The sequence below is a fragment of the Acetatifactor aquisgranensis genome, assembly GCF_943193215.1.
Classification (GTDB): Bacteria; Bacillota; Clostridia; order Lachnospirales; family Lachnospiraceae; genus Acetatifactor; species Acetatifactor aquisgranensis.
Map to the genome: position 1 here is coordinate 115,343 of NZ_CALPDH010000003.1, position 57,671 is coordinate 173,013.

Genomic DNA, 57,671 nt, shown 5'->3' on the forward strand with positions numbered 1-57,671 from the left:
CATTCCCGTCTTTGTGATCACGCTGACGCCCCATATGGATGAGTTCAGCCATGTCTACCGCAAGATACTGCGGGTGAACTTAAGCCAGAACAGCTACGAGGTGGTCAAGTCGGGGGCAGAGGAATGGGCCATAGAGTGCAAGGCGGCTACGTTCACCGGCTGGCTGGAGCAGTTTATGGAAAAGGGCAGCATCCATCCGGAGGACACGGACCGGTTCCTGAGCTTTACGCATCTGGAATATCTCAAGAGCGCGCTGTGCACCGGACGGAAGAATCTGACCTGCAGCTACAGGCGAAGTTCGCCCAACGGCTATCGCTGGAACATGCTGGAAGTGACGCCGGATTCCGGGTATACGGATGGGAACCAGACCGTCCTGATCTATATCAAGGACGTGCAGGATATGCTGAAAGAGAGCCTGGAACTGGACGAGACCAGCGTCCGCCTGCAGGAGGTCACCCGCACTCTGGGGGAGCAGAACCTGGGCATCTATACCATCGATCTGAAAGCCGGAAACGTCAATCTGGTCAGGGAGGGCGGATACAGCCAGGAGGGATGGATCTCCCAGACATTGATGTGGGATGTGGTCATGCATTCCCGCCTGGTCCGGCAGATGCATCCCGACAACCGGGAAAAGTTCCGGCAGAAATTCTCTCTGGAGGGCCTGCGCCAGGCCAGGGACACAGGGCTGCAGAAGACGGATATGCTCTGTCAGTGGCGTGAGGGGAACAAGTACCGGTACGTGGCTGTCATCGCGTATTTCGGCAGGAATCAGGGCACCAGGAACTATACGGTGCTGGCTCTCCAGGATGTGGATAAGCGCGTGCGCCAGGAGCAGGCCCTTTCCCAGAGGGATATGCAGATGGCGGCCATCCTGAAATCCCGGTTCCATGTCATGACCACGATTCATCTGGAGGACGATCAGTGCGAGCGGGTGTGGCTGAATGAGAGCGCGGAGCCTCAGAACCAGGGAACGGGCAGATATACCCTCTATTACCGGCGGGCGCTGGAAAATACCGTCCATCCGGAGGATATGGAGATTTTCCGGAAAGTGATGAATCCGGAGCATATGCGCGCCCTGGCGGAAAAGACCCGGGATTACGCGGAGGAAATCTGCCGTTACCGTCTGAAGGGGCCGGATGTGCAATGGCTGGAGCAGCATGTGACCTATATCCGCAAAGGCGGACAGATTCTGGTGAATATCCTGGGGCGCGACATCACGAAAGAGAAGCTGGAGGAGGAACAGCGTCAGAAGCTGGAACAGGAGCAGGCGGGAATCATCGACAGCTTAAGCAGCATGTTCTTCACTACCTACTATGGGGACCTGGAGCAGAATCAGCTCCGCAGCGTGAACCAGCTGGAGGAAGTGGGAAGGATCCTGGGGGACAAGGCGGACTATAACACGGCGCTGCGCATTTACGCGGAGCATTTCGTCCATCCTGAAGACAGGGCGGATTACCTCCATACTATGAGCAGCAGAAACCTGCGCCAGGTTCTGGGGAAAGAGCAGCCTTTCGTGACTTTCGCCTACCGCAAGATACCGGAGAGCGGTGACGGCGCGGCGGAAGACTACGGCTGGATACGGGCTACCGCGGTGATGGCGCAGACCGATGAGGAGGGAAAGGCCAGCGGAATCGTCTACGCGGCCCAGGACGTGACAGAGAGCAAGCGCAAGGAGATGGAGGAGCAGCGGGCCATTCAGGCGGCCTGCGAGGCGGCGAACCATGCCAACGCCTCCAAGAGCGAGTTCCTCTCCCGGATGAGCCATGATATCCGCACGCCTATGAACGGAATCATGGGAATGACGAAAATCGCCTCCGACAATGTGGAGGATCCTGAGCGGGTCCGGGACTGTCTGGGGAAAATTCAGGCATCCAGCAGCAGCCTGCTCTCTCTGGTCAATGAAGTCCTGGACATGAGCGAGATCGAGTCCGGCAATGTGGATCTGGTGGCGGACGAATTCAGGATTTCGGAGCTGATTCAGGAGGTGGCCGGGACGGTGAGCGGCCAGACGGCGGAAAAGGGGCTTGAATTTACGGTCTCTCCCATACAGGTGGAACACGGGGACGTCATCGGAGACAGAGGGCGCATCAGCCAGGTATTTCTGAACATTCTGAACAATTCCGCGAAGTTCACCCCGGCGGGCGGAAAGGTGCGCCTGACTGTGGTGGAGCGGGAGACGAAAAAATACGGATGCTGCTCCTATGATTTCATTTTTGAGGACAGCGGAATCGGGATGACAGAGGAATTCCTGCCCCATATCTACGAGCCTTTCAGCCGGGCGGAGGATTCCCGGATCAGCAAGCTTGAAGGCACCGGGCTGGGAATGACCATCGCCCAGAATATCGTGCACATGATGGGCGGAAGCATCAAGGTGGCCAGCACATTGGGAGAGGGGACCAAGGTCACGGTGACATTGCTGCTGAAGCTGCAGAAATTTACAGAGCAGAGCGCGGAGGCGGAGAAGACGGAAAGGACTGCCGGGGATACCATGTTCCAGGGCAGGAGGATTCTGCTGGTGGAGGATAATATCATCAACCAGGAGATCGCCATGGAGATCATCGGCGCCACCGGGGCGGCAGTGGAATGCGCCTCGGACGGCAAGGAGGCGCTGGAGCGGTTCGAGGCCATGCCGGAAGGGTATTTTGACATGATACTGATGGATATCCAGATGCCCGTGATGAACGGCTATGAAGCCACCCGCGCCATCAGGAAGCTCCCCCGGGGGGACGCGCTGTCCGTTCCCATTGTAGCGCTGTCCGCCAATGCCTTTGCGGAGGATATCGCCGCCAGCAGGGAGGCCGGGATGAACGCTCATATGTCCAAGCCCCTGGACATCGCCAGGCTCATGACCGAGATGCGCCGTTGGATGAGCGCATAAATTTACATCTTTTGTATGGAATCGCCTGCCAATATATGGTAAAATCAGGGTAAGTCAGTGTAAAGTGTCTGCTATGGCGCAGGATGCAGATGCAGGGGAGGAATCCCCAAGCCATGAAAACGCTGCGCAGAAAAGAGGAGAAGCAAATGAGTTATATGGACGAGTTTAATTTCTGGCTGGAAGACGATTATTTCGACCAGGGCACCAAGGATGAACTTCTGGCTATCCGCAATGATCAGGGGGAAATCGAGGAACGGTTCTACAAAGAGCTGGAATTCGGCACCGGCGGCCTGCGCGGCATCATCGGAGCCGGCACCAACCGCATGAATATCTACACGGTCCGCAAGGCTACACAGGGCCTGGCCAATTTCATCCTGAAGAAAGGAACCGGGGCGAAAGGCGTGGCCATCGCCTATGATTCCAGGCGCATGTCCCCTGAGTTCGCGGACGTGGCGGCGCTGTGCCTTGCGGCCAACGGCATCAAGGCCTATGTGTTCGACGCTCTGCGGCCCACGCCGGAACTTTCCTTTGCCCTGCGCACCTTAGGCTGCACGGCGGGCATCGTGGTGACGGCAAGCCACAATCCTCCGGAGTACAATGGCTACAAGGTATACTGGGAGGACGGCGCGCAGGTGACCGCCCCCTTTGATAAACAGATCATTGAGGAAGTGCAGGCCATCAAGGATTATCATACCGTAAAGACCATGGATAAAGAAGAGGCCAGGGCTAAGGGCCTGTACCAGGTCATCGGAAAAGAAATCGATGACGCGTATATGGCGGAGCTGAAGAAGCAGATTATCCACCCGGAGGTCATCCGGGAGGTGGCTGACGATATCAGGATTGTATACACGCCCCTGTGCGGCACGGGCAATGTCCCCGCCAGGCGCATTCTGTCTGAACTGGGCTTCAAGCATGTGTATGTGGTGCCTGAGCAGGAGAATCCGGATCCCGACTTCACCACCCTGGAGTATCCTAACCCCGAAGACCCTAAGGCTTTCACCTACGCCCTGCGCCTGGCGAAAGAAAAGGACGCGGACATCGTGCTGGCCACAGACCCGGATGCGGACCGCCTGGGCGTCTATGCCAAGGATTCCAAAACCGGGGAATATGTGTCTTTCACCGGCAATATGTCCGGCATGCTGATTGCGGAATACATCCTGCGGGAGAGGACGGCCACAGGCACCATGCCCGAGAATCCCGCTTTGGTGACCACCATCGTCACCACCAATATGACAAGGCCTATTACGAAGAACTACGGCGTGAAGCTCATAGAGGTGCTCACGGGCTTCAAGTTCATCGGCGAGCAGATCAAGCTCTTTGAGCAGACAGGCAGCAACCATTATGTGTTCGGCCTGGAGGAGAGCTACGGCTGCCTTGCCGGGACCCACGCAAGGGACAAGGATGCCATCGTAGCCGTGATGTGCCTCTGCGAGGTGGCGGCATACTGCAAGAAGCACGGCAAGACCCTGTGGGATATGATGCTGGATACCTATGGGAAGTACGGGTATTATAAAGAGTCCCAGTACACCATCACCTTAAAGGGCATCGACGGCTCCAGGCAGATTGCGGAGATTATGGAGAAGCTCCGCCAAAATCCGCCCAGGGCATTCGGCAGCCGTCAGGTGCTGAAGTTCAGGGATTACCAAACGGATAAGATTGTGGACATGGCTACCGGGGAAGAAAGCAGGACCGGCCTGCCCAAGTCTAATGTACTTTATTTCGAGCTTCCCGACGACGCGTGGTGCTGTGCCCGTCCCTCTGGCACGGAGCCAAAGATCAAATTCTACATGGGCATCAAGGGCACCAGTCTTGAGGATGCCCGGGCGCAGCTGAACCAGCTGACGGAGGACCTGAAAGCTGTGCTGTAGAAGTGCGGAAACAAAAGACGGGAAATAAAAGCGGGCGGGGATAGTTTCCCTGCCTGTTTTGGAAATGGGGATTTGGCAAATATCAATCAAGTGCATCATCTGCGGAAAATGGGAACCAAAAAAGGAGGGCTCATATGCGGAAAAGAATAGTCGCCATCCTGACAGCGCTTGTCTGCTTACTTGCGGCAGGTCTGTTTCTCCTGGGCCCCTTCAGGTTCGGCACAGGAACTTATATCGCGGCGGACAGTCCCATGATTCTGCTGGACGGCGGGGCGGGGGAGCCTGTGGTCATGTGGGGCAGGACAGGGAACTTCCAAACAGGCGATCGCGTCCTCATCCTCCACAACGGCACCATGATGCTGAGCTATCCCGCACAGATGAGTGTGTACTTCTGCATCCGCCTGAAAAAGGGGGACATAACGGACGTGCCGGAGGAGGCCATGGAGCTGTTGAGAGAAATGGGATGGCTGGAGGAAAAGGAGCTTGGGCAGAATCAATAGGGCTAATCTGAAAAAGACGATATATTATCTAAAAAGGAACGGGATTAAGAATACATGGTATGCCGTTTTGGAGCGCCTGGATGAGAGAAAGCAGCCGCCCTATATCTGGAACCCTCCCCCGGAATCCCGGCTGGCGGAGCAGCGGGCCGGGTGGCAGCGGGCCCGCCAGACCCGGGACGCCGCATCCCTCACATTCAGCATCCTTGTTCCCGTCTACCGCACGAAGCCGGAATATCTGCGGGAGCTGCTGGATTCCCTGAGGGCCCAGACTTATCCATGGTGGGAGGTGATTCTGGCGGACGCTACGGAGGATGACAGCGTGGAACAGATGCTGAGGGGCAGCAGCGGGCCCGGCGAGGTGGAGTTCGTCGGTTCCGGACAAGGGGGCCTGGCGGCACAGGACTTTTCCCCGACACTGCCCGGCGGGAGGATTCGCTATATCCATCTGGAGAAAAACGCGGGAATCGCCGAAAACACCAACCAGGCGCTCCCCTATGCCGCAGGCGACTATATAGGTCTGCTGGATCATGACGATATCCTGACGCCGGATGCCCTGCATGAGATGGCGGCGGCAATCGGACAGGAGAGGGAAAGGGGGCTGGAGCCTGCATTTCTCTATTCCGATGAGGACAAATGCAATGGCGACAGGACGGAATATTTTGAACCTAATTTCAAGGAAGACTTTAATCTGGACCTGCTTTTGAGCAACAATTACATCTGCCATTTCCTGGTGATGAAGCGGGAGTTGATGCAGGAGCTGGGGTTCCGGCCGGAATATGATGGCGCGCAGGATTTTGACCTGGTGCTGCGGGCGGCGGCTCGCCTAAAGGGCCGGGAACAGGACATCTCCCATATCCCCAAAGTGCTCTATCACTGGCGGTGCCATCCGGGCTCTACCGCGGAGAATCCGCAGAGCAAGCGCCACGCCTATGAGGCCGGGCGCAGGGCGGTGCAGGATTTCGCGGACGGACAAGGCTGGCGGGTCAGGGCGGTGGACACGGCCCATGTGGGATTCTATTCGCTGCGGTATGAGGGCGATATCTTTGAAAGCAGGACGGACATCGGAGCCGTCGGCGGCAGAGTGGTCGGCCGGGGCAGGGTGGCGGACAGGAGAGTGGCCAGCCGGGACGGGGCGGCGGCCGGACGGCCGGGATACAATCTGCCCCGGGGCAGAGGAAAGATTGTGGGCGGCCGGATGAGCCGGGATGGCCAGGTGCTCTACGAGGGTCTGCCGGTCCATTACAGCGGATACCTCCACCGGGCGGTCCTTTCGCAGGACGCGGAGGCGGTGGACCTGCGCAATATCAGGGTTCGGCCGGAATGCCGGGAACTGTTCCGGCAGATTACGGGAATCGATTACAGGACGATGCCGGGTACGGATAGGTTCGACGTCTCACAGCTGCCCGAGGGCAGTGACATATGCGCACTGAGCCTGAAACTCTGCGAGGCGCTGCGGAAAGAGGGGTACCGGATACTGTATCTGCCGGTTCAGGATTTTGATGCCATCCCGGCAGAGTGCGGCCGTACCAGAGAGAGAACGCCGTAACGGACGGAGGGCGCAGACGCAAAAAATCACAGCCAAGCCCTGCAATGCGCAGGAAAGGCTGTGATTTCTGCTCTAAGACAGCTGTGCCTGTCGTCATATAATCACGCTAAAGCGTCAAATCTCTTGTAGACAACGGGCTGCCGGGGCACGGTTTCTTCGGGTTGGCTATGGAGCAATTCCTCTGCCGGGAGTTCTGACACTTGTGTCGGTTCCTGGCCCAAAGAGGCTTCTTGTTCCAAAGCAGTCTCCGTTTCAGCAAACTCGTCCAGAGCCGCCTCCAGGGTCTCCTCGGTAACTTTATCCAGGATTTCGCTCAATATCCCCTTGCCCTCATCGATGCCGAGAGCTTCCTCCACAGCCTCTTTCTTGCGCTCCTCGGCTGTCTTGGGCTCGCTCTTTTCGATGGCTTTGGCGTTTTCCTCGCCCTGTTCCTTTGCCTCGTCCAGCAGATGGAACATCTGGGCGTTGTTATATTCCGCCCTGGCGGCCGCGATGCTGTCCTCATAGGTGTGCAGCATCTCCAATATTCTGGCTGCTTCCTCCGGGCTGGAGCATTCGATATTCTTCAGATTCTTTTTCTGATTCTCGAAAAAATCCACCTGCCTGTCGCGCCGGGCCTGCCGCTCCAGCTTCTGCGCCGTGCTTTTCAGCATACCGCCGCCGAAGAGGTTGTTCAGCCCTGCCGACATGGGGTTCGTATTCTGCAATCTGATGTTCATAGCTGACCTCCGTTTTCCGTTGTATGACAGAAATATCGGCATTTTGCGGGAATTCTTTATGAAAATGTCATGAACCGTATGGAAGCCATCGGGAGCCCGGCGCGGGTGGCGCTGAAAAAGATGCCTATTGCGTTTCTGCCCAAAACAGCTTATACTTACTCAGGACGTTTTCCTGAAAAGAGAGAGGAAAATAAAAAGAGAGCGTATAAGGAGAATGCCATGCAGAAAGCGACAGTCGTCATTCCCAATTATAATGGGATGAAATTCATAAAGGAGTGTCTGGAATCTCTCCTGGAGCAGGATATCCCCCTTTCGGAATATCACATACTTGTAGTGGATAACGGCTCCACAGACGGCAGCAGGCAGCTGATAGAGGACGCATTTCCCGATGTTTCCCTCATTGCGCTGTCCTCCAACACAGGCTTCTGCCATGCGGTGAATGCAGGCATTGAGGCCGCGGCGACCCCTTATGTGATTCTGCTCAACAACGACACGAAAGTCCATCCCCGCTTCGTCAGGGCGCTCTGCGATTCCATGGACGCAAGGCCGGAGGCTTTTGCCGTCAATGCCAATATGCGCATATGGGACAGGCCGGAACTGATGGACGACGCCGGTGACAGATACTGCGCGTTAGGCTGGGCCTATGCCCGGGGAAAGGGACGGCCTGCCGCCCGGTATGACAGTCCGGCAGAGATCTTTTCCGCCTGCGGGGGCGCGGCCATCTACAGGAAAAGCATCCTTGAAGAAATCGGCCTGTTCGATGAAGGGCATTTTGCTTACCTGGAGGATCTGGACATAGGATACCGGGCCCGGATTTACGGCTACCGCAGCTTCTACGAGCCGGCGGCGCAGGTCATCCACTACGGCAGCGCATCCAGCGGCTCCCGGTATAATGAATGGAAGACGGAGTTAGCTGCTGCCAACAGTATATATGTGATCGCGAAAAACATGCCCATTTTACAGTGGATCTGGAACCTGCCTTTTCTGCTGCCCGGTTTTTTGGTAAAATTTTTATTTTTTTGCGGGAAGAGAATGGGGATACTGTATTTAAAAGGGCTTTGGAATGGAGTGAAGAAATCGTTTTCCAGAGAGGGCAGAGAGAGAAAAGTCCCTTTCCGCTGGGAACACCTGGGAAATTATCTGGCGATTCAGGGGCAGCTCTATGCCAATACCCTGAGGATTCTTAAGAAATCTTAAGAAACAGCTTCATAAAATCATAAGTTGTTATTTTTATAATAATGGTGTATCGTAACCTTAAGGTGGCGCTTATGATAAAAGATAATCAGAAAGTATTTAACCGGTTGATGGTGGTAATTGATGTCGGCATTACCTCGGCATCCTTTATGCTGGCCTATGGTTTCAAATTCTATTTTTTAAATGACGGGCCGGGACTCGGCGTGCTTCCTGTGGAGGAATACATTAAGCTCCTGCCGCTTGTGCTACCTATTTATGCGCTCATCTATTATTTTTGCGGCGTGTATGCGCCTAAACGGACTGTGCGGCGCAGGTTTGAGATTTTCGGCATCGTTAAGGCGAATACCATCGGGATTGTGGCATTGATTATCGTTCTGTACATGATTATCCGTGAAATCAATTTCTCCCGTTCGGTGATAGGCCTTTTTTATATTTTTAATGTACTGATTACCTCCGGTTTCCGCCTTACCCTGCGCCGGGGGCTGCGGACGATCCGGAGGAAAGGCTATAATCTGAAGCATATCCTGCTGGTGGGATACTCCCGGGCGGCGGAGGAGTACATCGACAGGCTCTCGGACAATCCCCAGTGGGGGTATGTGGCCTGCGGGATCCTGGACAACCACATCCCGGCGGGGACAGTCTATAAGGGGGTCAAAGTGCTGGGCAGGCTTGGGAATCTGGAAGTGATTCTGCCGGAGAACAAGCTGGACGAAATCGCGATTTCCCTGTCCCTGAAGGATTACGACCATCTGGAGGGCATCGTGGCCATCTGCGAGAAATTCGGCGTGCACACGAAATTCATCCCGGATTATAACAGCCTGATTCCCAGCAAGCCCTATACAGAGGACCTGATGGGGCTGCCCGTCATCAATATCCGGTATGTGCCCCTGACGAACACGGGGAACATCATCATAAAACGGATTACGGACGTAGCGGGTTCGGTGTTCGGCATTGTGATTACCTCCCCGATTATGCTGCTGTCGGCGCTGCTCATCAAGCTTACCAGCCCGGGGCCTGTGATTTTCAGGCAGGAGAGGGTAGGGCTCCACAACAAGCCTTTTTATATGTACAAATTCCGCACCATGGAACAGCAGGCTCCCGGAGAGGAGAAAAAAGCCTGGACAGTGCGCAATGACCCCAGAGTCACGACCGTGGGGAAATTCCTGCGGCGCACCAGCCTGGATGAACTTCCGCAGCTGTTCAACATCCTGCATGGGGATATGAGCCTGGTGGGGCCCAGGCCGGAGAGGCCGCTTTTCGTAGAGAAATTTAAGGAAGAGATTCCCAGGTACATGGTGAAGCATCAGGTGCGGCCGGGACTGACCGGCTGGGCCCAGGTGAACGGCCTGCGGGGCGACACCTCTATCCGGAAACGGATTGAATACGATATCTACTATATTGAGAACTGGACCATATGGTTTGACATGAAAATAATCCTGATGACATTTTTCACAGGATTCATTAATAAAAATGCTTACTGATAAGGAGACGGTATTATGACGACTGGAGGAAAAAGGAATGCAAGGCAGCGGGCCGCAAGACAGAGGAGGAAGATGATTCTCTTTGCGTTTGAAATCATCATCATCCTGGTGATGGTGGCGGTGCTGTATCTGGTGATGAATAAGACCAGCGAGGGGCCGAAAGTGACAGTTATGGACACGGAGAAACTGGCCATCCCTTCCCAGGTGCAGGAGATGAAGGAAGAAGGAGGCGCCATGCACGGCTATATGAACATCGCACTGTTCGGCGTGGATGCCCAGACAGACAGCCAGCTGTTCAAAGACAGCCGAAGCGACAGTACGATAATCGCCAGCATCAATCTGGACACAGGGGACATCAAGCTGGTCAGCGTATACCGTGACACCTATCTCAATATCGGCACGGACGAGTACCAGAAGTGCAACGGGGCCTATTCCTACGGTGGCGCGGAACAGGCGGTGAAGATGCTGAACATGAATCTGGACATGGACATCACGAATTTCGTCACGGTGGGCTATAAGGGCCTGAGCGAGGTGATTGACGGTCTGGGCGGCGTGTATATAGATGTGGACAGCGAGGAGCTGAAGCATATCAACAATTACCAGGTGGACGTGTCCAATGTGCTCAAGTGCGAGTATACTCCGGTTACGGAGCCCGGCTATCAGCTGCTCAACGGCGTGCAGGCTACTGCCTACTGCCGTATCCGCCAGACAAAAGGCGACGACTTCCAGCGCGCGGCGCGCCAGCGGGAAGTGATTCAGGCCATTGAGGAGCAGGCCAAGAAGATGGATCTGGCCACGCTGACGGCAGTATTCAATGACTGCATCGATGATATTTATACCAGCCTTGATTCCAAGGATATCCTGGATTTGATTGGCAATATCATGAATTACAGAATCGTGGAAGAGGAGGGCTTCCCTCAGCCGGATCTGCGCGGAAACGCCAATATGGGCGCCAAGGGCGCCTGCGTCATCCCCACGGATCTGCAGTCCAACGTGATATGGCTGCACCAGTTCCTGTTTGAGGACACGGCCTATACGGTTTCGGACAGCGTAAAGGAATACAGCCAGAAAATCATATCGGATACATCTCCATATATGGAATAAGAAAAGCCTGATAGATATCTGAAAAGGAGAGTGCCATGCTCTCCTTTTTTATGCGCAGGCCATTTGGCGAGGATAAGGAGAGAAGCATTTGAAGATAGATGTCATCATTCCCATATATAAGCCGGACAAAGCCCTGTTTACCCTGCTGGACAGGCTTAAGAGTCAGTCTGTGCCCATCCATAAAATCATCCTTATGAATACGGGCAGGGAATACTTTACTGCGCTGATACAGGAAGAGGAATTCGCGCGGAGATATCCCGGCGCAGAGGTGCGTCACCTGGAAAAAAAGGATTTTGACCACGGAGGGACAAGGCATGAGGCCGTGGGCTATTCGGATGCCGAAATCTTTGTGATGATGACTCAGGACGCCGTGCCGGCGGATTGTTATCTGATGGAGCGGCTGACGGGCAATCTGAAAGGGAAGACGGCGGCGTCTTACGCCAGGCAGCTGCCGGACGCCGCGTCCTCTGAGTTCGAGAGAGTCTCCAGGCAGTTCAACTATCCGGATGTTTCGCGGATAAAGAGCCTGGAAGACTTGCCGGACATAGGAATAAAGACCTTTTTCTGCTCCAATGTATGCGCCGCCTACAGGCGGGATATTTACGAGGAATTGGGAGGATTTGCACGGCATATCATTTTCAATGAGGATATGGTATACGCGGCGGAGGCGGTGAAAGCAGGGTACAGCATCGCCTATGAGGCTCATGCCCTGGTGGTGCACTCCCATAATTATACCAATCTGCAGCAGCTTCACAGGAATTTCGATTTGGGAGTGTCCCAGGCGCAGCACCCGGAAGTGTTCAGCATGGCGGCATCGGAGTCCGAGGGAAAACGTCTGGTAAAAGAGATCTGGAAACAATTAAAGGAGAAAAAGCGCCTGCACCGCTTTCCGGGATTCTGTGTGCAGTGTGGCTTTAAATACGCAGGCTACCTCCTGGGAAAGCATTATGAAAAGCTGCCCCGCGGCCTGGTACTGCGCCTCACGGCCAACCGAGAGTACTGGAAAGAATAAAGAAGCACTTTTCACAATCACTTCATGGAGAAAACACAATTTTATCACAATTGCCAGATATACTAAAGTACATAAAGATGAAACAACAAAAGATTCAATCATAGAGGAGGTAATCATTATGTACGAAAACGATATTTATTCCAATTCTGACAACGGCAGCTATACGACTTACCAGACAGACCCCAATCGTAATCCGGGAACGGACTTCGTGATGGTTCCCGACCCGGGCAAAAAAGGAAAAAAGAAAAAGGGCGGTTTCAGGAAAGTCCTGTTCAGCATGAGCCTGGGCCTGGTGTTCGGCCTGTTCGCAGGGGCAGGGTTCTATGTGGTACAGCTGGGAGTAGACAGGATAGCCGGGGAAGACGCGGCCGAGGTTTCCACGGAAGATGCCGCAAAGCCCGGCCTGCCGGACAGCATAGGGGAATCCTGGCTGAATAATATCAACAACATCACCTACGTGAATACCGATATCTCCAATGTGGTGGAGGATGTGATGCCGGCCATGGTGTCCATCGTGAACAATTACACCCAGACAGGAACCACTTTCTGGGGCCAGCCCTACAGCCAGCAGGGAGCGTCCAGCGGATCCGGCATCATCGTGGCGGAGAACGAGAACGAGCTTCTGATCGTGTCCAACAATCATGTGGTGCAGGGCATGGATACACTGGAGGTCACTTTCATTGACGGCTCCGTAGCCCAGGCCCATATCAAGGGCACGGATTCGGACATGGATCTGGCGGTCATTGCAGTGTCTATGGAGGATCTGTCCCAGGAGACGAAGAACGCCATTACCATCGCTACCATGGGGGACAGCGATGACCTGAAGCTGGGTACGCCTGTCATCGCCATCGGCAATGCCTTAGGATACGGACAGTCTGTCACCAGCGGCATCATCAGCGCCCTGAACCGTGAGATGACCTTGGATGACGGCTCTGTAGGCACTTTCATCCAGACTGATACAGCCATCAACCCCGGCAACTCCGGCGGCGCGCTGTTAAATATCAACGGTGAGGTCATCGGCATCAATTCCAACAAGATAGCCAGCTCCCAGGTAGAGGGCATGGGATACGCCATTCCCATCAGCTCTGCCAGCCCTATCATCGCAGACCTCCTGGAGCGCCAGACCAGGACCGAGAAAGTGCCGGACGGCGAGGCAGGCTATATGGGAATCACCATGCAGGATGTGACGGACCAGATTGCGCAGACGCTTGGTATTCCCGAGGGTGTGTATGTGTATGATGTGACAGAGGGTTCTGCGGCAGAGCAGGCAGGCATTCAGCGCGGCGACGTCATCGTGAAGTTCGACGGACAGAGGGTTTCCACACGTGTGGAGCTGAAGCAGCTGGTAGGATACTACAAGGCAGGCGAGACCGCTACGGTGACAGTGAAACGCTTCGTGGACGGCCAGTATGAGGATGTGGAACTGGAGGTCACGCTGGGGAGCCAGCCGACGGAATAGAGGCATCGCTATATGATATTATGACGCAACCGGGCAGGGAGACCTGCCCGGTTTTTGTGGTGCCATGAATGCGCTTTGCCCGGCGGAAAGCGGCCGGGCCCTGGAAGATAAAAACAAGATTCCCCAGATACTTGACATAAAGCGCCCAATGCCTGTAAAATCCTACTCAATAAGCTCGTGACGGCGGAAGAGGGATTATGAAGAAGAGATATGTACTGCACACAATAACGGGAAAACTGTTTTTACAGCTGCTGCTTATTTTTGGCTGTCTGCTGTGCCTGATATCGCTGACACAGTTCGGCATCATGAATGTGGCCAGGACAGAAATGTATGACAGGATGAGCAGCCAGGCGGATAACTATCTGAACCAGCTGGATGAATCACTGGTACAGATAAAGAGGCAGCAGCTCAGCAGCCTCAATGACTGGGACATGATTAACATTACTGTGAACTATGATTCCATGAGCGGATATGAGAGGCGGCTGGCCCTGCTGGCGCTCCGGGAACGGGCTTTTTTGAAATCGGTTTCGACATCGTAGAGGGCGCCAGGGTCTATATTCCGGGAATTGCCTATGTGATTACCGGTTCTTCCGTTAAGAGAATGACAGAGGAGGATGGGGGCCTCCCCCCGGGAATACCAGATGCGCACCGGCATTGAAAAGTAAAGCAAAGCTGCAAAAGCATTCTGGTAATGGCAGGGTATAAGATAGCGGACAAATATGCCGGATATAAGGTATGGTAGGAGAGAGGTATGAAGACAAAGATAAAAACTTCCATGGGAAGAAAAGTGTTTTTGGCGGCGGATGTGGTGACTGTGGTGGTATTGTCTGTCCTGTGCATGATTCCCCTGCTGAATCTGCTGGCGATTTCATTCAGTTCCTTCCAGGCGATTATAGAAAATAAGGTGACACTCTTTCCGGTGGATTTCACACTGAATGCCTACGAATATGTAGTTCAAAGCCGGAAGTTCTGGACTTCGGTCAGAGTCAGCCTGCTCAGGGTCCTGCTGGGCGTGCCGGTCAATGTGCTGATGACGATTCTGGCGGCATACCCCTTGTCGAAGGACCCGAATCAGTTCAGGGCGCGCAGATTCTATGTGGCGTATATGATGATTGTGATGCTGTTCAACGGAGGCCTGATGCCGACTTATTATGTGGTGGCGAAGACCGGCCTGATCGACAGCGTCTGGTCCCTGGTTCTTCCGGGGGCGGTTCCGGTGTTCAGCTGTATCGTGCTGTTGAATTTTTTCCGGGGAATTCCCTCGGAATTAGAGGAATCGGCAAAGCTGGACGGAGCGGGACAATGGACCATACTGACAAAGATTTATCTGCCGCTCTCAAAGCCGTCCATAGCCATGGTGACATTGTTCAGCCTGGTAAATCATTGGAATTCCTATTTTGACGGATTGATTTATTCGAACCGCACCCAGAATTATCCATTGCAGTCATATCTCCAGACAATTGTGGTCTCGACGACAGATTTGATAAAAAACGGCGATATTGACGCATTGATGAAGCTGACCAACATCAATGATATCAATATGCGAGCGGCGCAGGTATTCATTTCCGTGGTGCCGCTGATGGCAGTGTACCCGTTCCTGCAGAAATACGTCACCACGGGCCTGGTTTTGGGCAGTGTGAAAGGATAAGAGGAGAGATAAGTATGGAAAGGAAGAGAAGTATTCCTTGGATGGAGCAGTTTTCCCGGCCGGATATGGAATATCGGCCGGAGGTAAGATGGTGGCTGGCAGAAGGATTCCACACGGACCAGACGCTCTTAAAGGACATTGGAATGATAGAGGAGGCCGGGTTCGGAGCCATTGAGTTTCTGGCTATGGATGAGCCGGGGGCCGATTCCTCTCTGTACGGGTGGGGATCGGAGGAGTGGATCCACGATTCCCATGTTGTGATGGCGGCGGCCACGGAGAAAGGCATGGGCGTTTCCATGACCAGCGGCACCAACTGGTCAAACGCGAATCTGATAACGATTACGCCGGATGATAAGGCGGCGGCCAAGGAGCTGGACTATACCTCCGAAATTCTGCAGCCCGGCCGTTCCAGATCCGGATTGCTGAAAAAATGCGAGCTGACCCGCCCCGGTGTCTGCGCGCAGGAGCTGATTGCGGTCCTGGCCATGAAAAGGCAGGGCAACACGGAAGAAGCGACGATTATGGACCAGGATTCCTGTATTCTGCTCACAGATCAGGTAAAGGATGAGGCGCTGGATTTTACGGCGCCTGCGGACGGAGAATATGAGCTGTTCGCGTTCTGGCTTCACGGAACCGGCCAGACGGCATCGCCCTCCGTCAGCGTATCCTATACCATCAATTATATTGACCGCTATGGGGTGGAAGCGTTTATAGACTACTGGAACCGGGAAGTGATCACAGAGGAGATAAAAGGATTTCTGGGAAAGAACCATCGGGTGCAGATGTACATGGACTCCCTGGAGCTTTCCACCTACGGCAGGGGAGGGCAGTTCTGGGGCTATCATCCGTTACCATTATTATTACACCTGCGGGGACAGCGTTTTCCTGGAAAAGCTCCGCAGTGATCTGTATCAGACCATGACCGACCTGTATATGGAGAACATGCTCCGTCCCATGCAGGAATGGCTGCACAGCATCGGAATGACCCTGCGCAGCGAGATATCCTATGGACTGCCCTTTGAAATCTCCCAGCCGGGAAAATATGTGGACGGCATTGAGACGGAATCGCTGGAGTTCTGCTCTCAAATCGAGTCTTTCCGGAATCTGGCGGATCCGTCACATCTGTACCGGCGCCTGTATTCCAGCGAGACCGGCGCTTCGCTTATGAATTATATGAATGGCCTGGAGTTTTACACCCAGATTATTTATACACAATTCGCGGCCGGAGTAGCCCGGACGGTACTGCATGGCTATGCCGGCATTGCCGGAAGCGACGCCTCCACCAGGTGGCCCGGGCACGAGGGGATGTGGCCGGTATTCTCGGAGCGGTTCGGCAGCCGGCAGCCGTCATACTGCCACTATGGGGACTGGACCGCGATGATTTCCAGATACCAGCTGATGCTGCGGCAGGGCAGGCCCCGGGTGGATCTGGGCATTCTCCGTCTGGATTATAATTTCAACAACCTGATATCCTGGGGGCTGGATAATCTCACGGAGCTGGATTATTATGAGAACAAGGGATTCCGCGCCAATGAGGGGCTGTATTGGAAAGATATGTCGCTGCAGAATACGGGCTATACCTATGATTATTTCGCGCCGCAGATTCTGGAGGAGGATTTCGTCAAGTGGGAAGACGGGATGCTTGACCCGGAAGGCGCAGGATATCAGGCGCTGCTTGTCTATCAGGAGGCGCTGCCATATTCTGCCGCGCTGAAATTATATCAGCTGGCGCAGGCCGGGATGCCTTTGCTGTTCGTGGACGGAGTGAACGAGACGCTTCGCCCGGAGGGGATTTCCTATACCCACAGGCAGGCGGCGGTGCGCACGGCTTCTCTGGATCGAAAGGATGAAGCGCTGGCGGAAATCATTGCCGGAATGAAAGCGCTTCCCAATGTGCGGGAGATTCAGGAGCAGGGACAGACGCTGGAGACATTGCGGGAGATGGGGATTATCCCCCGGGCGGCATTTCTGGAGAAGAATCCATGTATCCTGACGAATCTGCGGGAAGACGAAAGCGGCAAATATCTCTTTGTATATCAGTTTATGTATACAAAGCAGGAGCCGTCGGATGTGACGCTTTCGGTGGAGGGAATCGGCAGGCCCTGGCGTCTGGACTGCTGGAGCGGAGAAATAGGGCAGATTCCGGATTACAGGCAGCATATGGGGAGGACGGAACTGAAACTGCATTTGCAGCCGGGCGAGGCATGCATGATTTATCTGGAGCATTCGTCGCAGGAAGAAAAGCCGCAGGATAGCAGGCCGTCAGAGTGGGATGTCCCGGAACCTGTCCGGCTGCGGCAATGGGATCTGGTGGTAGAAGACTGGAATGAGGGAAGAAAGGTTTCCATCCTGGAAAACCGGGGTTTGGGTATCGAGACCGAAGAAGTATATTATGAGACCTCCAAAGAGAGGATTCATGTGCCGGAGACGGATTTGAGGCCCTGGTGCGAAATACCGCAGATTGGCCCCGAAGTTTCCGGTGTGGGATATTATACCGCAAATGCTGTGCTGTCGGAAGAATGGGGCGGCGCCTGCGGCACGGTTCTTGCGCTGGGTTCCACAAACGGGAATACGGCGGCTGTATATGTCAATGGAAAAAAGGCGGGATTAGTGGATTTCAACGTGAACAGAATCGACATTTCGAAGCTGCTGGTTCCGGGGGAAAATACCATATGTATAGAGGTTTCCAGCACATTGAATAACCGGCTCCTGGCCCGGGGGTATTATAAGAAAGCGGGTCTTTGCACGCTTCAGATCAATGATGAGGACGCGGAGCTTCCGGAAGATTCCCCTTTCAACATCAGAGCGTCGGTCCGGGAGTATGGTCTGACGGGTGAGGTGACGCTGATTCCCTATCGGCGCGAAAGGCCGGAATAGGGTTTTGGGACATGTGCCGTATGCTTATGGCGGAGCCCGGGGACGCATGGAGGTTTAGAAAAAGTTCACTTGTGCAGAGCGGCATTTTCGAGTATACTGGAGACAGGTTCCATAATACGCGAAAATAAGGAGACAAAGCCATGTCTGATATATATGACGAAAAAGAGGAAGAAAAAAGGGCCGAAGAAAGCACAGGAGAAAAGAAGACAGACCTGACAGAGGGGCATTCGGACGCCTCCGCCACCAAGAACGCGGGAAAGGGCGACAATAAGGACTACGAGGATGTCTGCTTCATCTGCCGCCGTCCGGAGAGCAAGGCAGGCAAGATGTTCAGGCTGCCCAACAATATCTGCATCTGCAACGACTGCATGCACAAGACCATGGAGACGGTCAGCCAGTTCGATTACCAGGGGATGCTGAACAATCCCCGGCTGCAGAACGACTTGGATCAGATGGCGAAGCAGAACGGATTCCCCAATATCAGCTTCGTGAACCTGGCGGACCTGCGGGGGGACGGCGGCATCCCCAACAAGCAGAAGCTGAAGAAAAAGAAGAAAGAGAACCCGGAGCCGGCGCTGAACATCCGGGACATCCCCGCGCCCCACAAAATCAAGGCCAGCCTGGACGAATATGTGGTAGGTCAGGAGCATGCCAAGAAAGTCATCTCCGTGGCGGTGTACAATCACTACAAGCGCGTAGCCACCGGCACCATGGACAATATCGAGATAGAGAAGTCCAACATGCTCATGATCGGCCCTACCGGCTGCGGCAAGACCTACCTGGTGAAGACCCTGGCCAGGCTCCTGGACGTGCCCCTTGCCATCGCGGACGCCACCTCCCTGACGGAGGCGGGCTATATCGGCGACGACATCGAGTCTGTGGTGTCCAAGCTCCTGGCGGCTGCGGACAATGACGTGGAGAAAGCGGAGCGGGGCATCATCTTCATCGACGAGATTGACAAGATAGCAAAGAAAAAGAACACCAACACCCGGGACGTCAGCGGCGAGAGCGTCCAGCAGGGGATGCTGAAGCTTTTGGAGGGAGCCGAAATCGAAGTACCCGTGGGGGCTAACAGCAAGAACGCCATGGTGCCCCTGGCCACGGTGAACACCAGGAATATCCTGTTCATCTGTGGGGGCGCGTTCCCGGACCTGGAGGAGATTATCAAGGAGCGGCTGAACAAGAGCGCCTCCATGGGCTTCAATTCCGAGCTGAAAGACAAGTATGACAAAGATAAGAACATCCTCTCCAAGGTGACGGTGGAGGATATCCGGAAGTTCGGCATGATTCCGGAATTCATCGGCCGTCTGCCCATTATCTTTACTCTACAGGGGCTGACCAGGGATATGATGGTGAAAGTCCTGAAAGAGCCCAGGAACGCTATCCTGAAGCAGTACCAGAAGCTTCTGGAGCTGGATGAGGTGAAGCTGGAGTTCGCAGAAGAGGCCCTGGAGGCCATCGCCGATAAGGCCATGAAGCGGGATACCGGCGCCAGGGCCCTGCGGTCCATCATAGAGGATTTCATGCTGGACATCATGTACGAGATACCGAAGGACGACAATATCGGGCGGGTCACCATTACGAAAGAATACATCGAGGGCACGGGAGGCCCCGTCATCGATATCCGCGGCAACCAGATATTGGAGGATGTGGACAAGCTGAAAGAAATACCGATGAAATAGGACAAAGCAGGATATAGCGGAATAGAGTAGGATAAAGAAAAAGCCATGACAGCAGGGAGAAAGCCTTGCGCGTCATGGCTTTTTGATGCCTGTTCCCATACGCCGGGCTATGCTTTTTCCCATGAAAGTATAGTATTTCCTATGTTCAAAAGAAATAAGGCTGTGCTATTTTGAAAGCGTAATGGAAAAATGGCGCGGAAAGGAGAAGAATATCTATGGAAAGAATCTTAGACGGAAAAAAGTTCTATATCGGAGTGGACTGCGAGGGTGCGGCATGTGTGGTGGGAGAGCCGGGAAAAGGACTGGGGCAGGGTGGCCAGTATCGTTTTGCGGTGCAGCAGGCCGCCAGGGAAGCCAATGCAGCCGCGCAGGAGCTGTTCGAGCTGGGGGCGGAGACTGTGGTAATCTGGGACAATCATGGGAATGGATGTAATTTTGACTATGAGTTATTGGATTCACGTGTAAATATCGCGCTTGGAAGCGGGCACAGGGGACGTTTTCCGCTTTTGGACGAGGACTACGCAGGGGTGATGTTCATCGGATACCATGCCCGGGAAAATACGGCGGGAGCGGTCCTGGCCCATACTTATTCATCCGCGGCATATCAGTACTACAAATTGAATGGCCGTGAAGTGGGGGAGATGGAGGTGGACGCGGCCTTTGCGGCGCTGAAGGAGGTGCCCGTGATGTTCTGCGCATCGGATTACTGCGGGATACGGCAGGCGAAGGAATCTTTCCCCTGGGTGGAAACCGTGGTCACTAAGAAAGGGATGAGCTGGACGTCCGCTGTGAGCAAGCATCCTTTGGCGGTGTGCGAGGAAATCAGGGAAACTGTCCGTCGGGCTGCACTTCGCCTGGAAGAGATGGAATGTTACCGCCTGCCGTCACCGCTGGAGGTGGAAATCCGCTACAAGAGAATGGAGGATGCGTCCAGGGCTATTCTGGTGGATTGGGAGGGAAAGCCATTCGCCTTATCGGATGCTTTCACACGGAAAGGAATCATGAACAGCATAGAGGGACTTTTTTGAGGAAAAGCCAGCAATATAACGGTGGATACATGAGGAAAAAAGACATGCATATAAATAAAGACGAAGAAAATGACAAGAAACAATCTATTCATATATTTTCTACCATAAAAGTATAGAATTTCCCATTTTTCGTTGTATAGATGCATGATATACTTAAATAAGAACAAATGATTTACTAATGAAACGCCGAAACACGTACAGGAAGGCTGCGGATTAGGGAAAGGTATGGGAATTGTATGAAGCGATTGAGAAGATTTGGGCATAGGCTGTGGAAAGACCGTATACTTACGTTGATGGCGCTGCCGGCTCTGGCGCTGATGATTTTATTTAATTATGTGCCTATGAGCGGCCTGGTCCTGGCGTTTAAGAAATTCGACTATTCCAAAGGGCTGTTCTGGAGTCCGTGGAACGGACTGGAGAATTTCAGGCTGCTGTTTTTGTCGGGGGACACTTTCTGGCGCATTACCCGCAATACGCTGCTTTATTATGTGATGTTCACTGCCGTGGGAACAATCTGTGAAGTGGCCCTTGCCATCGGGATTTATGAACTGGTATTTAAAAAACTTGGAAAGGGGATTCAGAGCATCCTGATTCTGCCCACATTCATCTCTTTCGTGGCGGTCTCCTATATTGTGGAGGCCCTGCTGCAGAACAACACAGGCCTGGTGAACCAGTTTTTGATGTCCCTGGGAAAGGAATCCATCTATTTCTACATGGAGAGCAAGTATTGGCCTATGATTCTTCTTCTTGTGAAGATATGGAAAGGCACAGGATACGGATCGGTGCTGTATCTGGCTACTTTGAGCGGCGTGGACACCCAGCTGTATGAGGCGGCCATGCTGGACGGGGCCAACCGACGCCAGCAGCGCCGCTATATCACGCTCCCGATGCTGCTTCCCATGATTACCATCATGCTGCTTTTGAGCATCGGATCCGTGATGCATTCTGACACGGGTATTTTCTATCAGACTACGAAAAATATCGGCGCTCTGTATGAGACGACCCAGGTGCTGGACAGCTATGTGCTGAATGCTATCATGAAGTCTTCAAATTACGGTGTGACGACGGCCATTACCCTGTACCAGTCGGTGATAGGCTTTGCGCTGACCGTTTCAGTCAATATGGTTGTCCGGAAGATTTCTCCGGAGAACGCATTGTTTTAGAAAGGGGGTGGCGGCTTTATGAGGAAAAAGGTTACGGCAGGGCAGATTATACTTTTGATTGTGCTGATTATTTTGGCGGCGGCCTGTCTGTTTCCCCTGGCATTGGTAGTAACGGCATCGTTCAGCAGTGAAATCAGTTTGATTCAGAACGGATTCCTTCTGATACCAGAAGAGTGGTCGCTGGACGGATGGAACTATGTGATGAACCTGGGTACGCAGCTTTTGGTCTCGTATCGCAATACATTTTTCATCACGATTGTGGGGACTCTGACCAGTCTGCTGGTGATGAGCATGCTGGCGTTCGTGCTGAGCCACCGCGACTTCGTATTTCGGAAACTCATCACCATGATATTGCTGGGAACCATGCTGTTTTCCGGAGGGAGGCTCGCCACCTATCTGGTCAATACCACGATTTACCATCTGAAAGACACGATGCTGATTTTGTGCCTGCCCACGGTATCGGCGATGTATGTGATCATCCTGCGCACTTATATCCAGCAGAACATTACGGATTCCCTGCTGGATTCAGCGAAGATAGACGGAGCGGGAGACTTCAGGATTTATGCGCAGATTGTCATGCCTCTGCTCCCGCCTGCGCTTGCGTCAGTGGGATTCATGGTGGCCATCGGTTACTGGAACAACTGGGAGACCAGTTATCTGTACATAACCAGCAACAGCAAAATGCCTCTGCAGCTGCTGTTGATGAAGACGGAGAAGATGATTGAAGAGCTCAACAGGAGCGACATCGGGGCCCAGGCCCTGGCGATGATGTCAGAAATGCTTCCATCGGTCAGCGCCCGTATGGCCATGCTGATTACGGTGCTGGGGCCGATAATGATCGCTTATCCGTTCTTCCAGAGGTATTTCATACAGGGTCTGACGGTTGGATCCGTGAAAGGCTAAGCGGGCTGAAGCAGGTTTTAGCCAGAGTATTTCTGAATGAAAGGCAACGCCAGGCGCCGGCGTATGAATTCGGTATGTACTGTGGTTTAAAATAGACGCAAAAAGGTTAAGTTAGACTATAGAGGAAGAGGAGAGAAGAATGAAGAAGAAAGCATTGAAGGTTCTGGCAATGGCACTTACGATGACCGCTGGCATGCTGACAGCCTGTGGAGATCCGGGCGGTTCCGGATCCTCGGACAAAGCGGAGGGCAATTCGCAGAGCCGCTCGGAAAGCAGTGTGGAAGAAAGTTCTGAAAGCTCGCAGCAGGCTCAGGAGAGCGGCGGCAACGATGCTGCCGGGGAAACCGTGAACATCAAATGGTACCGCTATCAGCCCTATGCCGATGCGGACGAACAGGAAGTGGTAGATGCCATCAATGCCTATATCGAGCCTTTGATTGGGGTGACAGTCACGGTGATAAATGCCGGTCAGATGGAGGAGCTGGATCTGGCCCTGGCGTCGGGGGAGGACATCGACATTTTCTGGGCTGCTTCATGGAAAAATGGTTTTACCTATGTAAAAAATAATTCCGCCATGGACCTGACGGATTTGATTCCCAACTATCCGGTTCTGCAGGAATCTATTCCGGAAAATATCTGGGAAGGCGCAAAGCTCAACGGCCGGAATTACTATGTGCCCATTTACAAAGAGTCCGCCACAGGCTATGGAATGGTATATCCTCTGGAAGTGGCAGAGAGATACGGATGGGATATGGACAGCGTGAAGACCATGGCCGATTTGACCCCTCTGCTTCAGGATGCCTATGAGGGCGGCGCGACCCGTGCATATTGCGGAAGCGGGCTGGAGTTTGCGAACTCCCATGTAGATGACTACAGCTTCATTGAGTACCGTTATTGCGTCAAAGCAGACGGCAGCGACAGTACTGTGATGAATATGGCCGATTTGCCAGAGTATGCCGAGTTCCTGAAACTGAGGCGGGAATGGAATCAGGCAGGATATATCAACGGAGATTATATTGAGGGGTATACCACCGGTGCGGATTTGATACAGCTTACGGCAAACGGCGATGCAGTTTTCTCGGCCTGGGCAATCGTGCCTGACGGCGAAGGCATTGCCAGCGCCCGTTTCGGCATACCCTGCGGAATTGTCGAACTGACAGGCAGTTACATCAATACCAATTCCCCTTTCGGCTCCGCATATATGATCAATGTGAACACACAGAAAGCGGATGCCTGCCTGAAGTTCCTGGAACTGCTGAGCACGGATGAGACATTGGCGAACCTGGCTGTCTATGGCATCGAAGGAAAACATTACAATCTGACAGAGGACGGCAGGGTCCAGACAGTGGAGAACAGCGGATTTGGGTATTCCACATGGTCTTCCTGCAGCGTCCTGGCACCTACTCTGCAGGTGGGAGAAGCGGAGAACAAGAAAGAGCTGTACGATGAGTTCAACAAAGAGGCCCAGGTTGCCGTTCACAGCGGATTCTATTTTGACAATACCAATGTAGAGTCTGAGATGGCAGCGATTGACGCGGTCTATGATGAGTATCAGGATTTGCTGGAATTTGGATTTTATGATCCGGAAGTCTATCTGCCCAAGTTTCAGGAGGCCTTGAAGACGGCCGGAGTGGACAAGGTGATTGCCGAGATTCAGTCTCAGTACGATGCGTGGCTGCAGGTGAAATAAGCCCTGAGCAGAAAAAATGTTGAAGAAAGGTCAAGGGGGAGGCGGGATGTTTTGTGTCCCGCTTTCCCGCTATATCAGGAGGTGGGCGCGAATGAAGAAAATAGGGAGAATGGAGGTATTGGTAGTGGATGATGACCCTACCATCTGCCAGTGCCTGCAGCAGCTGATTGACTGGGAGGAAATCGGATGCGGTAAGCCCCTGTGCGCCCATAATGGTGCGGATGCGCTGGCCATGATGGAGGAGACATGCCCGGATATAGTAGTCTGCGATATCAAGATGCCTGTGATGGACGGGAAAGAACTGTGCCGTCTGATTTATGAAAAGTATCCGGCCATCCATGTCTTTTTTGTGAGCGCGTACGAGGATTTTGCCACGGCCCAGATTGCGATACGCTACCATGTAAAGGGGTATGTGCTGAAGCCTTTGGACAAAGAGACGCTGAAGCATCTGCAGAATATGATCTATGAGGTGGTGAACCAGCAGGAAAATGCCGTATTCTGCAGGAAGATATACGAGGATGAATACAGAGATGCCTTAAAATGCGCCATAGAAGAGAAGAGCATGGAGCTGCCGGAAGGAATTTTTGCGAAACTGGAGGAGATGCAGGATGATCCGGCGGTGCAGAATGTCCCCATATGGCCTCATCTGCTTGCCCCCATCATTGAATACAGGAACAGCAATCTGAAGATGGATTTGGGGATTTTGTTTGAGACGGAGCGGAGGATGAAAAGAGAGATCATGGAATGCTCTTTTGTGGACAGGATAGGATATCTGCGCCGTCAGTACCAGGATGTCATGAAAGAGGCCGGATACGGCAACGACAACATCATATGGGAGATACAGAAAGTGATCAGGGAACGTTTTTCTTCACCGGATTTGGATGTAAATGTGCTGGCACAGTTGTATGACATGTCGCCGGTGTACCTGGGACGCCTGTACCTGGAGCGCACCGGGATGAAGATTACGGAATACATCCAGGAGAATCGGATCAGGTTCGCCTGTTCCGAGCTGCGCTACAGCTATAAATCGATTAAAGAGATCGCGATGCTGTCTGGTTACCGGGATGCAGGATATTTCAATAAAGTGTTCCGCCGCAAGATGAATATGACGCCCGTGGAGTACAGAGAGAGATACTGGGAGAAAGATTGAAATGAGTAAACTGTGGGAAAGCATCAGTCTGCGGAAAAAGGTGCCGCTGGTGTTCTGCACATTGCTGTTCGTGGTAATCGCGACTATGGGCGCCACGCTTTTTCTGTATTATCACCGTGCGTTTCAGGAATATTTCAGAAAGTCTTTCAATGTCATGATCACGGCAAATGCCCATTCCGTGGAAGAAGTATTGGGCAGCATGGTGATGGCGGTGGATATGGTGAATGACAATGAAGAAGCGTTCATCACCAGCGATTCAAAAAATATGCAGTCCCTGGCCAACCTGATTGTCAACACAGTTCCGAAACAGGACGGATCCAATCTGGTCTATATCAAAGGAGAGCTTGCAATGGCCAAAAATAATCTGGCACAGCAGTTCTATAGGGCATCCTCCTATGGGCTGATTGTAAAGGACACATATCCGCTGGCCCAATATTTTGGCAGATGGAGCGGCTTTGGACGCAAAGGGATTTTTGACGATGAGGGAATGGAGGAGGACTGGTACAAGGAGACCCTGGAGAAAGACGGAGAGCTTTTCTGGTTTACCAGACAGGAAGCCCCGAATCAGCTTTTTATGGCAAAGCGGCTGAAATATAGATACTACAACCGAAATCTGAATGAGTATGACATACGGGATCTGGGCGTCATGTATGCGGGGCTTGACCTGACATCCATGGATACCTGGATGGACCTTTCCGAAATGCCGGAAAAAGTCGAGATTGTGATTCTGGACGCCCAGGGAGACATCCTGTATTCCAACCGGGAGGACGCGGAACTGCTGAATAAAGACAATATCGGAACCGCAATGGAAAATGCTGCAGAGGACGCGGCGTTTTATGGAGATGGAAAAAGGGGACGGTATCTGCTTCAGGGAAACGAGATGGCTCAGGGGCTGTATCTGCTGACCGCCATACCCGCCGATGTGATCGACAGGATGTCCCTGGAGATGCTGAGCGTGCTTCTGCTCTTGCTGGTGGCCGCTGTTGTGACCGGCATGATTCTTGTGGGAATCGTGAGCCGTTCTGTCACAAGGCCCATCATCCGTCTGGCAGGGCAGATGAAGCTGGGAATCACGGAACCGGTGGAGGACGAGGCTCCAGGCGGGAATGAAATCAGGATATTGTACCAGGGATACAACCAGATGCAGAAAAAAATCCAGGAGATGATAAAGGATGTGTGGGAGAACGCGGAGCGGCGAAAGGAAGCGGAGCTGAAGACCCTGCAGGCACAGATCAATCCCCATTTCATCTACAATACCATGGGAACCATCAGCTGTGAGGCGCTTCTGCGCGGGGAAGATATCATCGCGAAGCAGCTCAACATGCTGGCATCCATTATGCGCTACAGCACGAAAAATCCGGACAGCCTGGTCCCGCTGAGGAAAGAAATCCAGATTATCCGGCAGTATGCCGACATCCAGAAACTGAGCCGGGGGGTCAATATGACATTTACCTACGAGATAGACCCGGCATGCGAAGATATCCTGATTCCCAAGCTGATGATTCAGCCATTGGTGGAAAATGCCGTCATCCATGGAATTGACTATACCAGAAAAGACGGCAATATACGCATCAGCGCAAAAATAGAAGATGAAAGCGTAGTCGTTGCGGTGGCGGACAACGGAGTGGGCGGGGATATGGAGGCGATCAACCGATATACCCGCGGAGAACAGAGCCTGGATAATGACCATGACAGCCTGGGAGTGCGGAATGTATATGAGCGCATCTGCGGCGTCTATGGAGAGAACGGCAGCCTGGTGTACCGGAGGGTGGGGGAGGATACGGAGGCAGTGGTCACTATTATGATGAAAGCGCGTGGTCATGTGATATAGGAACATATTTTGACTAAATCATTAAGTAAAAAGAAAGGATGGGCGGAACATGAAGAGACTGAAAATTGCCATAATTGGCCAGGGCAGAAGCGGGCGGGATATCCATGGCGCATACCTGAAGAAAGAGGAGAATGTATATTTTGAGGTGGCGGCAGTAGTGGAGGCGGATGAGCTCCGGCGCCTGAGAGCGGAGCAGGAGTATCCGGGATGTATGGGGCATGCGGATTACAGAGAGCTGTTCGTGCGGACGGATATCGACCTGGTAGTGAACGCCTCCTACTCGGAGCAGCACTATTCCATTACGAAAGATCTGCTGGAGCATCATTTCAATGTACTGGTGGAGAAACCCTTTGCGCGCAATTATTACGAATGCTGCGATCTGATCAATACCGCAAAGAAATGCGGCGTGACGCTGGCAGTCTTCCAGCAGACATTTTTTGCGCCGTATTATCTGGAGGCAAAAGAAATCGCCGACAGCGGAAAAATTGGGGAAATCAAACAGGTGAGCGTCCGCTTCAACAATCTTGCCAGACGCTGGGACTGGCAGACGCTGCAGAAGAAAATGGGCGGAGGCGCCTACAACACAGGCCCCCATCCGATTGGAATCGCCCTGGCATTCCTTGGGTTTGACGACAGGATACAGGTCGCGTTCTCAAAGCTGGATCTGGCGCTTACCAGCGGCGACGGAGAGGATTACGCGAAGATGATTCTCACGGCGCCGGGCAGACCGGTGGTGGATGTGGAAATCAATTCCACAGATGCGTTCAGCGACTACAACATAAAGATTCAGGGATCCATGGGAACTTATCAGTGCACTGCCCAGGGATACAAGATGAAATACCTTGTAAAAGGAGAGAACCAGAATCGTCCGGTGATCGAGGAGAGCCTGAAAGATGAAGAAGGCTTCCCCATATATTGCCAGGAGGATCTGAAGACGCATCAGGAGGAAGGAAGCTTTTCCGGAACGGCTTTTGACGCGGGCACCAAAGGATTGTATGAAAATCTTTATGAAGCTCTGACAAAAGGAACGCCCCTGGCGGTGACATGCGCACATGCGGCGAAAATCATTCAGGTAATTGAATGCGCGCATGCCCAGAACCCTCTTGAAGTGAAGTATTAGCGGGATGCGGCGAGAGGAGTCCTGCCAGCGGCGGAAAACAGTCAGATAAGCAGACAAGAAAGGGAGATTATGTATAAGGTAGCGATATTAGGATGTGAAAATTCTCATGCCAACTTTTTTCTGGAATATTTTGTGGAAAAGAAAGTGGTGGGTGATGTAGAGGTCATGGGGGTCTACAGCGATGACGCGGAGGCGGCCAGAAAGCTGCAGGCTCAGTTTGGCGTCAACGTGATGGAGCATTACGATGACTTCGTGGGAAAGCTCGATGGATTGATCATCACGGCACGGCACGGCGATAACCATTATAAATACGCAAAGCCCTATCTGGGCGACGGAATCCCCATGTTCATCGACAAGCCGATCACCGTGTCGGAGAAAGATGCCAGGGAGTTCAGGCGGGAACTGGAGGAGAACCGAATCCCTGTCAGCGGCGGCTCCATGTGCATGTATGATGGGCTCGTACAGGAATTGAAAAAAGCGGTGGAAGACCGGACGTACGGTGTCGTCTACGGCGGAAGCCTGAGGTCTCCTGTGTCCCTGGACAATATATATGGCGGATTTTATTTTTATTCCCAGCATCTGGTTCAGGTGCTGGGCGAAATCTTCGGATATTATCCCAGATCCGTCCAGGCGTTTCCCGGAAAAAACGCTTACACATGCGTCTTCCGCTATGAGGGCTATGATGTGACCGGGGTATATGTGGAAGGGAACTATACATATTATGCGGGCATCAGCTGCGAAAAAGAATATGTGGGCGGCATGTACGCGCTGGAGAATTGCGCGGAAAGGGAAGTCGAGGCGTTCTATCGAATCCTGACAGGAGGCAGCCAGGAAATGAGCTACGAGGATTTCTTTGCGCCGGTGTATATTCTGAATGCGATCCATCGTTCTGTACAGAGCGGAAAAGAAGAGGCCATATCGTTTTAAGACAGGAGGGTAATTATGCTGTTGCGGGAAATACATGCGGACAGGCTGAAAGCGTCTGTCTATGAGAATCGGAGGGAGATGGGAAAAGCGGCGGCCCGGGCGGCCGCGGCTGCCATCCAGAAAGTGATGGAAGAGAAAGGGGAGGCCAATGTGATTTTTGCGGCTGCGCCCTCCCAGAACGAAATGCTGGAGGCTCTGTTGGAAGAGGAAATTGATTTTTCCGCGGTGAACGCGTTCCATATGGATGAGTATATGGGCCTGGGGCCGGAGGATGACAGATCCTTTGCCAGTTATCTCACGGAGCATCTGTTCGGAAAAGCCAGCTTCAGATCAGTGCACCTGATCGCGGCCAGGGGGGATACGGCAGAGGGCTGCAGCGGCTATGCGGCGCTGCTCAAAGACTATCCGCCGGATGTGGTGTGCATGGGCATCGGAGAGAACGGTCATATTGCTTTTAACGATCCGCCTGTGGCAGACTTTGAAGACAAAGAAGTAATCAAAACGGTGGAACTGGAGGAGGCGTGCAGACGGCAGCAGGTACATGACGGATACTTTGGGAGCCTGGAGGAAGTGCCCCGCTACGCCCTGACGCTTACGGTGCCCGCCCTGATGGCGGCAGAGTATATTGTCTGCACGGTGCCGGGGCCTGCCAAGGCGGAGGCGGTGAGAAAGACGCTTTACGGAAACATTGGCGAGCACTGCCCGGCGACGGCATTGCGCAGACACAGAAACGCGGAAATGTTCCTGGACAGGGACAGCGCGCGGGGGGAATCAGAGTGAAAATACTGTTTAATGGATTTCAACATGGGCATGTGGATTTATTGTACCGGCAGGCCTTGAAGATGCCGGGGCTGGAAATAGCCGCATGCTTGGAAGAAGACGGAAGGGCTGCGGCTGCGGCCGGACAGCGGCTGGGGCTGAAAATAGACGGTGACAGCTATGACACATGGCTACAGAGGGATATCGATATTGTAGTGATTGGTGGGAAGTACGGGCAGAGAGGTCAGGCAGTCATAAAGGCGCTGCGCGCCGGGAAACATGTCATCTCGGACAAGCCCTTATGCACCGACATAAAAGAGATAAACGAGATAGAGAAGATTTCAGAAGAAAATTGCGTTAAAATAGGCTGTATGCTGGATCTGCGGGATCTGCCCTGCGTCGGCAGGGCCAGGGAAATCCTCAGAGAGAAAAGGCTGGGGGAAGTGCGCAGCATATCCTTTAACGGCCAGCACTGCATTGACTATGGGCATCGCCCCGCCTGGTATTTCGAGGAGGGAATGCATGGGGGAACCATCAATGACCTGGCCATCCATGGAATCGACCTGGTCAGAGAACTGACATCTCTGGAGGTGGAAAAGGTGGACGGGGCGCGGACATGGAACTCCTATGCGGTGAAAAATCCGGATTTCAGGGACAGCGCCGTGTTCATGGCGCGCCTCACCAATGGCGCGGAACTTTTGGCGGATGTATCCTATTCCGCCCCCAGCCAGGTGTTTTCCATGCCCACTTACTGGAATTTTAAAATCTGGTGCGAGAGAGGCCTTCTGACATTTCACTATACGGACAGTCGTGTGACGGTTTATGAAGAGGGAGTCCCGGAGCCTCAGATTCTGGAGGGAATCCTTCCGGAGAAAGGATATTTTGAGAGATTCATTGAGGAAATAATGAGAAATTCGGACATCGTTACCAGAAGCGTGATTGAATCTACCAGAACAGCGCTTCGGATACAGAGCGAGGCGGATGCTGCTATGCGGTGAGCCGCCGGGGACTTCTCGCTTATCCGGCACAGGCAATGAAGGCAAAAAACAGGAAAGGCAGAACGGCTGTCTATAAGATTCGATGGGGGCGATGTGGATGGAAGGGAAATATGTGATTCAGGGCGGAAAAGTGATGACTCCGGAAAAAATCCATGAAGAGACAGATTTGGTGATCAGCGGCGGGAAGATTGAAGGGCTGTTCCCCCGCGGAAGCGCGTTTCCTCCGGAATATGAGGTTATCCGGGGAGAGGGACTGTATGTTTCGCCGGGCTTTGTGGACATCCACCAGCACGGAGGCGGCGGAAGCGATTACATGGATGATTGTGAGGACACCTATTACAATGCCACATGGGCGCATATAAAGCATGGCATGACTTCGGTCATGCCGACCCTTGTAGCGGCGGGGCATCAGGGGACGCTTCGGGCGGTGGAACAATATGTAAAGGCCAGCGAGAGCGGCAGAATCTGCTGCAACCTCCTGGGGCTGCATCTGGAGGGGCCTTATCTGTCGCCTGCGCAGGCAGGGGCGATGAAACCGGAAAATATCCGGAATTTCGACTCGAAAGAGTATGAGGCGATTTACAGGGCCTCTCAGGGCATGATCAGGAGATGGAGCGCCGCTCCTGAGGTGAAGGGAGCGGAAGAGTTCGCGGAATTTGCAAAAGAGCGGGGAATCGCGCTGAGCATTGCCCATTCCGATGCGGATTTTGATACTGTCATAAAGGCATATGGCATGGGATTTCGCCATGTGACCCATCTGTATTCGGGCATGAGCTCTGTGACCCGTAGGGGAGGTTTTCGGATTGCGGGTGTGGTGGAAGCGGCTTTTTATCTGGACGGGATGAATGTGGAAATCATAGCGGACGGATGCCATCTGCCCCTCTCTCTGCTGAAGCTGATTGCCAAAATCAAAAAGCCGAAGACGGTGGCGCTGATTACCGATGCCATGCGGGCAGCCGGGCAGGATGTGAAAGAGAGCTACATAGGCAGCAAAGACGATTCGCAGCCAGCCATCATTGAGGACGGAGTGGCCAAAATGATGAGCAGGGAGGCCTTTGCAGGAAGCATCGCCACGCCGGACAGACTGATAAGAACCATGAGGAAGGCTGGGACCTCCCTGGAGGAAGCGGTGAGGATGATGACGGTGTACCCGCTGAGGATGATGGGAGCGGGGGAGACAAAAGGAGAGATCAGGCCAGGATATGACGCCGACCTCTGCCTGTTCGACGAGAGGATAAATATAAAGAAAGTACTCGTGGGAGGAAGAATAGTTTTTGCCGGGCCATGAGGAGGAATGCGCAGAATGACATATGAAAAATTGAAGTCTCAATTACAGACATTCTATTTCCATCACCTGAAAGAAAGCCTGCAGCCCGGAGATGGATGCGGCAGAGGCCCAGTGCGGGAATGTATATCAGCGCAAAGCGATGCAGTATGAGGTTCTGGCCGATCGCTTTGAACCTGTGATTTTTGACAATCCCCCGTTTTATTATGAGATGGGGACGAGAGAGGCCAGATGTGACGGCGCCCACTGGATCAGTCACCCGGGAGGCTGGCTGCTGAGGAAGAACTATGGCCGGTGATTATCTGGCACATGGAATCAAGAGGAGCTGCTTGATGCTTTTGAACGGGTATTTGCTGGGAAGAAGCTTCAGACAATCCAGATCAACTGCCAGAACCGCGAGAATCTGCTGGATGCCCAGATTCACCCGGAGAGACATCAGAACCTGATAGTGCGGATATGTGGCTTTTCTGCCCGGTTCGTGTCGCTCTCTAAGGAGTGGCAGGACGAATTTCTGTCGAGAAATTTCTATGGATAGAGAATGAGGACAACCTTTTTTCTGAAAGGTTGTCCTTTTTGGCGTATCTGGTGCCATAATCTGAAAAATATTTTTTCCTCTTGACATTACAGGGAAATATGGTAATATAAACATATGAACAATGGTTCATATAAAGAGACATAACGGGATGAGGAGGAAACAGTCTTATGAAGAAAACGTACAAAATCGAGGTAGATTGCGCGAACTGCGCCCTGAAGATGGAAGAGGCGGCCAAGAAAGTGGAAGGCGTCCAGGCGGCCACGGTCAGCTTCATGACCCAGAAGATGAAAGTGGAATTCGCGGAAGGGGCGGACGAGAAAGATGTGATGCAGTCTGTGCGCAAGGCCTGCAAGAAAGTGGAGGACGACTGCGAGATCTTTCTGGATTAAAATTAAGGAGAAGCCTCTTTCCTGCAGTAGTGCGGCAGAGAGGCTTTTTTCATAGAACGCAAGAGGGAAAGGAGGAATGATGACATGACGAAAAAACAGAAAAAAGTACTCTACAGAATAATAATAGCGGCAGTGCTCATGGCAGCGCTGCAGTTCGTGCCGGTGACGGGATACCTGCGGTTCGCGCTGTATCTGGTGCCCTATCTGATTATCGGCTATGACATCCTGCGGAAAGCGGCGCTTGGCATCAGCCATGGGGAGGTGTTCGACGAGAACTTCCTGATGGCAGTGGCCACGGTGGGAGCCATGCTGCTGGGCATCTACAATGAGACGAAAGGGCTGGAGGGCGAGTTCGCCGAGGGAGTGGCCGTCATGCTGTTCTATCAGATCGGCGAGCTGTTCCAGGCGGTGGCGGTGGGGAAGAGCCGGAAAAACATCAGCGCTCTCATGGACATCCGCCCGGACTACGCCAACATCGAGGATGAGGACGGGAACCTGGAGCAGGTGGATCCCGATGATGTGGAGCCGGGCACTGTCATCGTAGTGCAGCCCGGGGAGAAAGTGCCCATCGACGGTGTGGTGGAGGAGGGGGATTCCACCCTGAACACCAGCGCCCTTACCGGGGAGAGCGTGCCCAGGGAGGTGCGCGCCGGGGAGGAGGTCATCAGCGGCTGCGTGAACCTGACGGGTCTGCTGCGGATACGGACCACAAAGGAATTCGGGGAGTCCACAGTGTCGAAAATCCTGGATTTGGTGGAGAATTCCAGCATGAAAAAGGCCAGGACCGAGAACTTCATCACGAAATTCGCCAGATACTACACTCCTGCCGTGTGCTACAGCGCGCTGGCGCTGGCAGTGATTCCGTCGCTGGTGAACCTGATTATGGGGAATCCCGCGGACTGGAGCACATGGGTCATCCGGGCATTGACTTTCCTGGTCATCAGCTGCCCCTGCGCTCTGGTGATATCCATTCCGCTGAGCTTCTTCGGCGGAATCGGCGGGGCATCAGCCTGCGGCATCCTGGTGAAAGGCTCCAACTACCTGGAGGCCCTGGCGCAGACGAAGTATGTGGTCTTCGACAAGACCGGCACGCTGACCAAAGGGGTCTTTCAGGTGACGCAGGTGTGCCCGTCCCCGGAATTTATGGCAGCCGGATTTGCGAAAGCGGCGGAGGCAGCCAAAGAGCGCCTGCTGGAGCTGGCTGCCTGCGCGGAGAGCTATTCCGGCCACCCCATCAGTAAGAGCTTGAAGGAGGCCTGCGGCAAAGAGATTCATCCCTCCCATGTGTCTGACGTGGAGGAGATAAGCGGCCATGGCGTGACAGCGACGGTGGAAGGGATGAAAGTGGCGGCGGGCAATGCCAGACTGATGGAAAGCCTGGGCCTTGCCTATGAAAAGAAGCCCCAGGCGGGGACCATCGTCCATGTGGCGGTGGACGGCAGGTATGCGGGCTATATCCTGATAACGGATGTGGTCAAGGAGCAGTCCGGGGAGGCCATTGCGGCCCTGAAAGCAGCAGGTGTGAAGAAGACCGTGATGCTCACCGGTGATGGGAAGCTCACGGCGGAGCATGTGGCGGCGCAGCTGGGACTGGACGAGGTCAGGAGCGAGCTGCTGCCCGCGGACAAGGTGGCGGCAGTGGAGGAGCTGCTGGCAGAGAAAGGGGTCAAGGAGAACCTGGCTTTCGTGGGCGACGGCATCAATGACGCGCCGGTGCTCTCCAGGGCGGATATCGGCGTGGCCATGGGGGCTTTGGGCTCCGACGCGGCCATCGAGGCGGCGGACATTGTGCTCATGGACGACAATCCCATGAAGCTGGCCCTGGCCATGCGCATTTCCAGGAAATGCCTGCGCGTCGTCTACGAGAATATCGTATTCGCCCTTGCGGTCAAGGCAATCTGCCTTGTCCTGGGAGCCGTTGGCCTGGCGAATATGTGGATTGCCATCTTTGCCGATGTGGGCGTCATGGTGCTGGCGGTGCTGAACGCCATCCGATGCCTGAAAGTGAAAGCGGACTGACCTGGATTTCCCGGCATCGGGTTGGGCAATGGGCAGGACGTTGAGAATGGATATATGCTAAAAGGCCTCTCCTGATAATGGGGGAGGCCTCTTTTGATGCCGTCCCGGAAAAAACACTATGTCACTTTTGGAGAAATCATGGTATAATGACCCTATTCGAGACTGGGGCGGCCGGATGGTCATAAGAACCATGGGCTTTCTGGACGCAGGCATGATATCCTGTTTAGGGAAACCGTAATGTGACAGGGCCGTATGAAAAGGGAGGTGGAGCAGAGTGCCTTTTAAAGACAATCATGAAAAGAAAAAGGCTTTCTATGGAACAGCTGCGGCTGTGGCCGGGATTTTGATTCTGGCTGTGGCCGAATGGATCTGCCACAGGAGAGTGCCTTTTATGATGGACGACCTCTGGTACGCCACCAACCTGAAGACCGACCAGACGCTGCAGGGCCTGGGGGATGTCCTGGAAAGCCAGCTCTGGCATTTTATGAACTGGGGCGGCCGCTGCGTGACCCATGGCATCCTGCAACTGACACTGATGTCAGGAGAGCTTGCGGCGGATATCCTGAATCTGGCCGCGACGCTCCTGCTGGGCTGGATGGTCTGCGTGACGGCGGGCTGGAGGAAGCCTTTTTGCTTCCTGTGCGCCTCTTCCCTGATTGTGGCGCTGAATGCCAATGTGAAGATGAGCATGTTCTGGCAGGCGGGAACCGTGAATTATGTCTATTCGTCCGTGTGGATCCTGGCATTTTTATGGCCCTGGCTCAGGCAGGTGGAAAAGCCGGAGAGCGGTTCCCTGCCCCTGGTGAATCTGTGGATCCTGCCCCTGGGGCTGATGGCGGGGTGGAGCAATGAGAACATGGGGCCGGCCAGCCTGCTGACGGCCCTGGCAGCCACGGTCTACCTGGTAAAGGGGCAGAAACGTAAGGCCTGTGCCTGGATGGTGTCCGGCATGGGGACCTGTCTGCTCGGGAGCATCCTGGTGGTGGCGGCGCCTGGCAATTTCGTCCGGGCATCGGCGGTGGAGAAGCTTCCCTTTGGAGAGTGGCTGTACGAGCGTTTCTTCTCCATGCTCCGGGCGGGCGCGGATTATCTGTTTCCCTCAGCGGTGCTGCTGGCGGCTGTGCTTCTGTTCTGGACAGTGTGCCTGAAGGGCAGGCTGCGCCCGGCACAGTGGATGCTGCTGGCGCTGGCGGTGCTGTCCTATGGGGCCATGGCGCTGTCCCCCCATTACCCGGACAGGGCTACATTCGGCACCATGACGGTGTGCGTCGCGCTGAGCCTGTCGGTGCTGAAGGATATCCTGGAAAAGAAGCGGGCGATGGGAATCTATGCAGGCGGCATGGCATTCTGCTACTGGGTCTATGCAATATATGTGGTGAGCGTGTTACGATAATTTGGTATATCGGTATTAAAATGACGATAAAACAGATAAACTGCGATTTGGCAGCGGAATCGGGAACAGGCATCTGTCATGGCATAGAGATTTCGGCCTTGCGGGATGCGCGATGCCGGGCGGCGGTTCCATGGCTGTCAGGGCAATTGGATTCAGACGGAAAGGGATAAAGGCAGGATGAAAGAAAATGGCTTGAAACAGTATGCGAAGTGGATACAGGCGGCATTTGCCGCAGTCCTCATCCTGTTTGCGGCACTGACCCTCCATGATATGCAGACAGCGGAGGGAGCGGGTTTTTATCTGGCCATCAAGGCGGGCAATCAGGACCGGCGGGTGTACGACCTGCTGGTGGATGTAATAGGGATGCTCTGCCTGCTGGCGTTGCTTTTGCTGCCCTGCCTCCTGCAGAAACGCCTGCGGCCTGCTTCTTTCCTGCGATTTGCTTCTGCCAGTCTGGCTTTCCTGCCTGTCATGAGTATGGGGGCGCTGGTCCATCTGGCGGACGGCAGTGACAGGATTGAATTGCGCCAGGCGATTCTGGAGGGGCGGCTGGGCGAGGCTTTTCAGGAGGGAATCGGAGGTCTGCTTCCGATTCTGGCGGCAGGTGTGCCGGTTCTGATATTGGCATTCGGCATGGAAAAGGCAGGCGGCGGGCAGAGCAGAGTGAAAGGACGGGCAGCGTGGCTGAGATGTCTGGGGATTTCTGCCGTCCTGCTTTTGGCGCTTGCGCTTCTATTCCCGGTGCTGACGGATGCCTGCGCCTACCTCATCGTATATCTGCTGCTGATAACTGCATTTTCCCTCTGGGAGAGGCTGAGCGAGATGTATCCGCGATTGGATGCCTGGGGCTGGATTCTGTTCGGCGGGTTCTGGCTGCGGGGGATTGAGCGGATGCTGGAGGTCATGAGCGTCTATCATTTATAGAGGTTGAGATGGCTGGCTTCAGAATTTTTTTATAAAAATACAGAGACAGGAGAGAAAAACATGCGACTGCTGATCATACGGCACGGAGACCCGGACTATGAGAGAGATTCCCTGACGGAAAAGGGCTGGAGAGAGGCCGAACTGCTGTCCCGGCGGCTCTCGAAACTGGAGGTGGCAAAATTCTATGTGTCTTCCCTGGGACGGGCTAAGGACACAGCCTCGCTGACCCTGGAGAAAATGGGCAGGACAGCCATAGAATGTGAGTGGCTGCGGGAATTCTGGCCCAGAATCAAGCGTCCCGATATGGTGGGGAAGAGGGACACCCTGGCCTGGGACTGGCTGCCGGAGGACTGGACGGCAGAGGAAAATTACTTCCGGCGGGACGGATGGTTGGATACGGATATCATGCGGCAGGGCGGCGTAGGCGAGGCCTATGAAGAAGTGATTCGGAATTTCGATGCCCTCCTGGCAGGGCACGGCTATGTCCGGGAGGGGAATCTGTACCGGGTGGAGCGCGCCAATCAGGATACCATCGTGTTCTTCTGCCATTTCGGGCTGGAATGCGTGCTGCTGAGCCGCCTGATGAATACTTCCCCTATGATACTCTGGCACCATCTCTGCGCCGCCCCGTCCTCTGTGACCACGGTCTATACGGAAGAGCGCCGTCCGGGGAAAGCCGCTTTCCGCGTCAGCGCTTTCGGCGACATCTCCCATCTGTACGCAGGCGGGGAGGAGCCCTCTTTCTCTGCCAGATTCTGCGAGACCTATGACAGCGCGGACGAGAGGCACGACTGAGAGGGCGGCGCGCTTTCCACAGGGACTCGGTATATCGAATGTTAAATGCCGGAATTTTGATAACCGGTTCCTCCGTATCAGTCCTCATTCTGTCGAGTTTCATTAAGCGAAACATCCCATGCTTATTTTACAGTTGACACCTGAATGGGAATATGCTATCTTATATTCATGCTCGATATGTCGAGACACGACATGTCGACGGAAGACAGGAGAGGAGGAACCTGCTTGGATGATGCTTTACGGAAAAAATATATACCCATGACCGAGACCACCTATTACACCCTGCTGGCAGTGACCACGCCGCGCCACGGCTATGCCATCATGCAGTTCGTGGGACGGCTCACCCGGGAGCGGCTGCTGCTGGGCACGGGCACCCTCTATACTATGGTGGGACGGCTGGCGGCGGACGGCATCATCCAGGTGCTGCAGGAGGATGGGAAGAAATCCTATCTGCTGACCCAGACAGGGATGGATCTGCTGGGGGAGGAGACCAAGCGCTTGGGCCAGCAGCTGGCCGACGGGCTGAAAATTCTGTCAGGGGGGGCATGAACGGTGGATTAAAGAGACTGCTGCGGAGAGATTCCGTGCGGCATGAATCCGGAGAGTGCGACGTACCTGTCGGAGGGGACAATGGACCTTGGGGGTGCAATGGACCTTGGGGGTGCAATGGACCCGGAGGGCGCAAGCTGCCTGACAGTTGCGCCGCACTGAAAAGAGAGGGCTGGATAAAAAAGCGTATCCGCCCTGTGGAAAAGGAGCGCGCGCCGCAGCGCGCAGATTGGCATCATGATGAAATTAGAAGTAAAAGGCATCCGCAAAAGCTTTGGGGACAGGGAAGTGCTCCATGGCATCGACTTTCATGTGGAGAGCGGTAAGGCGCTGGGGCTATTGGGCAGGAACGGCGCGGGCAAGACCACCACGATCCGTATCCTGATGGATGTGTTCCATGCGAACAGCGGGGAGATTCTGCTGGACGGCAAAGGCTTCGTGCCGTCTAAGCACAGGATAGGCTATCTGCCGGAGGAGCGGGGGCTGTATCCGAAAAGGACAGTCATCGACCAGATGATATACCTGGCCTGCCTGCGGGGGATGAACCCCAGAGAGGCCAAAGCCAGCGCGAAAAAGTGGCTGGCGAGACTGGAAGTGGACGAGTACGAGACCAGGAAGCTGGAGACCCTGTCCAAAGGCAACCAGCAGAAAGTGCAGCTGGCGGCTACTTTGGTGAGTAACCCGGAAATCGTGATTCTGGATGAACCTTTCAGCGGCCTGGATCCGGTGAACTCCCAGATTCTGAAAGATGTGGTGAACGAACTGATAAAAGATGACATCCTCGTCATTTTCTCCAGCCATCAGATGAGCTATGTGGAGGAGTTCTGCGACGATATCGCCGTCATCAATCAGGGCCAGGTAGTGCTGGTGGGGAAGCTGAAAGAAATCAAGCGGGAGTACGGCAGGAACCGGCTGATGCTTTCGGCGGAGAACTATGCGTTGGAGGAGCTGGCCCGGAAAGTGGAGCGGGAGTGGGCGGACCTGATAAGCGTCTCCGACAGGAAGAAAGAGTTTTTGATCCTGGAACTGAAAGAGGGGGCCGACAGGCGGAAAGTGATGGCCGCGCTGGCCCGGTCGGATGTGGATGTGGAGCGGTTCGGCGGATACGAGCCCTCGCTGAATGATATCTTCGTGGAGAAAGTGGGTGAGGAAGAATGAGAAGATTTTTGATTGTGCTGAAATATGAGCTGAAAGAATATTTTACCAACAAGGTGTTCATGGGACTGACTGCGGTGCTGGTGATTCTGGGGGCGGCTGCTCTGTTTCTGCCCCGCTTTGTGGATATGTCCGACTTTACCGGTGTGCAGTCAGCGGCAGGCGGGGAAGAGTCCGGCGACGAGGGCGCCGGGGGAGAGAAGTCCCTGCTTTTGTATGTGGACCAGGCAGGCGTCGTCCGTGCGGAGACGCTGGACGGGATGTTCCCGGGGGCGGACTGGCAGGAGGCGGCGGACGTGGACTCGCTGCGGGCTGCAGTGGAGGCGCAGGAGGCGGAAGCCGGCTTTGTGGTGACCGGGGCTGCGGAGTATGAATACTATGTATACAATAAAGCCATGACCGATACCAATACCGCCGTTTTCGACCAGGCCATGAAGCTTTTCTACCGCATGGACTACTGCCGGACCCATGGCCTGGACCTGGAGGAGATCGCCTCCATGTATGACGTGCCCGTCACGGTCACGGAGCAGATTCTGAACAAGGACTCCGGGAGCAATTACTGGTACTGCTATGTGCTGGTCATCGTAGTGTTCATGCTGATTGTCTACTATGGGCAGATGATCGCGGTCTCCGTCACTAATGAGAAGAGCAACCGGGCCATCGAGGTACTGGTCACCAGCACCTCCTCCAACAGCCTGCTGTTCGGCAAGGTGATCGCGGGGGCCATCGGGGGAGTGTTCCAGATGGGCCTGATTCTTGGGGCCATCCTGCTCTCCTATCAGGTCAACAGGCAGCAGTGGGGCGGCATGCTGGACATGTTCCTGCATATTCCCGGTGACGTGCTGCTGTCATTCGCTTTCTTCGGGCTGGGCGGCTATCTGTTCTACGCTTTCCTCTACGGAGCCATGGGCGCCCTGGTGAGCAAGACCGAGGACATCAGCAAAAGCGTGTCCGGTCTGATGGTGGTGATCATGGTGGTGTACTTCTTCTCGCTGATGCAGCTGATGAACGTGGACGGACCGGTAATCAAGGTATTGTCCTTCCTGCCGATCAGCTCCTACAGCACCATGTTCGCCCGGGTGGCCATGGGCAGCGTGGCGGCATGGGAAATCGTGGTATCTTTCCTGATACTGGCGGTGTCCATCATAGGCACCGGGATGCTGGGAGCGAAGCTTTACCGCATGGGCACCTTGCGCTATGGCAATCCGATTAAAATCGGTACGGCGCTGAAGAGTCTGCGGGGGAACGATTGAATATTTGTTATTTTTGTTTACAAACTGAATTTCATGTGGTAGGATGTCCGTATAAATCATGCTGCCCGATAAAAAGACGGGGGCAGGAAAGGATGGACTGACTATGGCAGGGATTGAAAAGGCAAAAGAGACCATGAGCTCAAAGGAACGGGTGATGCGCACTTTCGCTTTCGAGAAGACCGACAGAGTGCCGATTGATTATATGGCCAACCCTGCGGTGCATGAGAGGTTCTGCAAGGCTCTGGGCATCGGTTCAAAGGATCGCAGCGGCCTGTATCAGGCGTTGGGGGTGGATTATTGGGGCACAGGCGCGCGCTTCGTGGGAAAGAATCGTTTCCCGGTGCTGAAAGACCGTATGACGGATCCCGTCTACGGCTACAACATGCGCTGGGTGCCGAACCAGAGCGGCGGCTACTGGGATTTCTGCGACTTTCCGCTGCAGGGCGCCGATGAGGAGACCATCGCGAATTTCCATGTGCCCTCCCGGGAGGACTTCTCGGTGGAGAGCCTGCGGGAGGAACTGGAACCTTTTTCGGACAAGGCAGTCTATATCGGCAGCGCGGGCATGGCAGACATCATCAACTCCACCGGCCGCGTCATGGGTATGGAGGACACCCTGGTGAATCTGCTGACAGAAGATGAGGCTACGATGACCTATGTGGAACGCATGGTAGACATGGAACTGGGTATCCTGGAGATGGCGCTGGAAGAGGCGGGGGATCTGATCGACTTTGTGTGGATCGGGGAAGATTTGGGGACTCAAAGGGCCCCCATGATCAGCCTGGAAATGTACCGCAATGTGCTGCGCCCTTTCCACCAGAGATATATCGACCTGGCCAGGGCCTACGGCAAGCCGGTGATGGTGCATACCTGCGGCAGTTCCAGCTGGGTGTATGAGGATTTCCTGGAGATGGGGGTAAACGCCGTGGATACTCTTCAGCCGGAAGCGGTGAATATGGATCCCCGCTATCTGAAAGAACATTTCGGCGGACGGCTCTCTTTCCATGGCTGCATCTCCACAGTGGGCCCGCTGGCTTACGGGAGCCCGGCGGAGGTGGAGCGGATGGTGAAAGAGACATTGGAGATTATGATGCCGGGCGGAGGATATCAGCTTGCGCCCACGCACATGATTCAGGACAATACGCCTGTGGAGAATCTGTTCGCCATGTACCAGGCTGCCCATACTTACGGCGGATACTGAGCCCGGAGACGAGTGGAGCCAGAGAAATAGATGACAATAACAGACATGAGAGGCTGCCGCGGCTGCGGCGGCCTTTTGCGTCCTGCCAGGATTTCTGTCCCCGCGGGAGGGGCTGTTTTGGCAAATTGTACTACATGATACCAATATTTTGTGGACGAAAGCATAAAAATTAGTAAAATGTATTTACAAAAAATAAAAATAGTGTATAATATATCCATATTATCCGGAAAAATGTATAAGATGTACAAACCATTCCGGGCAATTAAGGATCCGATTGCCCAAAATGGCGGAAAGTGCATGGCTGCAGGGACGGATAATGGGGAAACGAAACCATGATTGCCTGCATTCTGTGGAAAGCAGGAGAAGAAAGGAAGGAAAAAGTTATGAAGCTGAAGAAACTAGGGGGGGTACTGCTTGCAGCGGTAATGACAATCAGCTGTGTCGCATGTGGCAATTCTGATGGAGGAAACAGTTCGGGCGGGGGACAGGACAGTGTGCCTGCAGAGCAGTCCGGTGAAGAGTCTGGCGCCGATGAGGAAAGCGGCAGTTCCGGCGGTGAGAGCGAGAGCGCAGGAGATCTGATTACTCTGACTACAGTCCGCTCCCTGGACTCCAATGTGAAATTTGATGAGAGCAATCCGGACAGGAAATCTCTGGATGAGAATATCTGGAACCGTACTTATCAAGAGAAATATGGCGTAAAGCTGGAGTATCTCTGGACGCCCAACAGCGAGCAGTATGATTCCAAGTGGAACGCGGCTCTGGCTACAGGGGACATACCGGATTTCGCCAATGTGTCCGCCACCATTTACAAGCAGCTGGTGGAGGCTGATCTGGTGATGGATATGACGGACGTGTATAATGAGTACGCCAGCGATGCCTACAAAGCGGCTGTGGAAAAAGAGGACAACCTGTCCTATGATTATATGACATTTGACGGAAAACTTCTGGGTCTGCCTTACACCGGGGCCGGGGCGGAGAACATTACACTGATGATGATCCGCAAGGACTGGCTGGATCAGGTGAATATGGAAGTTCCCAAGACCCTTGATGAGCTGAAAGCTGTGGTAAAGGCTTTCCAGGATAATAAGCTTGGGGGTGAGGGGACTGTCGGCATCGCGGCCCACAAGTACCTCAATAGCGGTGTGTACAGCCTTGGCGGCATCATGGAGAGCTATGGCGCATTCTACAATACCTGGATAGAGAAGGATGGCCGGCTGGTCTACAGCTCTGTCACGGATGAGATGCGGGACGCGTTGCTGGAACTGCAGGGAATGTACAGGGATGGCCTCCTGCGCACGGACTTTGCCTCTCTGGAGAGCACCGATGCGGCCGAGGATGTGGCGGCAGGAAAATGCGGCGTTACTTTCGGCACATACTGGGCGCCTCTGAATGGCATACCGGAGAGCTATGCTTCCGATGAGAATGCGGAGTGGATTGTGTGCGAGACTCCCACGGTAGACGGTTCTCCTGTCCGCAGCTACTCCACAGTTGAGCCGGTCGGCTATATGTTCGTGAGTAAGGACTGTGAACATCCCGAGAAGGTTGTCGAGATGATGAACATGTTCTATGAAATTCTGGATTCTGACGCGGAGACTTATGCGAGCTATATGACGGATGGCACCGGCTTTGAGGTCTTCAAGTATGCCGTTGCCAACAACTTCCCCGCATGGAAGAACCTGGACATCACCCGTGCGCTGGCTGAGCCTTTGGAGAAGAGAGACCCCTCCACCCTGACGGCAGAGCAGGAGGCGAACTACAACATGATAGTCGATTACCTGGACAATGGAAATACTGCTACAGCAGGTTACTATCTGGTATTCGGCAAAGGCGGGACCTATGACCACATTGGCACCATGTACGATGAGGGGCGCATCGTGGTCAGCGAGTACAAGTCCCTGCCCACGGACACTATGACCGAGAAGTGGAAGGATTTGAATGATAACCTGTCGGCGGCCATGCAGAAAGTGGTCATGGGAGAAGACATCAGTGTCTTCGACACGGCAGTAGAGACCTGGAAGAGCACAGGCGGAGATCAGATTACACAGGAAGTGAACGACTGGTATTCCCGGAAGTAAGCGGTAAGCACAGCCTTGGCCGGCTCAGCCGGCCAGGGCTGTCAGTCGTGGAATGGAGGACTCCTATTGAAAAAATTTAAAAAAGAATGGCCTTTCCATCTGATGCTCCTGCCTGCCGTCATTATGGTCATCATATTCAACTATGTGCCCATGGCCGGCGTGTCGCTGGCTTTTTTGGATTATAAGCCCGCAAAAGGGCTGGCGAAAGCCGCCTTTGTTGGATGGAAGCAGTTTGAGACATTGTTCGAGAATCCGAACTTTTTTCTTGCGTTGAAGAATACAGTCATTATCGCCGGATGGAAACTGATTACTGGCCTGATTGTCCCTCTGGTTCTGGCACTTCTGCTGAACGAAATCCGCAAGAGCTGGTATAAACGAGTCGCCCAGACGCTGATTTATCTGCCTTATTTCATATCCTGGGTGTTGATGGCAGGTATCATTGTGGACATCTTTTCGCCTACTGACGGGCTTGTGAACCGGGCGCTGGAATCTTTCGGAGTCGAGCCGATTTATTTTCTGGGGAGCAATACATGGGCGCGATTCACCATGATTCTCACTAACATATGGAAAGAAGCCGGGTGGGGGACGATTATTTTCATGGCCGCTCTGACTGGTGTGGATTTGAACCTCTATGAGGCTGCTGTCATCGACGGCGCCGGACGTCTGAAGCAGATGCAGCATGTGACGATACCTGCGATTGTGCCCACCATCGTTCTGGTAGGAACCCTGAGCCTGAGCAATGTGCTGAATGCGGGCTTTGACCAGATTTACAACTTAATGACGGGAGTCACCATGGAGACCCTGGATATCATCGATACGCTGGTCTACCGTATCGGTGTGCAGAATGGACAGTTCAGCCTGGCTACGGCCGCAGGCCTGTTCAAATCGGTCGTGTCCAGCTTCTTCATCATACTGTCTTACAGGCTGGCAGATAAGCTTGCCGGATACAAAATATTTTAGGAAAGGGGGATACATATGCATTATAAAGAATCATTGGGAAGTCGCATCTATGTAGCGATTGCATATATAATCGTCACGATATTCAGCATAGCCTGTATCTATCCCATCCTGCATGTGCTGGCGGTGTCTTTCAGCTCAAAGGTAGCGGTGAACGCAGGTCTGGTGAACATCATTCCGGTGGATTTTTCGCTGGATGCCTATGAATTCGTTATGCGCGGAGGGGCTTTCTTTACGGCCTTCGCAGTCTCCGTGAAAAGGACTTTGCTGGGTGTCGTAATCAGCATGGTGTTCGTGATTCTGGCAGGCTATCCCCTGTCAAAAACGAAGCGGCAGTTCTCCGCCAGGAACTTCTATATGTGGTTCTTTGTGTTCACCATGCTGTTCAGCGGCGGCATGATTCCCAGCTATATCGTGGTCAGCAAGCTGGGACTGATCGACAGCCTGTGGGCGCTGATTCTTCCTGCGGCGGTGCCGGTGTATTATCTGATTCTGTTCCAGAATTTCGTAAAGAGCCTGCCGGACGGGCTGATTGAGGCGGCTTACATCGACGGGGCCGGAGAGGGCACTGTGCTGGGAAAGATAATCCTGCCCCTGTCCAAGCCCATCCTGGCCACTCTGGTGCTGTTCATTGCGGTGAACCACTGGAATGCCTGGTTCGACGGCATGATTTATATGAACCGTCCTGAAAATTATCCCCTGCAGACCTATCTGCAGACCATCGTGGTACAGGTGAATCTGAAGGCTGTGACTTCCCTGGGAGACGTGACGAATATTTCGCCCCAGAACAGCAAGTCCGCCCAGATTATACTGGCCATGCTGCCAATTGTGATAGTATATCCGTTCCTGCAGAAATACTTCACCAAAGGTATTGTGCTGGGGAGCGTAAAAGGATGACAGTACGGAGGCAGGAAAGAAGCATGCCGCTTTTGCGGCATGCTTCTTTTGATATAGGGGCATCAAGAAAAGTTAATGCTCCCGGGCCTGTTCAAAGGAAAGCAGGAAGTCGAAGAACTTCCCGGTCAGCTCCGGATCGTAGACATTGCCGCCCTGCTCTCTCATTTTCCGGACGACAGTGTCCCTGGGATAATTCCCGCCGGAAATGGTGGGCACTGTCCAGTAGGTGTAATCGCCCACAATGTGGATGATCCGGGATTCCAGAGGGATGTGCTCCTCGCGCAGCTGGGTGGGATATCCGGTGCCGTCCCAGTTTTCATGGGAGTGCAGGATGGCGTCTGCCACCTTATAGAGCTGTTCGAACTGTCTGGCCATGGCATAGCCGTGTGTGGCATGGGTCTGGATCAGCATGGTCTCTTCCTCTGTCCGGAACTGTCCGCGGATATAGAAAGACTCGGGGAGCATCGCCATGCCGATGTCCTGGAAGCGGGCGGCCAGGCTGACCTTGTCGGCAAATTCGCCGGAAAGGCCCAGATGCAGGCAGAACGCATGGGCCATCTCCCCGGTGTAATCCACTACCCTTCTGTTCAGAATCTGCCTGTCGTACAATCTGTCCATGATGTAGCCGGGGATGTTCTGCTCGTGCTTGAGCACCTCCTTGTTCTGATACATTTTCAGATCCGCTCTGGCGAAGCAGTCCTGAAGCGTCTCGTTATCGCTGTTCCAGTCAGCGGCGCCCAGGGCTATGGAGAGGGGCAGGGAGAGGGTCTTGTCGTTGCCGCAGTCGCGGGCCACACGACGGCAGTAGTCCAGAGCGGTCTCCAGCATGGTGTCGGGCAGGATGACGCGGAATTCGTCCCCGCCGCAGCGGGCCACCAGCCATTCGCTCTTCGCCAGGCCGGACATGATTTTTGCCGCGCCCACCAGGAGCTGGTCGCCGGCCTCATGGCCGAAGATATCATTGGTCAGTTTCAGGAAATTGGCGTCGGCGGATATCATGCAGATATGGCGGTCTTTCTGGCCGGCGTACAGCTCCATCGCTTCCTCGAACTTTCGGCGGTTATAGAGCCCGGTCATGGAATCTTTCTCCGCAAGGGTCTCCAGGGCGCTCTTTTCCTGCTCATGGAGCCGCTTCTGGCTCTCCAGGGAGCTGACGGCGGCCTGCAGGCGCAGATTGCTGCAGCCTAACTGGGAGAGCTGGCCGGCCAGAAGGGAGAGGAGATCCAGGATATGTTCGAACTGCGCTTTCGTGATGGTGGGAATCGCGTGGATATGTTCCAGGAATTCCTCCTCGTCCAGCTTAAGGACGCGGGCATTGGCGCGGTATTCCTCATCCCCCGGCACATCCTCCGCCAGGCGCACCTGCCCCGCCAGGATGCTGGCCAGATGCCTGCCCTCCACCAGAATGCTGACGCTGGCGTCCGTGAGCCCTGCCGATTGGCAGCGGCAGATACAGGGCTCCGCGCCGTCATGGGCGCTGAGCGCCTTGTCGGACAGCTCGCAGCGGGCGCTGCCGACGGGTGATTTCTTTATGACATCGCGGCAGAAACGGCAGTAGTCGCTGTCACGGGTGATGCGCTCGCCGTGAGGGCCGCGGATGCTGATGCCCACCTGCAGGGCGACGGACAGGGAATCTATCAGCTTCTGCAGGAAGTCTATGTCAAATATGTCCTGAAAGGTATATGCATCCATTAATCCCATCCTCCCTTACTATATATAATTTACCACAAATTTGATGTATTTGTCTATAGAAGATGTATTGCAAAGGATTCTTTTTGCACTTCTTAATGAATTAACATTTTTTTTGGAAAGTGGTATCATAACTTGGTAGCGAATACATTCAGGATAATGGTGAAGAGATGGAGAAGCAACGGATACTGGTTGTTGATGACGAAGAGATAAATCGTCTGATACTCATGGAGATGTTTCAGGACAGTCTGGACGAGTACGAGCTGCTGGAGGCGGGGAATGGCCGTGAGGCAGTGGAACAGATTGAGAGGAACCAAAATATCGTACTGATTCTGCTGGATGTGGTCATGCCCATCATGGACGGATTCAAGGTGCTGGAGTATATGCAGGAGCATGAGCTGCTGGAAGCCATCCCTGTGATACTGATTACCGGAGAGTCGATTGAGGACAGCGAAGGCCGGGCATATGACTTCGGCGTGGCTGACGTGATACATAAGCCTTTCTTTGCGCATATCGTGAAGCGCCGCAGCAAGAACATCATCGAGCTGTACCAGAACAAGCACAACATGGAGAGGCGCTTAAAGGAGCAGGAGATTGCCATAAGGGCCCAGGAGAAGGAAATCAGGGAGACCAATGAATTCATGGTGGATGCCCTGAGCACCGTGGTGGAGTCCAGAAGCGCTGAGACGGGAGACCATACCAAGCGCATCAAGTTCTACACCAGGATTATGGCGAACCACCTGATGGAGCATTTCCCCCAGTACGGCCTGACACCGGCTACGGTGGACGGGATTTCCAGAGCCTCTGTCATGCATGATATCGGAAAGATAGGCATTTCGGACACTATCCTATTGAAGCCGGGGCGCCTGACTAATGAAGAATTTGAAATCATGAAGACGCATACCGTCATCGGATGCGAAATCCTGGAGAAATTCTATAAAGACCGGACCAGCGAATTCTATCGCTTCTGCTATGAAATCTGCCGCCATCACCATGAGCGGTGGGACGGAAGGGGATATCCGGATCACTTGGCCGGGGACGATATCCCGATCAGCGCGCAGATTGTCGCCGTGGCAGATGTCTATGACGCGCTGGTAAGCCCCAGAGTGTACAAGGGCTCTTTTTCGAAGGAAAAGGCGTATGAGATGATCATGAATGGTGAATGTGGTCAGTTCGCGCCGGATATATTGGAATGCTTCAGGCTTGCCAGGGAAGATTTCTATAATATTATGGAAACGCTGGGGAGTTTCTAGTTTTCATAATATGGACGGCAGCAAAGTGGGATAACGCTTCTGCTGCTGTTTTCACGTCATATGATACCGGCGGAGGTACGATATGGGAGAGGATTGGAACGGCGCATTTCCCGTAGAGGACGCGTTGGAGATGATTCTGATGTTTGACGGTGCGGGCGTGGTCTTCTACGCCAATGCCGCGGCAAGAGGCAGACTCGGATATACATTGGAGGACGGCGGAAGCGGGGAGGGCCTCAGGGGCAGACATGTCAGCGAGGTGTTCCCCGGAAGCTTTAAATCTTCGGAGGGCATTTCGGAGGGGCAGGCCGCGGGCAGAACGGAGCATCTGGTGATGTACCGCAGGAACCGGACCTGTTTCCCGGTGGAGGCGAAGTTCGTAAGGAACCGTGACAGCTATATCTGCATGGCCAATGACATGCTGGAGCGGGAGCATCTGGGGAGGGAAATCGAACAGGTGCGGGAGGAGGCCGGACAGGCGGCCAGGGTCAAGGCGGAATTCGTGGCCAATGTGACCCATGAGCTGCGGACTCCGGTGAACGGCATCCTGGGCAATGTCAGGGAGCTTTTGGACAATTCGCCGGAGGAAGGCACCGCAAAGGCTCTGCGGCTGGTAGAGCGCTGCTGCGGGGATATGAACAAGATTATCGACAATATTCTGGATTTTTCGAAGCTGGATGCGGGGAAATTTACCCTGGAGCTTCGGAAATTCCATTTCAGAAATATGCTGGATTATGTAAAGGCCCAGCACATCAGCAGGATTACCGAGAAAGGGCTGGATTTCTTCCTGACGGTATCGCCGCAGGTGCCGGAGTATGTGGTGGGGGATGAACTGCGCATCGTGCAGATCCTGAACAATCTCCTGTCCAATGCCCTGAAGTTCACCGCGGTGGGCAAGATTACGCTTCAGGTGCTCCTCACTGCCCGGGTGGACGATAAGGCGGAGATTTTTTTCATTGTGTCGGACACAGGGATAGGAATCGCCGAGGAGAACCGGGATAAGCTGTTCCAGAGTTTCTCCCAGGTGGACGCTTCCATTTCCAGGAGGTACGGCGGCACGGGCCTGGGGCTGAACATCTGCAAGCAGCTGGTGGAGCTGATGGGCGGCAGCATCGAGGTGGAGAGCAGGGAGGGCCATGGCAGCAGCTTTTCCTTTTCCGTATGGGTGGGGGAGGGCGGAGGGCAGACCGGTTCCCGGGACGCCACTGATGATATAAAGACTGCATTTGAAAGCATGGCCCACGCAGGCCCTGCGCAGGAGGATACGGAGGATGCGAGGCATTACGGCACACCCGCCAACAGGGAGGCCCTGAAGAAAAATCTGTCGAAGCTGATTCTCAGCATAGAGATGGAGAACTGGGAGAAGGCGGAGATGTTCATGGAGACGGTGAGGCAGCTCACCGCGGACGCGCCGCCGGATATCAAGCGCATGGCCCTTCGGCTGAAGATGGCGATTCAGAAGGGGGATTATGAAAAGGTAGCCACGCAGTTCGATACATTGCGGAGCAGTCTGGCACCTGAAAAATGCACAGAGTCTGTAGGCAGGGAGGTGCCGGGAGATGGATTACGCGGACAAGGGAGCGGCGAGGATTCTCATCGTGGATGATTTGGAAGTGAACAGATGTATTCTGGAGGAGATCATCCAGGGCATGGGCTGCCGCCCTGTATCGGCGGACAGCGCGGAGGAGGCGCTGCGGCTGGTGAGGGGGAACTGTCCGCAGCTGATTCTGTCTGACATTTCCATGCCGGGCATGGACGGCTTTGAGCTTTGCAGGATTTTGAAAAACGATAAAAAGACGAAAAATATCCCGATTATCTTTATTTCCGCATATGATAATCCGAAAGATATCATGGAGGGCCTGACTCTGGGCGGGGCGGACTACATTACGAAGCCTTTCTTCCCGGAAGTGGTGCAGGCCAGGGTAGGCGTCCATCTGCGCCTCTATGAGGCGAACAGGGAGCTTGAGGAGATGAACCGCAGGCTTCATGCCTCGCTGAGCGAGCAGCTGGGGCAGATAGAGCAGGAGAAGAAAGATGTGCTGTACGCGCTGGCGGGAATCGCCGCCAGGAATTCCTGTTATCGGGGAGAGCACATAGAACGCCTGAAAGAGAACTGCAGAATCCTGGCCCAGGGGATGCAGCTTTCCCCATTGTTTGAAGACAAGATTTCCGATGCCTATATCGACACGATCGAGCTGGCGGCGCCGCTGTGCGACATCGGCAATATCGGAATCCCGCTGGAGCTTCTGCGCAAGCGGGAGGCGCTGGACGCTGGGGAGATGGCAATCGTGCAGACTCACACCACTATCGGCGCGAAGCTTCTGGGCGATCTGCATGTGGGCAGCGATTACAATGATTTTGTCCGCATGGCTGAGGATGTGGCCCATTACCATCACGAGAACTGGGACGGCAGCGGATATCCGGAAAGGCTTAAGGGGAATGAAATCCCGCTGGCGGCGCAGATTGTGTCCATCGTGCAGGTCTACTGTGCCCTGACGGACAAGAGGAACTACAGCAAGGAAGAGGCTTTCAATATCATGGAAGGGGAAGCGGAGATAAAGTTCAATCCCGATATTTTCAAAATATGCCGTAAGATATCGCGCCAGCTTCTTTAGAAGCGGGGCTGCGGCAATCAAAAATAAGCGTAAGGGCGGCAGAGGCTCTGCATAGCGGCCGTCCGATCAGGAGGTGGGATGAACTGTGATTAAGGATGATGAATTTATAAGGATTGCCTCTTATATGAAGCAGCGCTACGGAATCGACCTTTACCAGAAAAAGGTCATTGTCAACGGGCGTCTGGAGAATTATATTAAAAGAGGCGGCTGGAAGACTTTCGACGAATTCATGAATGCGGTGGAGCATGACAAGACAGGAAATCAGGAAAAGATGCTGGTAAATTTCCTGACGACGAATCATACATATTTCATGCGTGAATTTGAACATTTTGACTTTTTCAAAAGCGAGGTGCTCCCCTGGCTCCGCCAGAAGGAGGCGGCGAGAAAGGATCTGCGGATCTGGTGCGGCGCGGCTTCTTCGGGGGAAGAGCCTTATATGATAGCCATGGTGCTGGCGGATTTCTTCGGAATGGAGCACAATCAGTGGGATACGAAAGTGCTCGCCACGGACATCTCCACCAAGGTGCTGCAGAAAGCCATGGCGGGAATTTATACGGATGAACAGCTCAAGAATATCCCGGAGCATTGGAGGAAGAAGTTTTTCAATAAGCTTGCAGGCGGAACGCAGTTTCAGGTGAAGCAGGAGCTGAAGAGCGAAGTCATTTTCAGACAGTTCAATCTGATGGACCCGTTTCCGTTCAGGAAGAAGATGCACACCATATTCCTGCGGAATGTCATGATATACTTTGACGACAATACGAAACGGGAGCTGGTGCAGAAAGTATACGACGCACTGGAACCGGGCGGATATCTGTTCATCGGGACTACAGAGACCCTTGACAGGAGCAGCACGCCGTTTCAGATTATCCAGCCATCCATTTTCAGAAAATAGGGGATGCGCTGCGAACAAGGAAATAATAGGGGGGACAGACTGAGATATGCTGCCGATTAAGGTTTTGATTGTGGATGATTCCATCGTATTCCGGGAACTGCTGGTCCAGAATCTGGGCAGGGATCCGGCTATAAAGATTGTGGGAACGGCCAGGGATCCGTTTGAGGCCAGGGACGCGATTCTCGCCCTGAAGCCGGATGTGATGACCCTGGACATCGAGCTGCCCAGGATGAACGGAATCGAGTTCCTGCGCAAGCTGATGCCCCAGTACCCGCTTCCCGTGGTAGTGATCAGCTCCCTGAGCGATAAAGTATTCGACGCCATGAACGCGGGGGCTGTGGACTTTGTGGCAAAGCCTGTGGTCTCCAACAGGAAGCAGCTGGAGGATTTCGTCCGGAATGAGCTTTTGGTGAAGATAAAGATAGCCGCAAGCGCCAGAATCAGCAATATCAAGAAGACGGTGATGATGCGGGAAGGAAATCAGGAACACATGTCGGTGAAACGCAGCAATCTGGTAGTGGCAATCGGCGCTTCCACGGGGGGGACGGAGGCCACATCCGCCGTAGTGCGGGAGTTCGGCACGGATATCCCTGGAATCGTCTGCGTGCAGCATATGCCACCCGGATTTACGCAGATGTATGCCAAGAGGCTGGACAATGAATGCCAGATACATGTGAAGGAGGCCGAGACAGGCGACAGGGTCCTGCCGGGCCATATGCTGATAGCCCCCGGCGGGGACAGACATATGAGCCTGGTGAAAGTGGGCACGGGCTATCAGGTGGAGGTCAAGCCGGGCCCCAGGGTGAACGGGCATTGTCCCTCTGTGGATGTGCTGTTCAATTCCGTGGCAAAGGCCGCAGGCTCCGACGCGCTGGGCATCATCCTCACGGGGATGGGCGGGGACGGCGCCAAGGGACTGCTTGCCATGCGGCAGGCCGGCGCCAGGACGATCGGACAGGATGAATCCACCTGTGTGGTCTATGGAATGCCGAAGGTTGCGTATGATCTGGGAGCGGTGGAGTACCAGGAGAAACTGGGCGATATCGCAAGCAGGACATATGCGGTTTTGAATAAAATGTAAAGGAGAAAAATCATGAAGATTCTGCTGGCGGAGGACGATTTCGCGACAAGGAAGTTTATGGCGGGTTTTCTCTCAAAGTACGGTGAATGTGATGTTACGGTGGACGGAATGGAAGCTGTGGACGCGTTCATGATGGCTTTGGAGGATAAGGAGCCCTATGATTTGGTGTGTCTGGACATTATGATGCCGGTCATGGACGGATATCAGGCCCTGATGGGTATCCGCAATCTGGAAAAGGAGAGAGGCGTGCCCGAGGAGAAGGCTGTGAAAGTCATCATGACCACTGCCTTGAACGAGGAGAAGAATGTCAAGATGGCATTCGAGCTGGGGTGTACCATTTACTCCGGGAAGCCCATCGATCAGGAGCGGTTTGAACAGGCCATGAAGAAGCTGAACCTGATCTGAGCGCCGAAAGCCATGCTTTAGGCGGGCAAAAAGATATTAAGGCGCGCCGACGGCGCGCTTGGGAAAGGAGATAGATATGGCGGGAGATTTTAACACGGAGAGCATGTTAGACATGTATCTGTTCGAGAACGGCCAGCTGCTGGAGCAGCTTCAGGAGACTGTTTTGGAACAGAAAGATGCGGACTGCTTTGATGAGGACAGCATAAACGAGATATTCCGGACCATGCATACCATTAAAGGTTCTTCCGGTATCATGATGTTCGACAATATCACGGCTGTGTCGCACAAGCTGGAGGATGTCTTTTTCTATCTGAGAGAATCCCATCCGGACAATGTTCCCCATGTGGAGCTGGTGGAGCATGTGCTGGAGGTGGAAGATTTCATCTCAAATGAGATGGAAAAGATCCGGAACGGCGATTCTGCTGACGGTGATGCCACGGACATCATTGCGGATCTGGACAGATTCTTGAATTTGATCAAGAACGGAGGTGCGCAGGCAGAGGGAGGCGCGGCTCCGGAAAATGTGCATGAGGAGCCGAAGCATTTCTATATCGCGCCCGTGGCCAGCGCTGCCAGCCGTTTTTACAAGATTTTCATCCACTTTTTCCCGGAGACGGAGATGGCCAATGTCCATGCGTACAAGACCGTCTATGCGCTGAAGGAAATCGCGGAGGATATTCTGTATTCCCCGGAGGATCTCCTCACGGACGAGAAGTGCGGCGAGACCATCATCAAGGAGGGTTTCCGCATTCTGCTGCAGGCACAGTGCAGCGAAGAGGATGTGCGTGAGCTCATAGGCGTGGGATATGACATTGAGAAAGTGGATGTCTTTGAGTGCGATGCCAATCAGTTCCTGCTGGGATTCGACTTTGGCGATAATGAGCCCGCTCCGCAGATCGATCTGGAATCCAGCGTAGAGGTCATAGAGGCGAAGCAGGAGGCTAAGGCGTCCGAAGCGGGAGGGGCCGCTAAAGCGGAGGAGAAGAAGCCCGAGGCGCCGAAGATTACGCCGGGTGATTTCGTCATCCAGTCCAAGGAACCCGGCAAGCAGAAGAAGCTGGCCAAGGATAAGCCAAAGGGCGAAAAGGCTGCATTCATCAGCGTCAATGTGAGCAAGATGGATCAGCTGATGGATCTGATTGGAGAGCTTGTTATCTCCGAATCCGTGGTGCTGCAGAGTTCCGATCTGAAAGTGCCCGGACTGAACCTGGACAATTTCAACAAGGCGGCAGCCCAGCTGGCATCTATTTCCACCGATCTGCAGAATGTCATCATGTCCATGCGGATGGTGCCTTTGACGAATACTTTCCAGAAGATGAACCGTATCGTATTCGATGTGTCCAGAAAGCTGGGCAAGGATATCGAGTTCGTCATGGTGGGCGACTCCACTGAGGTGGATAAGAACATCATAGAACATATCTCCGATCCGCTGATGCATCTGGTGCGGAATGCCGTCGATCACGGCATCGAGAGCAATGAAGAGCGCGCAGCCAGCGGCAAGACGGAAAAAGGCAAGGTTACTCTGTCCGCCAAGACTGAGGCCGGCAAGGTGTGGATTAGCGTGGAAGACAACGGTACAGGTCTGGATCGTGAGAAGATTCTGGCCAAGGCGAGAAAGCAGGGCATCCTGGACGACAACAAGCCTGATGCCGCTTACTCGGACAAGGAAGTATACCAGTTCATCACGCTGCCCGGCTTCTCCACCAATGAAACGGTGACAGAATATTCCGGCCGCGGCGTAGGCATGGACGTGGTGGTGCAGAACATCCAGGCCATCGGCGGCGCTCTGGAAATCGAGAGCACGCCCGGCTTCGGCAGCATGATGAGCCTGAAGATTCCTCTGACGCTGGCAATCATCGACGGCATCGTCATGGAGGTGGGGAATTCCTCATTTGTGATGGAGACAGGGGTCATCAAGCAGTTCATCCGCGTGAAAGAGGATATGATGATTCATGAGCCTAACGGCGACGAATTCGTCATGATTCGCGGCGATTGCTTCCCGGTCATCCGCCTGGGCAGATGGTATGGCCTGGAGAAATATCAGGAGTCCGTGGAGGACGGCGTGATGCTGATCCTGGAAGTGGAAGACAGGAAAATCTGCCTCCTGGTAGATAAGCTGGTTGGCGAGCAAGAGATTGTGGTAAAACCGATTCCCTCGTATATCAAAAAAGTCAAGGGCCTGTCCGGCTGTACACAGCTTGGCGATGGCAGCATTGCTTTGATATTGGACGCCCCTGGATTGGTAGAATAAAATAAAAGAAAGGAACGGTATATCATATGGATGAAACAAGCAGGCTGCTGGGACAGCTGGATGAAATGGACGGCGGCGCGGACAGCAGGAACACGCAGAAAGGCAAGTACATGACTTTCAAGTCCGGGCCGGAATACTTCGGGCTGGAGATACAATATGTGCAGCAGATCATACAGTTCCAGTCGGTCACGAAGATTCCCGAGACAGAGGATTACATCAAGGGGCTGATCAATCTGAGAGGAAAGATCGTGCCTGTGGTGGATGTGCGTCTGCGCTTCAGACAGGGCGAGTATGAGTATAACGACAAGACCTGTATCCTTGTCATCAATGTAAAGGACAATACGGTGGGGCTGATTGTGGAGCAGATTGCCGAGGTGGTGGAAATCAAGGAGGAGAACATCCTGCCTCCCCCTACCATCGGCAGAGCGGACAAGGGCCATCACAAATATGTCTATGGCATCGGGAAAGTCGGAAATGCCGTGAAGCTTTTATTGGATCCGGAGAAGCTGCTGTATGATGAG

50 protein-coding genes (2 of these 50 running past the window's edge) are annotated in these 57,671 nt (G+C 53.9%); 48 read left to right on the forward strand and 2 right to left on the reverse strand.

What is annotated here, in order from left to right:
- From NFS35_RS03545 to NFS35_RS03560, 4 genes are all read left to right on the forward strand, one after another.
- A protein-coding gene (locus NFS35_RS03545) for a PAS domain-containing hybrid sensor histidine kinase/response regulator (RefSeq protein ID WP_251205770.1) crosses the window boundary here: on the forward strand, positions 1 to 2,878 show its 3' portion. 281 nt of this gene lie to the left of the window's left edge; 2,878 of the gene's 3,159 nt are visible here — the last part of the coding sequence; its start codon lies off the left edge, out of view; the stop codon is at positions 2,876 to 2,878.
- Positions 2,879 to 3,024: 146 nt separating this feature from the next.
- On the forward strand, positions 3,025 to 4,746 hold the full coding sequence (locus NFS35_RS03550) for a phospho-sugar mutase (protein ID WP_251205771.1): 1,722 nt from the start codon (positions 3,025 to 3,027) through the stop codon (positions 4,744 to 4,746).
- Between the two features lie 134 nt (positions 4,747 to 4,880).
- Positions 4,881 to 5,246, forward strand: coding sequence for a hypothetical protein (locus NFS35_RS03555; RefSeq protein WP_251205772.1), 366 nt, complete (start codon positions 4,881 to 4,883; stop codon positions 5,244 to 5,246).
- Entirely contained in the window at positions 5,230 to 6,792 is a 1,563-nt protein-coding gene (locus NFS35_RS03560) for a glycosyltransferase (protein ID WP_251205773.1), read from the forward strand. Before NFS35_RS03555 ends, NFS35_RS03560 begins: the two co-directional genes overlap by 17 nt.
- 101 nt (positions 6,793 to 6,893) lie before the next feature.
- Here NFS35_RS03560 and NFS35_RS03565 read toward each other — a convergent pair whose 3' ends face one another.
- Complete coding sequence (locus NFS35_RS03565) at positions 6,894 to 7,511, reverse strand: hypothetical protein (RefSeq protein WP_251205774.1); 618 nt, start codon at positions 7,509 to 7,511, stop codon at positions 6,894 to 6,896.
- Positions 7,512 to 7,580: 69 nt separating this feature from the next.
- Here NFS35_RS03565 and NFS35_RS03570 point away from each other — a divergent pair, with 69 nt between their 5' ends.
- The 36 genes from NFS35_RS03570 (at position 7,581) to NFS35_RS03745 (ending at position 46,967) form a co-directional block, all read left to right on the forward strand.
- Positions 7,581 to 8,708 carry a glycosyltransferase family 2 protein gene (locus tag NFS35_RS03570; RefSeq protein ID WP_330639991.1) on the forward strand — a complete coding sequence of 376 codons (1,128 nt, stop codon included), beginning with the start codon at positions 7,581 to 7,583 and terminating at the stop codon, positions 8,706 to 8,708.
- Positions 8,709 to 8,779: 71 nt separating this feature from the next.
- On the forward strand, positions 8,780 to 10,186 hold the full coding sequence (locus NFS35_RS03575; RefSeq protein WP_251205775.1) for an undecaprenyl-phosphate glucose phosphotransferase: 1,407 nt from the start codon (positions 8,780 to 8,782) through the stop codon (positions 10,184 to 10,186).
- A gap of 15 nt (positions 10,187 to 10,201) precedes the next feature.
- Positions 10,202 to 11,290 (forward strand): LCP family protein, encoded by a 1,089-nt coding sequence (locus NFS35_RS03580; protein WP_251205776.1) that lies wholly within the window; start codon positions 10,202 to 10,204, stop codon positions 11,288 to 11,290.
- An 88-nt stretch (positions 11,291 to 11,378) separates the two neighbouring features.
- The gene (locus NFS35_RS03585; protein WP_251205777.1) at positions 11,379 to 12,302 is read left to right on the forward strand and encodes a glycosyltransferase family 2 protein; all 924 of its coding nucleotides are present in this window, start codon (positions 11,379 to 11,381) and stop codon (positions 12,300 to 12,302) included.
- A 118-nt stretch (positions 12,303 to 12,420) separates the two neighbouring features.
- The gene (locus NFS35_RS03590) at positions 12,421 to 13,761 is read left to right on the forward strand and encodes a S1C family serine protease (protein ID WP_251205778.1); all 1,341 of its coding nucleotides are present in this window, start codon (positions 12,421 to 12,423) and stop codon (positions 13,759 to 13,761) included.
- A 197-nt stretch (positions 13,762 to 13,958) separates the two neighbouring features.
- A complete protein-coding gene (locus NFS35_RS03595) occupies positions 13,959 to 14,300 on the forward strand; it encodes a hypothetical protein (protein WP_251205779.1) in 342 nt (113 codons plus the stop codon).
- Between the two features lie 212 nt (positions 14,301 to 14,512).
- Positions 14,513 to 15,409, forward strand: a complete 897-nt coding sequence (locus NFS35_RS03600; protein ID WP_251205780.1) for a carbohydrate ABC transporter permease — start codon at positions 14,513 to 14,515, stop codon at positions 15,407 to 15,409.
- 14 nt (positions 15,410 to 15,423) lie between these two features.
- Positions 15,424 to 16,314 carry a hypothetical protein gene (locus NFS35_RS03605; RefSeq protein ID WP_251205781.1) on the forward strand — a complete coding sequence of 297 codons (891 nt, stop codon included), beginning with the start codon at positions 15,424 to 15,426 and terminating at the stop codon, positions 16,312 to 16,314.
- Between the two features lie 13 nt (positions 16,315 to 16,327).
- Positions 16,328 to 18,286, forward strand: coding sequence for a hypothetical protein (locus NFS35_RS03610; RefSeq protein ID WP_251205782.1), 1,959 nt, complete (start codon positions 16,328 to 16,330; stop codon positions 18,284 to 18,286).
- 140 nt (positions 18,287 to 18,426) lie between these two features.
- On the forward strand, positions 18,427 to 19,968 hold the full coding sequence (gene clpX, locus NFS35_RS03615; protein WP_251205783.1) for an ATP-dependent Clp protease ATP-binding subunit ClpX: 1,542 nt from the start codon (positions 18,427 to 18,429) through the stop codon (positions 19,966 to 19,968).
- 215 nt (positions 19,969 to 20,183) lie between these two features.
- Entirely contained in the window at positions 20,184 to 20,996 is an 813-nt protein-coding gene (locus NFS35_RS03620) for a M55 family metallopeptidase (protein ID WP_251205784.1), read from the forward strand.
- Positions 20,997 to 21,232: 236 nt separating this feature from the next.
- Complete coding sequence (locus NFS35_RS03625) at positions 21,233 to 22,159, forward strand: ABC transporter permease (RefSeq protein ID WP_251205785.1); 927 nt, start codon at positions 21,233 to 21,235, stop codon at positions 22,157 to 22,159.
- Positions 22,160 to 22,177: 18 nt separating this feature from the next.
- Positions 22,178 to 23,062 (forward strand): carbohydrate ABC transporter permease, encoded by an 885-nt coding sequence (locus NFS35_RS03630; protein ID WP_251205786.1) that lies wholly within the window; start codon positions 22,178 to 22,180, stop codon positions 23,060 to 23,062.
- A gap of 139 nt (positions 23,063 to 23,201) precedes the next feature.
- A complete protein-coding gene (locus tag NFS35_RS03635) occupies positions 23,202 to 24,752 on the forward strand; it encodes an ABC transporter substrate-binding protein (protein ID WP_251205787.1) in 1,551 nt (516 codons plus the stop codon).
- Positions 24,753 to 24,843: 91 nt separating this feature from the next.
- Positions 24,844 to 25,902, forward strand: coding sequence for a response regulator transcription factor (locus NFS35_RS03640; RefSeq protein ID WP_251205788.1), 1,059 nt, complete (start codon positions 24,844 to 24,846; stop codon positions 25,900 to 25,902).
- A gap of 1 nt (position 25,903) precedes the next feature.
- Positions 25,904 to 27,733, forward strand: a complete 1,830-nt coding sequence (locus NFS35_RS03645; RefSeq protein ID WP_251205789.1) for a cache domain-containing sensor histidine kinase — start codon at positions 25,904 to 25,906, stop codon at positions 27,731 to 27,733.
- Positions 27,734 to 27,782: 49 nt separating this feature from the next.
- The gene (locus NFS35_RS03650; protein WP_251205790.1) at positions 27,783 to 28,853 is read left to right on the forward strand and encodes a Gfo/Idh/MocA family protein; all 1,071 of its coding nucleotides are present in this window, start codon (positions 27,783 to 27,785) and stop codon (positions 28,851 to 28,853) included.
- Positions 28,854 to 28,922: 69 nt separating this feature from the next.
- On the forward strand, positions 28,923 to 29,780 hold the full coding sequence (locus tag NFS35_RS03655; RefSeq protein WP_275564660.1) for a Gfo/Idh/MocA family protein: 858 nt from the start codon (positions 28,923 to 28,925) through the stop codon (positions 29,778 to 29,780).
- A gap of 15 nt (positions 29,781 to 29,795) precedes the next feature.
- Complete coding sequence (locus NFS35_RS03660) at positions 29,796 to 30,560, forward strand: 6-phosphogluconolactonase (protein ID WP_251205792.1); 765 nt, start codon at positions 29,796 to 29,798, stop codon at positions 30,558 to 30,560.
- The gene (locus NFS35_RS03665) at positions 30,557 to 31,537 is read left to right on the forward strand and encodes a Gfo/Idh/MocA family protein (protein ID WP_251205793.1); all 981 of its coding nucleotides are present in this window, start codon (positions 30,557 to 30,559) and stop codon (positions 31,535 to 31,537) included. The genes NFS35_RS03660 and NFS35_RS03665 overlap by 4 nt, the downstream gene beginning before the upstream one ends.
- Positions 31,538 to 31,634: 97 nt before the next feature.
- Positions 31,635 to 32,825 (forward strand): N-acetylglucosamine-6-phosphate deacetylase, encoded by a 1,191-nt coding sequence (gene nagA / locus NFS35_RS03670; RefSeq protein WP_251205794.1) that lies wholly within the window; start codon positions 31,635 to 31,637, stop codon positions 32,823 to 32,825.
- A gap of 91 nt (positions 32,826 to 32,916) precedes the next feature.
- Positions 32,917 to 33,120 carry a hypothetical protein gene (locus NFS35_RS03675; protein ID WP_251205795.1) on the forward strand — a complete coding sequence of 68 codons (204 nt, stop codon included), beginning with the start codon at positions 32,917 to 32,919 and terminating at the stop codon, positions 33,118 to 33,120.
- A gap of 27 nt (positions 33,121 to 33,147) precedes the next feature.
- A complete protein-coding gene (locus NFS35_RS29590) occupies positions 33,148 to 33,357 on the forward strand; it encodes a glycine radical domain-containing protein (protein ID WP_275564661.1) in 210 nt (69 codons plus the stop codon).
- Between the two features lie 167 nt (positions 33,358 to 33,524).
- Positions 33,525 to 33,746, forward strand: a complete 222-nt coding sequence (locus NFS35_RS03685; protein ID WP_251205796.1) for a cation transporter — start codon at positions 33,525 to 33,527, stop codon at positions 33,744 to 33,746.
- A gap of 84 nt (positions 33,747 to 33,830) precedes the next feature.
- Positions 33,831 to 35,765 (forward strand): heavy metal translocating P-type ATPase, encoded by a 1,935-nt coding sequence (locus NFS35_RS03690; protein ID WP_251205797.1) that lies wholly within the window; start codon positions 33,831 to 33,833, stop codon positions 35,763 to 35,765.
- A gap of 274 nt (positions 35,766 to 36,039) precedes the next feature.
- Entirely contained in the window at positions 36,040 to 37,158 is a 1,119-nt protein-coding gene (locus NFS35_RS03695) for a DUF6056 family protein (RefSeq protein ID WP_251205798.1), read from the forward strand.
- 177 nt (positions 37,159 to 37,335) lie between these two features.
- A complete protein-coding gene (locus tag NFS35_RS03700) occupies positions 37,336 to 38,082 on the forward strand; it encodes a hypothetical protein (protein WP_251205799.1) in 747 nt (248 codons plus the stop codon).
- A gap of 60 nt (positions 38,083 to 38,142) precedes the next feature.
- Positions 38,143 to 38,877 (forward strand): histidine phosphatase family protein, encoded by a 735-nt coding sequence (locus NFS35_RS03705; RefSeq protein WP_251205800.1) that lies wholly within the window; start codon positions 38,143 to 38,145, stop codon positions 38,875 to 38,877.
- A gap of 225 nt (positions 38,878 to 39,102) precedes the next feature.
- The gene (locus NFS35_RS03710) at positions 39,103 to 39,426 is read left to right on the forward strand and encodes a PadR family transcriptional regulator (protein ID WP_251205801.1); all 324 of its coding nucleotides are present in this window, start codon (positions 39,103 to 39,105) and stop codon (positions 39,424 to 39,426) included.
- 237 nt (positions 39,427 to 39,663) lie between these two features.
- Positions 39,664 to 40,584 carry an ABC transporter ATP-binding protein gene (locus tag NFS35_RS03715; RefSeq protein WP_251205802.1) on the forward strand — a complete coding sequence of 307 codons (921 nt, stop codon included), beginning with the start codon at positions 39,664 to 39,666 and terminating at the stop codon, positions 40,582 to 40,584.
- Positions 40,581 to 41,834, forward strand: a complete 1,254-nt coding sequence (locus NFS35_RS03720; protein ID WP_251205803.1) for an ABC transporter permease — start codon at positions 40,581 to 40,583, stop codon at positions 41,832 to 41,834. The genes NFS35_RS03715 and NFS35_RS03720 overlap by 4 nt, the downstream gene beginning before the upstream one ends.
- A gap of 103 nt (positions 41,835 to 41,937) precedes the next feature.
- Complete coding sequence (locus tag NFS35_RS03725) at positions 41,938 to 43,035, forward strand: uroporphyrinogen decarboxylase family protein (protein ID WP_251205804.1); 1,098 nt, start codon at positions 41,938 to 41,940, stop codon at positions 43,033 to 43,035.
- 150 nt (positions 43,036 to 43,185) lie between these two features.
- On the forward strand, positions 43,186 to 43,371 hold the full coding sequence (locus NFS35_RS03730) for a hypothetical protein (protein ID WP_251205805.1): 186 nt from the start codon (positions 43,186 to 43,188) through the stop codon (positions 43,369 to 43,371).
- A 47-nt stretch (positions 43,372 to 43,418) separates the two neighbouring features.
- A complete protein-coding gene (locus NFS35_RS03735) occupies positions 43,419 to 45,113 on the forward strand; it encodes a type 2 periplasmic-binding domain-containing protein (protein ID WP_251205806.1) in 1,695 nt (564 codons plus the stop codon).
- A gap of 66 nt (positions 45,114 to 45,179) precedes the next feature.
- Positions 45,180 to 46,073: an ABC transporter permease gene (locus NFS35_RS03740; RefSeq protein ID WP_251205807.1), complete on the forward strand. Its 894-nt coding sequence runs from the start codon at positions 45,180 to 45,182 to the stop codon at positions 46,071 to 46,073.
- 15 nt (positions 46,074 to 46,088) lie between these two features.
- On the forward strand, positions 46,089 to 46,967 hold the full coding sequence (locus NFS35_RS03745) for a carbohydrate ABC transporter permease (protein WP_251205808.1): 879 nt from the start codon (positions 46,089 to 46,091) through the stop codon (positions 46,965 to 46,967).
- Positions 46,968 to 47,039: 72 nt separating this feature from the next.
- Here the strand turns inward: NFS35_RS03745 and NFS35_RS03750 are convergent, their stop codons facing one another.
- Entirely contained in the window at positions 47,040 to 48,659 is a 1,620-nt protein-coding gene (locus NFS35_RS03750) for a PocR ligand-binding domain-containing protein (protein ID WP_251205809.1), read from the reverse strand.
- 167 nt (positions 48,660 to 48,826) lie between these two features.
- Here NFS35_RS03750 and NFS35_RS03755 point away from each other — a divergent pair, with 167 nt between their 5' ends.
- From NFS35_RS03755 to NFS35_RS03790, 8 genes are all read left to right on the forward strand, one after another.
- Positions 48,827 to 49,909 carry an HD-GYP domain-containing protein gene (locus NFS35_RS03755; protein WP_251205810.1) on the forward strand — a complete coding sequence of 361 codons (1,083 nt, stop codon included), beginning with the start codon at positions 48,827 to 48,829 and terminating at the stop codon, positions 49,907 to 49,909.
- Positions 49,910 to 49,991: 82 nt separating this feature from the next.
- Positions 49,992 to 51,512 (forward strand): ATP-binding protein, encoded by a 1,521-nt coding sequence (locus NFS35_RS03760; RefSeq protein WP_251205811.1) that lies wholly within the window; start codon positions 49,992 to 49,994, stop codon positions 51,510 to 51,512.
- The gene (locus NFS35_RS03765; protein WP_251205812.1) at positions 51,466 to 52,521 is read left to right on the forward strand and encodes a response regulator; all 1,056 of its coding nucleotides are present in this window, start codon (positions 51,466 to 51,468) and stop codon (positions 52,519 to 52,521) included. Before NFS35_RS03760 ends, NFS35_RS03765 begins: the two co-directional genes overlap by 47 nt.
- Before the next feature lie 85 nt (positions 52,522 to 52,606).
- Positions 52,607 to 53,413 (forward strand): CheR family methyltransferase, encoded by an 807-nt coding sequence (locus NFS35_RS03770; RefSeq protein ID WP_251205813.1) that lies wholly within the window; start codon positions 52,607 to 52,609, stop codon positions 53,411 to 53,413.
- A 46-nt stretch (positions 53,414 to 53,459) separates the two neighbouring features.
- Complete coding sequence (locus tag NFS35_RS03775; protein ID WP_251205814.1) at positions 53,460 to 54,494, forward strand: protein-glutamate methylesterase/protein-glutamine glutaminase; 1,035 nt, start codon at positions 53,460 to 53,462, stop codon at positions 54,492 to 54,494.
- A 12-nt stretch (positions 54,495 to 54,506) separates the two neighbouring features.
- On the forward strand, positions 54,507 to 54,899 hold the full coding sequence (locus NFS35_RS03780) for a response regulator (RefSeq protein WP_251205815.1): 393 nt from the start codon (positions 54,507 to 54,509) through the stop codon (positions 54,897 to 54,899).
- 76 nt (positions 54,900 to 54,975) lie between these two features.
- Positions 54,976 to 57,150: a chemotaxis protein CheA gene (locus tag NFS35_RS03785; protein WP_251205816.1), complete on the forward strand. Its 2,175-nt coding sequence runs from the start codon at positions 54,976 to 54,978 to the stop codon at positions 57,148 to 57,150.
- A gap of 26 nt (positions 57,151 to 57,176) precedes the next feature.
- On the forward strand, positions 57,177 to 57,671 hold the 5' portion of the coding sequence (locus NFS35_RS03790; RefSeq protein WP_330639993.1) for a chemotaxis protein CheW. 45 nt of this gene lie beyond the right edge of the window; the window shows 495 of its 540 coding nt (coding positions 1-495); its start codon is at positions 57,177 to 57,179; its stop codon lies off the right edge, out of view.

Bases quoted from the DNA above. Each gene is read 5' to 3' on its own strand.
- NFS35_RS03550 (WP_251205771.1), top strand. From the start codon at position 3,025: ATGAGTTATATGGACGAGTTTAATTTCTGGCTGGAAGACGATTATTTC.
- NFS35_RS03555 (WP_251205772.1), top strand. From the start codon at position 4,881: ATGCGGAAAAGAATAGTCGCCATCCTGACAGCGCTTGTCTGCTTACTT.
- NFS35_RS03565 (WP_251205774.1), bottom strand. From the start codon at position 7,511: ATGAACATCAGATTGCAGAATACGAACCCCATGTCGGCAGGGCTGAAC.
- NFS35_RS03570 (WP_330639991.1), top strand. From the start codon at position 7,581: ATGAACCGTATGGAAGCCATCGGGAGCCCGGCGCGGGTGGCGCTGAAA.
- NFS35_RS03575 (WP_251205775.1), top strand. From the start codon at position 8,780: ATGATAAAAGATAATCAGAAAGTATTTAACCGGTTGATGGTGGTAATT.
- NFS35_RS03580 (WP_251205776.1), top strand. From the start codon at position 10,202: ATGACGACTGGAGGAAAAAGGAATGCAAGGCAGCGGGCCGCAAGACAG.
- NFS35_RS03590 (WP_251205778.1), top strand. From the start codon at position 12,421: ATGTACGAAAACGATATTTATTCCAATTCTGACAACGGCAGCTATACG.
- NFS35_RS03595 (WP_251205779.1), top strand. From the start codon at position 13,959: ATGAAGAAGAGATATGTACTGCACACAATAACGGGAAAACTGTTTTTA.
- NFS35_RS03600 (WP_251205780.1), top strand. From the start codon at position 14,513: ATGAAGACAAAGATAAAAACTTCCATGGGAAGAAAAGTGTTTTTGGCG.
- NFS35_RS03605 (WP_251205781.1), top strand. From the start codon at position 15,424: ATGGAAAGGAAGAGAAGTATTCCTTGGATGGAGCAGTTTTCCCGGCCG.
- NFS35_RS03610 (WP_251205782.1), top strand. From the start codon at position 16,328: ATGACCGACCTGTATATGGAGAACATGCTCCGTCCCATGCAGGAATGG.
- clpX (WP_251205783.1), top strand. From the start codon at position 18,427: ATGTCTGATATATATGACGAAAAAGAGGAAGAAAAAAGGGCCGAAGAA.
- NFS35_RS03620 (WP_251205784.1), top strand. From the start codon at position 20,184: ATGGAAAGAATCTTAGACGGAAAAAAGTTCTATATCGGAGTGGACTGC.
- NFS35_RS03625 (WP_251205785.1), top strand. From the start codon at position 21,233: ATGAAGCGATTGAGAAGATTTGGGCATAGGCTGTGGAAAGACCGTATA.
- NFS35_RS03630 (WP_251205786.1), top strand. From the start codon at position 22,178: ATGAGGAAAAAGGTTACGGCAGGGCAGATTATACTTTTGATTGTGCTG.
- NFS35_RS03635 (WP_251205787.1), top strand. From the start codon at position 23,202: ATGAAGAAGAAAGCATTGAAGGTTCTGGCAATGGCACTTACGATGACC.
- NFS35_RS03640 (WP_251205788.1), top strand. From the start codon at position 24,844: ATGAAGAAAATAGGGAGAATGGAGGTATTGGTAGTGGATGATGACCCT.
- NFS35_RS03645 (WP_251205789.1), top strand. From the start codon at position 25,904: ATGAGTAAACTGTGGGAAAGCATCAGTCTGCGGAAAAAGGTGCCGCTG.
- NFS35_RS03650 (WP_251205790.1), top strand. From the start codon at position 27,783: ATGAAGAGACTGAAAATTGCCATAATTGGCCAGGGCAGAAGCGGGCGG.
- NFS35_RS03655 (WP_275564660.1), top strand. From the start codon at position 28,923: ATGTATAAGGTAGCGATATTAGGATGTGAAAATTCTCATGCCAACTTT.
- NFS35_RS03660 (WP_251205792.1), top strand. From the start codon at position 29,796: ATGCTGTTGCGGGAAATACATGCGGACAGGCTGAAAGCGTCTGTCTAT.
- nagA (WP_251205794.1), top strand. From the start codon at position 31,635: ATGGAAGGGAAATATGTGATTCAGGGCGGAAAAGTGATGACTCCGGAA.
- NFS35_RS03675 (WP_251205795.1), top strand. From the start codon at position 32,917: ATGGATGCGGCAGAGGCCCAGTGCGGGAATGTATATCAGCGCAAAGCG.
- NFS35_RS03685 (WP_251205796.1), top strand. From the start codon at position 33,525: ATGAAGAAAACGTACAAAATCGAGGTAGATTGCGCGAACTGCGCCCTG.
- NFS35_RS03690 (WP_251205797.1), top strand. From the start codon at position 33,831: ATGACGAAAAAACAGAAAAAAGTACTCTACAGAATAATAATAGCGGCA.
- NFS35_RS03700 (WP_251205799.1), top strand. From the start codon at position 37,336: ATGAAAGAAAATGGCTTGAAACAGTATGCGAAGTGGATACAGGCGGCA.
- NFS35_RS03705 (WP_251205800.1), top strand. From the start codon at position 38,143: ATGCGACTGCTGATCATACGGCACGGAGACCCGGACTATGAGAGAGAT.
- NFS35_RS03715 (WP_251205802.1), top strand. From the start codon at position 39,664: ATGATGAAATTAGAAGTAAAAGGCATCCGCAAAAGCTTTGGGGACAGG.
- NFS35_RS03720 (WP_251205803.1), top strand. From the start codon at position 40,581: ATGAGAAGATTTTTGATTGTGCTGAAATATGAGCTGAAAGAATATTTT.
- NFS35_RS03725 (WP_251205804.1), top strand. From the start codon at position 41,938: ATGGCAGGGATTGAAAAGGCAAAAGAGACCATGAGCTCAAAGGAACGG.
- NFS35_RS03735 (WP_251205806.1), top strand. From the start codon at position 43,419: ATGAAGCTGAAGAAACTAGGGGGGGTACTGCTTGCAGCGGTAATGACA.
- NFS35_RS03745 (WP_251205808.1), top strand. From the start codon at position 46,089: ATGCATTATAAAGAATCATTGGGAAGTCGCATCTATGTAGCGATTGCA.
- NFS35_RS03750 (WP_251205809.1), bottom strand. From the start codon at position 48,659: ATGGATGCATATACCTTTCAGGACATATTTGACATAGACTTCCTGCAG.
- NFS35_RS03755 (WP_251205810.1), top strand. From the start codon at position 48,827: ATGGAGAAGCAACGGATACTGGTTGTTGATGACGAAGAGATAAATCGT.
- NFS35_RS03760 (WP_251205811.1), top strand. From the start codon at position 49,992: ATGGGAGAGGATTGGAACGGCGCATTTCCCGTAGAGGACGCGTTGGAG.
- NFS35_RS03765 (WP_251205812.1), top strand. From the start codon at position 51,466: ATGGATTACGCGGACAAGGGAGCGGCGAGGATTCTCATCGTGGATGAT.
- NFS35_RS03775 (WP_251205814.1), top strand. From the start codon at position 53,460: ATGCTGCCGATTAAGGTTTTGATTGTGGATGATTCCATCGTATTCCGG.
- NFS35_RS03780 (WP_251205815.1), top strand. From the start codon at position 54,507: ATGAAGATTCTGCTGGCGGAGGACGATTTCGCGACAAGGAAGTTTATG.
- NFS35_RS03785 (WP_251205816.1), top strand. From the start codon at position 54,976: ATGGCGGGAGATTTTAACACGGAGAGCATGTTAGACATGTATCTGTTC.